The following is a 53,443-nucleotide window of genomic DNA, read 5'->3' as shown; positions in this document are numbered from 1 at the left end:
GATCGGCGCGGCGAGCCGGATGTCGGCGTACAGGGCGCCGTAGTAGGCGGTGAGCAGGTCGGCGCAGTGGTCGGCGTGCAGGTGCGAGATCCAGATCGCGTCCAGCTCGTCCAGCCGCGCGTACCGCTGGAGCGGGCCCAGCGTGCCGGTGCCGGCGTCCACCCAGACCCGGCCGCCCCCGCCGGACACCAGGTATCCGGAGCAGGGGTTGTCCGCGCTCGGGTAGGGCGTGGCGCTCCCCAGGACGGTGAACTGCAACCGGTCGTCGGACATCCGGCCAGCCTAGCCGCGAAACCGTCACGTGTTTCGGCTCAGGCCCAATGTCCCGCCGCGGCGGCCGCGGTGACGAACTGCTCGAACGACCGCGCCGGGCGACCGAGGGCGCGCTCCACACCGTCGGACACCTCAGGACCGCGCCCCTCCCGGATGTCCACCAGCAGGTCGGTCACCCGCCGCGCCACCTCGGCCGGCACCCCGCCCTCGGCGGTCATGCGCTCGGCGAAGACGTCCGGGTCGACGTCGAGGTGGCGGACGGTACGGCCGACGGCGGCGGAGATCAGGGCGGCCGCCTCCCCGAAGCCCAGCGCCCGGGGGCCGGTGACCTGGTAGGTCTGTCCGCTGTGGCGCTCCTCGGTGAGCGCGGCGGCCGCGACCGCGGCGATGTCCTCGGCGTCGACGAAGGGAGTGCGGCCGTCGCCGACCGGCACGGCGAGGATGCCGGAGCGCACGGCCGGCAGCCAGAAGGACTCACTGAAGTTCTGTGCGAACCAGCCGGGTTGGATCACCACCCAGTCCACACCCGACTCCCGGACGGCCCGTTCGGCGGCCTTGAGCGGGTGGTCCTCGCCCGCCCGGCCGACCCCGTGAGCGGAGAGCAGCACCAGCCGCCGCACGCCCGCGCCGACCGCCTCGGCGACCAGGCGCGGGATGCGCTCCCGCTGGTCGGGGCCGGTCCGCAGGTCGGGCTCCACCAGGTAGACGGCGTCCACCCCGGCGAGGGCGGGTGCGAAGGTCGCCGGGTCGGCCAGATCGAGTCGGACGTCGCCGCCGGTGCGGGCGGCCGTACGGACGGGGTGGCCGGCGGCGGTCAGGCGGTGGGCGATGCGGCGGCCGGTCGTGCCGGTGCCGCCCAGGACGAGGATGGTCTTCATGGCCTCCAGCCAACCCGGGCACGACCGGACGATCCATGGGAGAACGTCGCCGATCCCTCGGTGATCGTCCAGCACCGGGCCCGCCCGCACCGGCTACCGTGGCCGCCATGGACGTGCTGAGCGATCTGCTGCACCGCGCCCGGGCCAGGAACGCGGCCGTCCGGCAGCTGGTCCAGCGGCCGCCGTGGTCGATGACCTTCGCCGAGGCCCCGCCGCTCACCGTGGTCACCGCCCTGGGCGGCCGCGCCTGCCTGCGGCTGGACTCCGGCCCCGGGACGCCACGGGAGCTGGCCGCCGGGGACATCGCCCTGATCAGCGGCGTCACCGGCGGGTACACCGTCGCCGACTCCCCCGACACCCCACCGCAGGTGGTGATCCGCGCGGGCCGCAAGCAGTTCCTCGACGGCACGGCGTCCGTCGGGCAACACCTGGCGCCCCGCACGTACGGCGACGGCCTGCCCGGCGCCACCACCCTGCTCCGGGGCACCTACGAACTGCGCGGCGACGTCGGCGAGCGCCTGCTGGGGATGCTCCCGCCGCTGGCCGTGGTCCCCGCCGGGCCGCGCACCCGGGCGGCGCTGGAGCTGCTCTCCGTCGAGGTCACCCAGGAGGAGCCTGGCCAGGACGCGGTCCTCAACCGGGCGCTGGACCTGGTGCTGGTGCTCGCCCTGCGGGCCTGGTGCACCTCCGACAGCGGAGCCCGAACCCCCTCCTGGTACGGCGCGTTGGCCGCCCCGGCGATCGGTGACGCGCTGCGCCTGCTGCACGAGGCCCCGGCGCACCGCTGGACGGTCGCCGAGCTGGCCGGGCGGGTCGGCCTCTCCCGCGCCGCCTTCGCCGCCCGTTTCACCGCCCTGGTGGGCGAGCCCCCGCTCGGGTACCTCACCGGCTGGCGGATGGCCCTGGGCGCGGACCTGCTGCGCGACACCGAGGCGACCGTGGCGGCGGTGGCCCGCGCGGTGGGGTACGAGGACCCGTTCGCGTTCAGCACGGCCTTCAAACGGGCCCGGGGCCTGACCCCTTCGCAGTGGCGGCGGCAGGCGCAGCGGGATCAGCGGGCCCGCTAGGCCGTCAGGGACTTCTTCGGGGAGAGCACGCAGAACTCGTTCCCCTCGGGGTCCGCGAGGACGACCCAGGAGGCCTCGGCGGGCTGGCCGACGTCGACGCGGGTGGCGCCCAGGGCGAGGAGGCGGGCGACCTGGGCGGCGGCCTGGTCGTCGGGGGCGAGGTCGAGGTGCAGCCGGTTCTTGCCGGACGTGGACTCCGGGACGGGGACGAAGACGATGCCCGGGTAGGCCGTCTCGTCCGCGCCGATCACCACCTCCTCCGGGGTCTCCAGGAGAACCCGGTAGCCCAGCGCCCGGGCCCAGAAGCGGGCGAGCGCGGCGGGATCGGCGGCGTCCACGGCGAGTTGGTAGAGGCGCAGGCTCATCGCAGGCATCCTCGCACGGCCTCGGCCGCCGCGACAGCGGTGGCACCGGGCGGGCCGGGCCTGCGGGCCGGTCGCGGCCGGGGCATAGTCCGGGCCCGCCCGCTGTTCGGGGCAGACATGACCAAGATTCTGGTGATCGGCGCAAACGGCAGTGTGGGCAGGCATGTTGTGGCCGCACTTGCCGAAGGCGGGCACGAGGTACGGGCGTTGGTGCGGGACGGCGCCAGGGCCGACCTGCCCGCGGGGGTGGAGGCCGTGCGGGGGGATCTGGCGGCGCCGGAGAGCCTGGTGGACGCGCTGCGGGGCGGGGTGGAGAGCGTCTACCTGATGTGGCCGGGGATCCCGGTGCAGCCGCGGGTGGTGGAGCTGATGGCCGAGCACGCCGAGCGGGTCGTCTATCTGTCGGCGGATGTGGCCGACCTCGCGGACGACGAGCCGGCGGTGATCTTCCACCAGGAGATCGAGCGGTTGATCCGCCGGTCCGGCCTGGGCTGGACCTTCGTACGGGCGATCGACTTCGCGGGCAACATGCTCGGCTGGGCCGACCAGGTACGCCAGGGCGTCGTCCGCTGGCCGTACGGCGAGGCGCGCCGCTCGCTGATCCACGAGCGGGACATCGCGGACGTGGCGGTGGCGGCGCTCACCGAGGGCGGACACGACGGCGGTAAGTACGTGGTCACCGGGCCGGAGTCGATCGCCCATGCCGAGCTGGCGCGGATCATCGGCGAGGAGCTCGGCAGTCAGGTGCGCTGGGAGGAGCTGGCGCCGGAGACGGCCCGCGAGCAACTGACGGCGGCCTGGGGGAACGCGGCGTTCGTGGAGTCCCGGCTGCGCGCCTGGGAGTCGTTCACCCGGGAGCCGGAGCGGGTGACGGACACGGTGGAGCGGGTGCTCGGGCGCCCGGCGCGCAGCTTCCGCTCGTGGGTACGGGACCACGCGGTGGACTTCCGGTAGCGGCCCGCCCGGCTCGGGCCCGTGGCACATCACGGGCCCGGTTGGACGGTCACCCGACCAGCGGTTCGAGATGGGCCATCGCGTCGGCGAAGTCCGCGTCCAACTGCTCGTAGGCGGCGGGGTCGCCGGAGGTCACCGCGTCACAGCGCGTGGCGACCTTCTGCAGGTCGCCGAGGACCTGCACCCACTCCTGCGGTGCGCCCGCTTCCGGCTGCAGCCCGTTGACCGTCGCCGCCATCGCGGTGCACGCCTTGCCGACGGTCTTGGCATCCCCGTTCGCGCTCGTGATGGTCGCGGCCATCGGGATCACCGCGGAACTCACCGTGCTGAACTGCGAGGACTTCAGGGCCCAGGCCTGCGCGGCACTGGTGCTGCCGCTGGGGCTCGGGCTCGCGGGGGCGGAAGAGGAGGCGGGAGGCGCGGCCGCCTCCGTGGTGGAAGCGGCCGCCGAGGTGGCCACCGCCTTGCTGCTGGCAGGAGTTGTGCTCGCGCAGCCCGTCAGTGCTGCGGCAGTGGTCACGAGCAGACATGCTGCGGTGAGGCGACGCATCGGCTTCCTTCGATTCATTCGTGGGGCGACGCGAGACTGTATCCGTCGCCCGCCCCGATCGCTCCTCCGGCGTCGCGGTTGCGCTTGTACTCGCGGATGAGGGCGAGGAGGTTGATCAGGGTGCTGGCCGGGATGTTGCCGAGGTTGACGAGCGGACGGCCCTGGAGGTTGATCTCGCCCGGGTTCGCGGAGGGCCAGAGCAGACCGAACTCACGACCCTCCGTGCGGAGTTCGACGATGAGTTCGGTGAGCTGGCGGGCAGTGAGGTGAAGCAGGGCCGGGTCGGCGGGATGGATGGGGTGATGGGCGCTCACGCGACACCGTCCAGCTCCAGCTCGAACCAGATGGTTTTGCCGAGCTTCTGGGGGTCGACACCCCAGCGATGGGTGAGGCCTTCGACGAGCTGGAGGCCCCGGCCGGACTCGGCAAGCGCAGAGGGGCTGCACCGCTCCGGGAGCTTCGGGCTGCGGTCGGAGACGCTGACGCGGAGGGTGCTGGAGAGGAAGAGGATGAGGACGACGGGGGAGGTCGTCTCCGCGTGGCGCCAGGCGTTGACGATGAGTTCGACCATGGCGAGTTCGGCGTCCGCGATGGAGGAGGGCGGCCAGCCCGCGCGGGTCATGCCGTCGCGGAGGGCGTCGCGGGAGAGGGTGAGAGAGGGGGAGTTGAGGTTGCGCACAGGGGTCTCCCAGGGGAGGAAGGGTGAGACCGGCGGATGCGTCGCCGTGAACAAGCCCACTGGACATGGGTGCTCTTCGGTGCCCGAGCGGCGTTACTGACGATCCGTTCGGTGATCGGTGCATCACAGACTGTAGGGCATGCGATAGCAAATTTGCTAGCGAGTGCAGGAAGATGTGCCTATCTGCTCGCTGGACTCGGCGCGCACGGACGATGGATGCTGGGGAGATGCCACCTACCCCAACCGCACGCCGCAAGCGCGTCGGCATCGAGCTGCGAAAGATGCGAGAGGCCGCCGGGCGCACGGCTGGAGACGCTGCCGCCGTTCTTGGGCTGGACCGCAGCAAGATCACACTGATCGAGCAGGGCACCTACCCGATCAGCCCTGAACGTGTCCTGGCGCTCGCCGCCGAGTACGAGGAGGCCGACTCCGCGTATGTGGATGCTGTCGCCGAGTTGGCCGCTGATCGCACCAAGGGGTGGTGGGAGGAGCACAGAGGACTTGTCCCTGCCGGGATTCTTGAGATCTCCGAGGTCGAACACTACGCGCGGGCGTTGGTGACGTATCAGATCTGCCATGCGCCGGGACTCATGCAGACCGAGGACACAGCGCGGGCGATCTTCCAAGAGGTCTATCCGCCGCTGCGACCGCTGAACATCGAAGCACGAGTCGAGAACCGAATGCGGCGGGCAGAGCTCCTGACACGTAACGATCCGCTCGAATACGAAGCGATTGTGCACGAGGCCGCACTGCGTATGGAGTTCGGAGGTGCGGCAGTCGCCCGGGAACAGCTGAAACAGTTGCTTGAGCTCTCGGAAGCCCCCAACGTGACACTGCGCGTATTGGAGTTCAAGGCCGGGGGCTTCAAGGGTGCAGGTCACGCAGTGCTGTACGCGAGCGGGCCAGTACCCCGCCTCGATACAGTCCAGCTGGACTCCGTAGGATCGCCAGCGTTCCTGACCGAGATGAACCAGCTGGAGAACTACCGGAACATCATCAGGGCGATGCGTGATCGCGCTCTCGATCCATCGGCCTCTCGTGACGTGATCTCCAGCATCATGAACAGCCTGTGAGGGATCCTGTGGAATGGCGAAAGCCCAGCGCGTGCGGTGATGGAAATAACTGCCCCGAGGTTGCCGTGACTACCGACGCCGTCTACCTCCGCAGCAGCCTTCTGCCCGACGCCATCGCCCAACTCACCACCGACGAATGGCGTGACCTCGTCTCCGCCATCCGGGCCGGGGAGTTCGACATCTGATCCGCATGAAGGGGGTGGGCCGTTCCTTGAACGGCCCACCCCCTTCTCACGCAGCCTTGTCCGATCCTGCGCATAGGCTGGCGATCAAGTGAGGAAGCAAGGAGCAGAACTGTGCGGATCGAGCGCCACCAGGTCGACGAGTCAGCCGTCTCGGCGGCCCGCGAAGGCTTCGCCGACCGGATCGGAGGCCAGGTCCGCTCCTACTCGCGAGCCGGCCTGATGACCGCCACCGAATGGCGGCTGATCTGCGACGAGTTCCTCGACTACCTCGGCGCCCTCTCCCTCGAAACCCCGGCTCTCGACACCCCGGAGGCCAAGGCCGTCCTCAAGGACGCCACCGCGGCCGCCACCGGAGCCATCGCGTTCGCCGCGTACTACCCCCACTGCCCCTTCCACGTCTTCCTCGACTACCCGAACTTCGGGATGGGCTACGGCCCCGAGGACACCGAGGGCGCCGACGACACCGCCCGCCCGAGCATCGTCCTCCCGCAGCGCTGGCTCGACGCACTCTGCCTCGCGATCCTCTCCGACAACGTCGCCCGGCACGGCGAGGCCTTCTTCTACACCTGGCAGGACATGCCCGCCGGTGCGGGCTACGCCGCGGCCGAACTCGTCGACGGCTTCATGGCCCACCTCTTCGGCGACACCCGCGACCACGACGCCCCCCACCCCGCGACCGCCGAACAGAAGCTCGCCGCCATCGACGCCGCGCTCGCCCGGATCGAGGACCGGGACAGCGAAGCCGCCCTCGCCCTCCGCACCCTGCGCGCCGTAGCCGCCGAGGACCGCGCAGCCTTCGACTCGGGCCTGACCGCCCTCCTTCGGGCCCTCACCCCCGCCGCCCGGCCGAGCAGCCTCCTCCCCCTGCTCCCCCTCGCGCTCGCCGCACTCGCCCACCGGGCCCACGGCTGGACACCCGCCGTCGACACCGACTACCTCCCCCACGCCCTCGTCACCAACTTCGCGACCCCCGGCCGCACCACGGTGACCTGGCCGGTCCGCGTCGACCGCCCGACCCCGGCACTCCCCCTCCACCCCGGCAGCGAGGCCCTGTTCGAGAGCTCCGTCCAGGAAGCGGTCAACCCCTCCCCCAACGACCCCCACGCCGTCGCCCACCTCGCCCACGCCCTGTCCCGGCAAGCGCTCCTCTTCCAGGTCCGCGCCTCCCAGACCCCCGACGTCACCGACACCCAGCTCACCGACCTCCACCGCGCCTCGCAGATCGGCGCAGCCCTCTTCCGGATCGCCCTCGCCGAACCGGGCACCAGCGTCGAGGTGGTCATCGACGGCAGGACGGTCGCCTTCCCCGCGACCCGGGACGACAGCACCCACCCCGGCCGCTGGCACTCGGCCCTCAACTTCGCCCTGATCACCGGCGTCCGCGAGGACCTCGCCCCGCTCGTCCTCACCGGACCGACCGGCTGCGCCGCCGACCGCTCGGTCTACGCCGCGTACCGCGTCGCCCTGCACGACTACTTCCGGGCCGTCGACCCCGCCCCCGCCACCGAGAAGGCCCTGCACGAAGCCGAACTCGCCAAGGGGTCGGGCTTCCCCGCGCCGCCGGTCGCCCTGCTCGCCCAGCTGGTGGACGGCGACCAGAACGGCTTCAACCTCGCCCTGATCGACGCCCTGGAAGCCCATCGCGACCACTACTCCGTCGCCGACCGCCCCACCGATCCCGACGCCGCGATCAACCTCGACGTCCTCGCCCTCGTCTGCCACGCCCGCCGCCGCGGCTGGGCGATCAACGTCGAGTCCCCGTACCTCCCGCCGCGCCTGCTCCGGGCGGCCGAACGCCGCTGAGGCGGACCCCTCACCCCGTGGTTCGTCGCATGGGTCTTGAGCTGCTAATATTCTTCTTGTCGCGAGGGAGAATGATTCCTCGTCAGGCGTCAGCGGTGCTACCAGAGCACGTCCTACTTTCAGTAGGAAGAGTCCGTGCAACCCGGGCCTGGCGCTCCACAGTCGGACGGGGTCCGGCGCCTTCAACGGTGCCGGACCCCGTCCGCGTTTGCGGTCGGGGGAAGGAAGCGGCGTGTCGCACGAGGCAGGTCTGCGGATCGGTGATGACGTACGGGTCACCGGCGGGCCGTTCACGGACTTCACCGGACCCGTGGTGGCCCTCGACCCCGACCGGGGACGCGTGCAGCTGACCGTGGACATCCTCGGCGACATCCACACGATCGACATCCCCCAGTCGGATGTGGTGCGGGCCGGCTGAGCCCCGGCCCCGCCCGACAACCGCTACCGGGCAAGGGTCCCGCTCGGCCGGCATGGTGGCCATGGCGAGCGAGACCGGCCCTGAATCACTGGGCCTCTGCGTGGTGGCGAACGTCGCGCGGGAGACCGGCCACGGCGACGGCGGAACGGAGATCCGCACCGGGCTGCGGCACTTCGCCCCCGGGGCCAAGGTGTGGGTCGGCCCCCTGCGGTGGGACAACGGCAGCCCGAGCGTGCCCGTCGCCGGAAGGCACCGGGGCAACAGCCGCCGCTACATCTCGATCGTCGTCCCGCGTCGGCACCTGGAGAACTTCCGGGTCCGCGCCGTCTACAGCCCCGCCCTGCTGAAGGCGCTCGGCGGCGGACCGCTCTGGACGGCGGAGCGCGCGGAGAGCTACGTGCGGTATTGGGGCACGCCGAGGCTGGAGACGCAGATCGAGGTCGAGGGTGAGAACTACATCCGCTGGGCCCCGCCGGTGACGGATCCTCCGCCGATGGAGCTGGAGTTCGAGGGCGCGACATACCACCTGGCCCACTTCAACCCCAACCGCGCCCGCTACTCGCCACTGCCACCGCCCGCGGAGCCGTCTCCGCCGCCGATCGGGCAGGCCGACGCCTGAGAGCTCACCGCGCTGCTCTCGGGCGTCGGTGCCGGAGGATCAGGACGCCGGCAGCGCCATCCAGTCCTGCCAGGAGATGTCCCGCCCCAGGTAACGCGGCCGCTGGAACGGCCAGTCGGCGGCGATCCACTGCGGCACCAGGGCGTCCAACGCCTGCTCCACCTCACCGTCGACCAGCTCGTCCACCACCCACCACGAGAGTTCGCCGTCCGCGCCGGTCCGCGCCGGCGGGTCGATGTAGACGCAGCCGAGGATCGCGGTCTCGGCGCGGTCGAGCAGGACGTAGTTGAAGGACTGGTGGGCGGCGATCTCCCGCTCGTGGCGTGCCAGGTCGATCCGGTTCGCTTCGAAGGTCATCGTCTCCGCGGGCCAGCCCCAGGCCGGGCCGAAGATGCCCCACAGGCGCTCACGGGAGCCCATCACGGCCGGATAGTCGAGGGCGGCGTCGGCCTCCGTGATCGGCCGCAGGTGGTAGTCGCCGCTGAGCAGGGGGACGTGGACGGGGTGGACGAAGTCATCAGGCAGCCAGGTCATGGCGTCGAGGCTAACCAAGGACGGGCGGCGGGATCCCGGCATTTTCGGCCCCGGGTCGGCGCGGTCACCCGGCCGCGGCGGGGGTGCCGGCCACCTGCCGCTCGCTCTCCGCGAGCCAGCCGAGGTACCACCGGGCGAAGGTCACCGGCCGGCCGTGCTCGTCGAGCAGCGGGGTGAGGTCCTCGTCGTCCACTCGGTTGTCGGACCAGATCCGGCCCCGCTCGGGGCCGCTCACAATCAGCCATTGCCGTGCGGCGCAGCCGAGGTGGGAGATCACGACGGCGCCCGCGGTGCGCTCCGGGGCGAACATCACGGGCTCCCAGCGTTCGTCCCAGGCCTCGCCGGCGTCGTCGAACTCCTCGACCTTCCCGTTCTCCTCGAAGTCCTCCTCCTCCGGGCGCTCCGCGAGCAGCGCCCGCACCAGCTCGGGATCGGGGCCCTGCCGGGGGAACGGCTCGGCCAGCCGGGACAGGTCGGCCAGGTCCGCGCCGTCGCCCTCCCAGCGCCAACGGCCCTGCGCCTTGCGCACCGGGAACACCCCGTGCGCCGGACCGGCGCCGCCCGCGCCGACGTTCAGCAGGAACCGCCGGTACTCCTCGGGCAGTTCAGCCCCGGTCCGCACCTCAAGGTCGGCGAGCTCCGCCGCCGTCAGCGGCTCGTCCAGCCGGAACCGGTGCCCGCTGGAACCGAACACCACCGCGCTGCGCGGATCGCCGGCCAGCGCGGCCACCCGCTCCCGCACGCCCGCCCACGTCGGGTCCCCGGTTTCCTGCAGCGTGTCCCGTCGTTCGACCATGGGCACGCAGCCTAGACGGGAGCCCGGACATCAAACCCTGTTGAGCCGGCGGCCGACCGGCGAGAAGACTGCCGCCATGGGTACTCGACGATTCGTGTTCCTCGACCCGGACGGCACGGCAGGCGGAAGCGGGTGGCTGTACGTGATCGTCGCGGCCCCTACCGGCGTCCACTACCAGCAGCAGTACGGCGGCACCGCCTGCCGCCAGGGGCAGGCTGAGGGCTTCCTGGTGCCGTTGTTCGGCCCGGACGCGTTGGCGGCCCTCCGGGAGCTGTTCGAGCGGGAGTTCCGGGGCGCCGGGACATGGAACCACCCGTGGTCGGACGGCGAACTCGACACGCTGCGGGAGATCGTGCGGGGCCTCTCCTACTGGGCCTGCGACGGGCACACCGAGGAGCCGCACGACCTGCGGCTGGACGAGAGCCGGGTGCGCGAGATCGACGAGGCGTGGGTACCGGTGATCACGCCGGACGGGCCCGGGCTCCTGGTGTGGGCCAACTCCGACTGAGGGCCCACCGGACCCTGTCGGCCCGGGCCGATACCTCCTCGGCACCGAGGACTAGGACCAGCGCCCGATGGCACCCGACGAGGTGCTCCCTAGGCTCGCAGCCACCGCCGATCACGGACCCGCGCCCCGTTCCCCAGGAAGTAGCACCATGCCTGCTGACGCCACCGCCCACATCCGCATCGCCCGCCCCTCGCGCGACCTCCGCGCGGCGGAGGACTTCTGGATCTCGGGGCTCGGGCTCGACGTCCTCTACCGGCACGAGACGGACGGCACCCCCGGCGAGCACTCGCTCCTCATGGCCGGCTGGCCCGACGCCGCGTGGCACCTGGAGCTGGTCCACGACCCCGCCGCCCCGGTCGAGCCGCGGCCGACCGCCGAGGACCTCCTGGTCGTCTACCTCGGCGAGCCGGTGCCGGACTCGCTGGTCGAGCGGCTCGAACAGCACGGCGGCAAGCGGGTCCCCGCCCACAACCCGTACTGGGACACCTGGGGCGTGACCGTCCAGGACCCGGACGGCTACCTGCTGGTGCTGTCCACCCGCTCCTGGTCCAACGCATAGGCCCTCACCGGGCACCACGGCGGCGCAGTTCACCGAGCCACTCCCGCACCTGCTCATCGTCGTGCAGGTACGGGCCCTCGGGGCCGGCGGGGAGGTCGATGCCGTGGAGCAGCCCGAGTGCCCAGAGGGAGAGGTCGTCCCACTCCAACTCGTCGTCGAGCAGCCGGCGGCCGGCCCAGCGGTCGGCCTCGTCCCGGCTCACCCGGCCCTCGGCCACGGCGGCGAACAGGCGCTCGATCTCGTCCAGGTCGGGGGAGAGGGAAGGTTTCACCGCCACAGTCTGACGATACGACTTCCGTGAATCCAGAAACGGCTTGATCCCATCGCTTCCGCATGAACCCGACGGAGGCCGGTTTTCCGCTGCCGAGGGCAGGGGTAGTGCCGAGACGTTCGCACTCCGACCATCCCCATGTCCGATGCGGAGGCGAATCTTTGAGATTTTCACGGAAAGGACTTCGTATGAACAGGATCGTTCGTAACGCCCTCGCGACCGTCGTGATGACGGGCGCCCTCACCGCCGCCGTCGCCCCCGTGGCCATGGCCGCCGAGCAGACCCGCTCGGTGGCCGGGGTGCAGGCGCAGGTCCGCAACCCGAAGACGATCAAGACCGCCGACTACAACGATGCCAAAAGCACCCTGACGAAGGCGGGCAGCCTGACGGCCGCCAAGTCCCACCCGGCCCACGGCGTCAAGGACGTCCCGGTGTCCTACGGCACCGACATGCTCGCCGCGGCCCGGGACGAGTTCCGGGCGGCGGACCGCAAGCTGCCCGCGAACCAGAAGAAGTCCGACATGTCGATCGACCACTACAACGCCATCCACAAGGCGGCCAAGAAGATGGGCATCGACACCTGGTAGCAGGCGTCGCCTGACAACAACTCGCGCATCCTCCGAACGGGGCCCGGCTCTCCTTCAGAAGACGGAGAGCCGGGCCCTTCGCCGGGAGGAGGACCATCGGCGGCCGCCGATGCGAGCGTGACGGGCATGACCACACCTCATCCGTCCCGTCACCGAATCAGCGCGCGGTTCGGCGCCCGGGTCGCCGCTGCCGCACTTGCCACCGCCACCGTCGCCACGCTCGCGCCCGGCGCCGCGGCCGCCACGCCGGTCGTCCCGGCGCAGAGCCCGGCCGACTTACGGCCCGAGCTGAACGCCATGGTCGAGCAGGGCGTCAGCACGGCCGCGTTCGCGGAGATCCGCGACCACGGCCGGGTCACCTGGCGCGGCGCGGCCGGCACCGCCGACCTGGACACCGGCCGACCGGCGCGCGCCGACGGGCGGTTCAGGATCGCCAGCGTCACCAAGACCTTCGTCTCCACCGTCACCCTCCAGCTGGTCGGCGAAGGGCGGATCGAGCTGGACGACCCGATCGAGCACTACCTGCCCGGCACCGTACCCGACGGCGGCCACATCACCGTCCGCCAACTCCTCAACCACACCAGCGGGTTGCACAACTACCTCGACGACCCGCACGTCCGCTCCAACACCGAGGCGGGCAACCGGGAGTTCCTCGCCACCGGACGCTGGATCGAGTACACGCCGGAACAGCTGCTGGCCATCGGCACCGCCATGCCGCCCTACTTCGCGCCCGGGCAGGGGTGGCACTACTCCAACACCAACTACGTCGTCGTCGGCATGCTCATCGAGAAGGTCACCGGCCGCAGTTGGCGGGAGGAGGTGGCCGACCGGATCATCCGGCCGCTCGGACTGCGCCACACGTCCATGCCCGACTCCTCCACCGCGATCCCCGGACCGCACGCGCACGGCTACTTCAAGTTCCCCGAAGGCCCGGGGGACGTCACCCGACTCTCCCCGACCATCGCGGACGCGGCCGGCGCCGGGATCTCCACCACCGACGACCTCAACCGCTTCCACGAGGCGCTGTTCGGCGGCCGACTGCTCGCCCCGGCGCAGCTCGCCGAGATGACCACCACGGTGCCGGTCCCCGGCGGCAACGGCGGCGAGTACGGGCTCGGCGTGACCCGCTACAACCTCTCCTGCGGCCAGGTCTGGGGGCACACCGGCGACATCCCGGGCTACTCGACCGCCGTGCTCGGGACGCGGGACGGCAGCCGGCAGCTCACGCTGTCGTACAACGAGTACGACAAGAGCGACTCCGGCAAGTCCGATCGGCTCTACCAGGCCGTCCTGGAGAAGGCGCTCTGCGGCAAGGCCTCCGGCTGACCGGCGACGGGCGACGGGCGACGGGCGACGGGCTCCGCACGCCCTGGCGGCTCACTGGGCTCACTGGGCGCGCGGGGCCCGTCGGGCTTCCCGGCTCGCATGACCGGACCGGCCGAACTGACCGAACCGACCGAACCGGCCGGACCGGCCGGACCGGCCGGACCGGCCGAACGAACGATGGAGCGGGGCCGCCGTAGCGAAGACGAAGAGCCCGAAGAGGGTCATCACCGGCAGGCCGACGAACCGGAGGTAGTCCAGCGGGTGGTGGACGAGGCCGTCCCAGTTCCCCCACCAGTTCGCGAGCAGGTCGGCGACCATGATGCCCGCACCGAGGAGCGGACCCGCCGGACGCGCCAGGGCGACCCAGACGGCGGCGAGCGGGTCGAGGACCAGCAGGGCGTGGAAGAGCAGTTGGCTCGGCAACGGCCAGGAGTGGTAGGCGTGCAGGCCGCCCGTGAACACGTCGTAGGCGTGCGCGCCGGTCCCTTCGAGGAACCCGATCACGTACACCGCTGCCACCCACCGCGCCCAGCGCGGCTGCGTCCCCCATCGCATGGCACCCACTCTAGGCCGTGGCCACCGACGGGCCGGGGCGGCCGGGCTCTACCGCGTCGCCACCCGGGGTTCGCTCAGGCTGCCGTCCGGGCGGACGTCGAAGACCGTGAGCGCCTTCCGCCCCGTCACCGTGATCTGGTCCGGCCCGGACCAGTCGACGCGGACGAAGTCGTCGGCGCTGGTGTCCCAGACACCCATGCTCCAGTGGCGGGCGGACCAGCCGTTGCCGGCCACCACCTCCACCCGGTAGACCGGGTCGATCGAGAAGGCGACATTGGTGACGGTCAGCACCCGGTCCGGGCGGTTCGGACTCACGAACCGGTCGACCCGCCCGCCGTAGCCGCCGAACACATACGTCATCACCGCGAGCGGCAGCCCGAGGCAGCCGAGCGCCGCCAAGCCGCCCGCGAAGCCGATCTGCGACCCTCTGGTCCGGAATTCGCGCTCGACCATCAGCGAGGCCACGACCAGCACGACCGCCGTCCCGACCAGCAGCACCGGGCGGTTGAACCACCGCTCGACCTCCACCAGCCCGCCGGACCGGGAGGCGTGCCGGCCCGCCAGGTACGCCAGGAGCGCCGCCAGCGCCACGCCTCTGAGCCACCACGCGATCTGCTTGCGGCGCCTCGCCGCCATCCGTGCCCCCCGAGCGATCTTTGCTGATCCTTGGCGCGGACTTTACTACGACGAGCCGTCAACACAACGGCCCGGGCGGCGGGTTGTCCCCGCCGCCCGGACCTGGTGGGCTACCGGCCGTACCCCCGTCACCGCCGGTAGAAGACCCTCCGTGACCAGAGGTAGCCGACCAGCGTGAGGCCGGTGCACCAGGCGAGGGCACTCCAGGCACTGGTGCCGATCTCGGTGCCCATCAGCAGGCCGCGCAGGGTCTCGATGATGGGGGTGAAGGGCTGGTACTCGGCGAACCACCGCAGCACGGTGGGCATCGAGTCCGGCGGGACGATCGCGCTGCCGATGAACGGCAGGAACGTCAGCGGCAGCGGCGTGTTGCTCGCGCTCTCCGGCGTCTTCGACACCAGTCCGATCCCCGCCGATATCCAGGTCAGCGCCAGGGTGACGAAGAGCAGCAGCCCCGCGGCCGCGAGCCATTCCACCGGGCCGGCGCTCGACCGGAACCCCATCGCGAAGGCCGCGGCGATCACGAACACCAGCGCGACCACCGTCTGGATCACGCTGCCGACCACGTGCCCGGCCAGGAACGCCGACCGTGATATCGACATCGTCCGGAACCGGTTGACGATCCCCTCCGTCATGTCGACGCACACGCCCACCGCGGTGGCGACCGATCCCGCCGTCGCCGTCATCAGCACGATCCCCGGCGTCACGTAGTCGATGTAGCTCCCGCCGCCGATGCCGGCCCCCAGCGCGCCCCCGAAGGCGTAGTTGAAGAGCAGCAGCATCATCACCGGCATGACCACGACGGAGAAGGTCATCGCCGGATACCGCTGCGCCCGCTTGAGGTTGCGCCGCAGCATGGTCAGCGAGTCGCTGACCACATAGGTCGTCGCGCTCATGCGCCCACCTCGCTTCGCTCGGCGGGGGCATTCGCCCACGCGCACCTCTCGATGATTCGCTCTCCCCCAGCCTTCGGCCGGGGGTACCCCCATCGCTCGCTCATCGCGCACCCTCCCCGGTCAGCGTGAGGAACACGTCGTCCAGATCGGCCGTCTCCACGACCAGCGACTCCGCTTGCACGGACGCGTTGTCGAGCGCGTCCAGCACCGACTTCACGGTGAGGACGGAGTTGTCCCCCGGGATGTCCAGCACCAGGGCCTCGGCGTCGGCCGTGGCGTAGTCGAACAGCGTGGCGGCGGTGGCCAGCCTGGCGGCGTCGGCGAACTGGAGCCGGATCCGCCCGCCGGGGACGATCCGCTTCAGCTCCTCTGCGGTGCCCTCGGCGACGATCCGGCCGCCATCCAGGACGGCTATCCGGTCGGCGAGCTGGTCGGCCTCGTCCAGGTACTGGGTGGTGAGGAAGATCGTCACCCCGTGGTCGGCGACCAGCCCCCGGATGATCTCCCACATGGTGCGCCGGCTTCGCGGGTCCAGCCCGGTGGTCGGCTCGTCCAGGAAGATCACCCGGGGGTCGCCGACCAGCGTCATCGCCAGGTCGAGCTTGCGCCGCATGCCGCCGGAGAAGGTGGCGACGGGCTTGCGCGCGGCCTCGGCGAGGTCGAAACGGCTCAGCAGGTCCTCGGCTCGCCTCCGCCCCTCCCGACGGCGGAGGTGGTTGAGGTCTGCCATCAGCATCAGGTTCTCCTCGGCGGTGAGCAGGTTGTCCACCGCCGAGAACTGGCCGGTCACCCCGATCGCCTTCCGCACGCCGTCCGCCTGTCGGACCACATCGTGCCCGGCCACCTGGGCCGAGCCGCCGTCCGCCGGGATCAGGGTGGAGAGGATCTGCACGGTGGTGGTCTTGCCGGCGCCGTTCGGCCCGAGCAGGGCGAAGACGCTGCCGGCCTGGATGGACAGGTCGATGCCCCTGAGCACCGCCTTGTCCCCGTAGGACTTGGTCAGCCCTACCGCGGAGATCGCCGCCATCAGGCCCTCCGGATGGTGACGCTGCCGACCTGGGTGTTGGCGCGGACCTCGACGGTCTCCCGGGCGTCGCCCGGGCCCTCCGCCTGGCCGAGGCTGTTGCGGACGCCGCCGAACTTGCTGTGCACGTCGAGCCAGGCCGCCGTGCCCTCCGCGATGCCGACCTCCACGTCCCCCACGCCGCTCTGCAGGGTGACCTTGCCCCGGACCACCTCTCCGATCCGGATGTGGCCGTTCGCCGTCTTGGCGTCCACGCCCGCCTCGGCGAGGCCGACGTGGATCCGGCCGTTGGAGGAGTTGGCGGTCAACTCGCCGCGCACCTCGTCGATCTCGGTGTCGCCGTTGTTGTTCTTGACCGTCAGCGAGCCGCCGACGGAGCCGACCTCGATCCGGCCGCCGCCGGTCACCTCTGCGTCCCCGGCGATCGTGCCGATCCGGACGTCCCCCATGTCGGTCTTGAGCCGCACGCTGTCGGCCCGGTCGATCTGGATCCGGCCCATGGACGTCTTCAGCCGGCAGTCGCCGAGCTGGCCCTCGGTGACGAAGTCCGCCATCGGGGAGTCGGCGTGCACCTCGGAGCCGGAGGGCAGCTCGACCAGGACCTCGATCGAGCCCTTCTTGCTGGAGAACACAGTGCGCTGCTTGGGGCCCTTGAGGGTGAGCCGGCCGCCGGAGAAGTCGACCTGGGTCAGCTCGGCGGCCTTGACGTCCGCGTCCCTGGCCGCGTCGGCGGGCCGGACCTCGATCACCGCGTCGGTGCGCTTGCCGGCGCGGATCCACACCGTGCCGATCTCGAACTCAAGGGAGGCGGAGATCGGTCCGTCGGTCTTGTACGTAGGCATGGCTGTCCCGTCCTCTTGACTCGTGTAGGTGTTCCCGCTGGTCGGAGCGGGGGTGACGTTGAAGGTGCGGAAGGTGGCGCGGAAGGTTCGGCTGGTGCGGAAGTGTCAGTGGACCCAGCCGGTGAAGCCCTGGCCGCCGATGCTGCGCGAGGTGCGGGTGCCGAGGGCGGAGGCCGGGCGGGCGGCGGGCCGGCCGCCCTCCAGCGCGCCGGCGACGGCCCGGACCAGCCAGGCGTTGAGGGAGAGGCCCTCCTGTCCGGCGGCCTCCTCCGCCCGGGCCTTGAGGTTCGCGGGCAGGCGCAGGTTGATCCGGGCGGTGCCCGACTCGTCCGACTCCGACACCGACGGCGGCGCAGCCGGCGCCACAGGTGGCACCACCGGAGCCACCGGCGGCACCACGGGCGGCACATCGCCGTGGAAGGCGTCGGAGCCGGGCGGCACGGTCACCACGAACTCGGGGTCGAGCCCGCGCAACCGCACGTCCACCGAGCCCGGGGCGAGGTCCCGGGTGACTTCGCCCATGGCGGCCGAGAGTGCGTTGAGCAGGGTGAGCCGCACGGCCGACTCCAGCGGGAGCGTCAGCCGGTCGGCCAGCGCCCGGGCTTCCTCCCCGCCGGTGGCGGCGGCCACCGCCAGCTCGTTCCGGAGGTTTTCGACGTACGGCGTGAGGTCCATGACTCAAGCATGGCACAGGGATGGTGCCATGTCGAGCCATTTGTGGCGCCACCTTGGCGCCACCCGGAGCCGTTGGCGGCACCACCCCGGAACACCTGGCGCCACCTGGCACCACCCCGCGCGGCCCCGCGCCGGAAACGCTGGAACGGCGCCGGAAACGGAACCGCCCCGCCGGCCGAAGCCGACGGGGCGGTCACAGGGGAGGGGTCAGCGCTGCCAGCCCGCCAGGTAGGCGTCGATCTCGCCGGTCAGCCGCGCCTTGCCGGCCCGGTCCAGGAAGGAGGCCTCGACCGCGTTGCGGGCCAGCGCCGCCACCCCGGTCTCGTCCAGCCCCAGCAGCCGCGCCGCCACCGCGTACTCGGTGTTGAGGTCGGTGCCGAACATCGGCGGGTCGTCGCTGTTGACGGTCACCAGCAGCCCGGAGTCCACCATCTGCTTGATCGGGTGCTCCTCGATCCGCTCCACCGCCCGGGTGGCGATGTTGGAGGTCGGGCAGACCTCCAGCGCGATGCGGTGCTCGCCCAGGTGGTCGAGCAGCGCCGGGTCCTTCACCGCCTGGGTGCCGTGCCCGATGCGCTCGGCGCCGAGCTCGCGGATCGCGTCCCAGACCGTCTGCGGCCCGGTGGTCTCGCCCGCGTGCGGGACGGAGTGCAGGCCGGCCGCCCGCGCCCGGTCGAAGTACGGCTTGAACTGCGGCCGCGGCACGCCGATCTCCGGGCCGCCCAGGCCGAAGCTGACCAGGCCCTCGGGGGCCAGCTCGGTGGCCAGGCGGGCGGTCACCTCGGCCGACTCCAGGCCGGCCTCGCCCGGGATGTCGAAGCACCAGCGCAGCACCACGCCGAGTTCCTTCTCGGCGCGCAGCCGGGCGTCCTCGATCGCCTCCATGAAGGCGACGTCGGGGATCCCGCGCTTGACCGAGGAGTACGGGGTGATGGTCAGCTCGGCGTACCGGATGTTCTGGCGGGCCATGTCCTCGGCCACGCCGTAGGTGAGCGCGCGGACGTCCTCGGCGTCACGGACGAGGTCCACGACGCTCAGGTAGACCTCGATGAAGTGGGCGAAGTCGGTGAAGGTGAAGTACTCGGCGAGCGCGGCCGGATCGGTCGGCACCTTGGACTGGCCCCGGTGGCGGGCGGCCAGGTCGGCGACGACGCGCGGCGAGGCCGAGCCGACGTGGTGGACGTGCAGTTCCGCCTTGGGCATCCCGGCGATGAACGCCTCGATGCTCCGGTCAGCGGTGTTACCGGTGGGGTTTCCGATCCGACTTCCGTCCGGCTGGACCACGGTGGTTCCCTTCTTCCTTCTCCGCGCCTTCTACGCGCGTATCGCGAATGTGGGCCCAGGATAGGCCCAAGTCGGAGCCGCCGGCCGGGGGACGTCGGGGATCACCCCCCGAGCGCGACCGCCACGGTGTGGATCAGCAGCCCGGCCATGGCGCCGACCACCGTGCCGTTGATCCGGATGAACTGCAGGTCACGCCCGACGTTGGCCTCGATCTTGCGCGAGGCGTCGTCGGCGTCCCAGCTCGCCACCGTCTCGGAGATCAGCGAGGTGATCTCGGTCCGGTAGGTGTCGACCAGGTACTGGGCGGCGTCCTGCAGCCAGCCGTCCACCTTGGCCTGCAGCTTGGCGTCGGTGGCCAGGCGCTCGCCGAAGCCGCGCACGCCGTCGCGGATGCGCCGGCGCAGTTCACTGTCCTCGTCCTCGGCCGCGCTCACCACCAGGGTGCGCACGGCCGCCCAGGTGGAGTTGATCAGGTCCTGCACCTCGGGGCGGGCCAGCAGCTCGCCCTTGGCCCGCTCGACCCGGGCGATGGTCTCCGGGTCGGTCTGCAGCTCGGCGGCGAAGTCGACGAGGAAGTCGTCGATCGCGCCGCGGGCCGGGTGGTCCGGGTCGTCCCGGATGTCGGTGACGAAGCGCAGCAACTCCTTGTAGACCCGCTCGCCGACCTGGTGGTCGATGAACTTCGGCGTCCAGCCCGGGGTCTTCTGGGAAACCTTCCGGATCACGTCCTCATGGTTGGCGGTCAGCCAGCCGTGCGCCCGGACGGCCACCAGGTCGACCACGCCGTGGTGCCCGCCGTCCGCGACCACCTTGCCCAGCATCCGGCCCATCGGCTCGGCCACCGAGGTGGCGGCGGCCCGCCGGGTGACCGCCTCGGCGACCACCGCCTGCACGTCGTCGTCGCGCAGCACCGCGAGCACCCCGCGCAGCGCCGCCGAGGCCTCCTTGGTGACCCGCTCGGCGCTGCCCGGCGCGGCCAGCCACTCCCCCAGCCGGCGGCCGATGCCGAGCGCGGCGAGCCGACCGCGCACCACGTGGCCGGAGAGGAAGTTCTCGCCGACGAAGTCGCCGAGCGAGCGCCCGAAGGCGTCCTTCTTGGTCGGGATGATCGCGGTGTGCGGGATCGGCAGTCCGAACGGGCGGCGGAACAGCGCCGTCACCGCGAACCAGTCGGCCAGCGCGCCGACCATGCCCGCCTCGGCGGCGGCCGCCACGTACCCGGCCCAGGCTCCGGCGCCGGCCGCCTTGGCCCAGGTGGCGAGGGCGAAGACCAGGCTCGCGAAGGCCAGCAGACCGGTCGCGATGGTCTTCATCCGGCGGACGCCGCGTTTCTTCTGCTCGTCGGCCGCGGTGAACCGGACCCCGGGGCCGGTCCTGCTGAAGGCTTCGTCACTCACCCCGCCAGTCTGCCTGTTGCCCGGCGCGGACGGGGGCGTGCCTCGCGATCACGCGCTCCGGACCTCGGCGACCACGCGCTCCTGGACCTGGGCGACCACCCGCTCAGCCTTGTCCCCCGTTCACCGAGTCGGCGAGCCGGCGCCACAGCGGCGAGCGCCGCAGCCCGCGCCGCAGCTGCTCCGGGACGATCCCCCGCCACAGCTGCTGGGCCAGGTTGAGCCGCGGCACGGCCTCGACCAGTGGCTCCTCGCGCAGCAGGAACAGCCCGTCCGGCAGGCCGAGCCGGGCGTCCCGGAAGGCCGGGTAGCCCGCGTAGCGCCGCCGCCCGTCCGCCACCACCGGCGGTTCGCCGTGCGCGGCCTCGTAGCGGATCTGGCCGCGCAGCGCCTGCGGCCTCACGGCGGCGGCGAGTTCGAGCCGCACCCGAGCGGCGACCGGCAGCCGGTGGTACACCGCGCGGGCGCCGAACAGCTCGATCATCCGGCCGACCTCCTCGCACACCCGCCGCTGCAGCCCGTCGTCCAGCAGCAGGAAGCCGTCCTGGAACAGCCGGGGCACGTCCCAGGCGAAGCTGCGGGCCCGGATGGCGTCCAACTCCTCGCCCGGTTCGGCCAGTTCGACCGCCACCTGCTGCAGCGCGAAGATCCCGCGCAGCCGGTCCAGCACCCCGGCCCGCTCAGTGACGTCGCCCAGGTCCTCGCGCGGCACCAGGAAGCAGTAGTCGTAGTCGGCGAGCACGGACACCCGGCGCGCCCGCAGACAGGCCTCCAGGGCGAACGGCTGCTCCGAGAAGACCTTCAACTCCTCGTTGCGGCAAAGCCCGTGGCGCCGGATGAAGTCGAGCCGGAACAGCTCGGTGTCGGACAGCACCCAGGCCAGCGCCGAGTCGGTGAAGCCCACCGACTCGGCGTTGGCGTGGAAGATGCCCTGCGGCACCAGCCGCCCGTTCACCCCGACCTGCTTGGGCACCACCACGTCCGAGCCCCAGTCGTCGGCGGCCGCGACCAGCCGCTCCAGCGCCTCCGGGCCGAGCTGGTCATGGGCGCCGAGGAACAGCACGTAGCGGCCGCGGGCCAGCGCCAGGCCGCGGTTGCAGGGGGCCGCCGGGCCGCCGGAGTCGGGCTGGTGCACCACCCGGAACAGCCCGGGGCGGCGGGCGGCGTACTCGTCCGACAGCGCTTCGCCGCCGTCCGTGGAACCGTCGTCGACGACCACCACCTCCAGCCGCCCCGGCGCCAGGGACTGCCCGACCAGCGAGTCCAGGCAGGCGGTGAGGTACGGCATGGCGTTGTGGACCGCGACCACCACGGTCACGTCGGGTACGGACATCGGGCGGCGGGCCTCCGGTGCGCGGTTCGGCGAGGGTTGCACCGGTCAACTCGGCAGCCCGCCGGGGAGTCACGTGCCCTCCCCGAACGGGTGACGGGCCCGAACGCGCGCCCGAGGAAGCGGGATCAGCCGATCGCGACCTTGGCGTACATCCGCGCGATCACGTCCTCGATGGCCGGCTCGCGCACCGACAGGTCCACCAGCGGGTACCGCGCCGCGACCGCCGCCACGATCGGCGCCGCGCTCTCCTGCGCCGGGAAGGCCAGCCACTGCCGCGGCCCCTCGACCTTGACCACCCGCGCCCCGGCCACCTCGATCGGCCGCCGGGCCTCGGCGAGGTCGACCACCAGCGTGCGCTCGCTGCGGCCGGTGGTGTGCAGCCCGTCCAGCCCGCCGTCGTAGACCACCCGGCCGTGGTCGATCACCATCACCCGGCCGCAGAGCTGCTCGATGTCGGTCAGGTCGTGGGTGGTGAGCAGCACCGTGGTGCCCCGGTCGCGGTTGACCTCGCGCAGGAACTCGCGCACCTTGCCCTTGCTGACCACGTCCAGGCCGATGGTCGGCTCGTCCAGGTAGAGCACCTGGGGGTCGTGCAGCAGCGCCGCCGCGAGGTCGCCGCGCATTCGCTGGCCGAGCGAGAGCTGCCGTACGGGTGTGTCCAACAAGCCGTCCAGGTCGAGCAGTTCGACGCAGCGGCCGAGGTTCTCGCGGTACCGCCGGTCGGGGATGCGGTAGATCCGGCGGGCGAGTTCGAAGGAGTCGCGCAGCGGGAGGTCCCACCACAGGGTGGTGCGCTGGCCGAAGACGACGCCGATCCGGCGGGCCAGCGCGACGCGTTCGCGGGCCGGGTCGACCCCGGCGACGCGCAGCCGTCCGGCGCTGGGGACGAGGATGCCGGTGAGCATCTTGATGGTGGTCGACTTGCCGGCGCCGTTGGGCCCGATGTAGCCGACGCACTCGCCGGCCTCGACGGTGAAGCTCAGCCCGTCCACCGCGCGCACCTCGCGTTTGGTCCGGCTGAACCGGCCGGTGCGGGCCCGCACGGTGAAGGTGCGGTGGACGTCCTGGAGTTCGATCAGTGCCACGGTGATTCCTTACGAGGGGTACGGGTGGTCAGCTGCCGGTGCCGCGGTAGGCGCGAAGTCCGGCCCGCCAGGCGAGCCCGGCGGCGGCGACGCACAGCGCGGCGGCGACCGGGGAGGCGTACTGGAAGGCGGTGGGCAGGCCGAGCGGGTCGGGCCGGCCGAGGATGCGCAGGGAGGGCAGCCAGTTGACGAAGGCCAGCGGTACGCCGAAGACCACCCCGGCGACCAGCTCCTTGGCGAAGATGGTCGGCGGGTAGTGCAGCAGGGTCGCGCCGCCGTAGGTGAAGGAGTTCTGGATCTCCTTGGACTCGCCCCACCAGAACTGGACGGTGGCGCCGCCGATGTAGATCGCGCCGAAGATGACGCTGCCGCACACCAGCAGAACGGGCACCAGCAGCACCCGGTCCCAGGTCCAGTGGACGTCCAGGGCGGCCAGTGACCAGACGAGCACCACCGCGGCCTGGAGCGGGCGGCCGAGCCGGCGCAGGCTGAAGCGTTCGGCGCACAGCTGGGAGAGCGCGGGCGCCGGGCGGATCAGCATGGTGTCCAGCGAGCCGTTCATGATCCGCACACCGAGGCCGTCGGCCGAGCCGACCAGCAGGTTGGCCGTGCCGAGGGAGAAGGTCGCGGTGGCATAGAGGAAGGCGATCTCCGGCAGCCTCCAGCCGCCGAGTTCGTCGGTGTGCCGGAACATGATCACCAGCACGACGAAGTCGAGCGAGTGGGTGACCAGGCTGGCCAGCAGGTTCAGCAGGAAGGAGGCCCGGTAGGCCATCATCGAGCGCATCCACATCCGGGCGCAGAGCCACCAGGAGCGGACCGCCCAGGAGGTGCGGGCGACCAGCGGCTCAGCCACCCTGCACCACCACCCTGCGGGTCGCCAGCCACTGCGCGCCCCGCCCGGCGGCGAGCAGCACGGCCGCCCAGCCGAGCTGGAAGCCGAGCGCCCCGAGCAACCCGGTGCCGCTCGCGCGCTCCAGGAAGACGTCGGTCGGCACCTTGATCAGCGCGGCCCAGGGCATCGCCCGGCCGAGGTCGCCGAGCCAGCCGGGGAAGAGCGCGATCGGCAGCAGCATCCCGGAGAAGAACATCGAGACCACCAGCATCACCGCGCGCACCCCCTCCGAGTCGTGCAGCCAGAAGCCGGTGATCGAGACCAGGAACCGCAGCCCGAAGCTGACCAGCAGCGCGAGCAGCACCGAGAGCAGGAAGAACGCCCAGGTCAGCGGCTGCTCGGGCAACCGGGTGCGGAACACCAGCGCGCCGACCAGCATCGGCACGGTGCCGCGGATCAGTGCTTGGAAGGCGGCCCGGCCGAGGTCGGTGGCCAGCCACCAGCCCTGGAAGTCGACCGGGCGGTAGAGGTCGACGGCGATGTCGCCGGAGCGGAAGCGGTCCTGGACGTCGTCCTGGAAGCCGCCGCCCCAGACCGCGATCGTGACCAGCAGGCCCTGGCTGACCCAGATGTAGGTGACGGCCTGGCTCTGGTCGTAGCCGCCGAGGCCGGGGCGGGCCTGCCAGAGGGCGAGGAAGGAGGAGGCGAGGATGATGCCGAAGACGGTGTTGGTGAAGGTGCCGGCCAGGGTGGCGGCCCGGTAGGTGGAGTAGCGGCGGAAGGCGCCGCGGGCGACGGCGGCGTAGAGCCCGAGGGAGGCCGCGGTGTGGCGCCCGAGGGGGCCCGCGGGGGCGGTATCCGGGGGCCTCGCCCCCACGGTGGCAACATTCTGCATATTGTCTCCTTGTCGACAAATACGGGCAGACGGCTTCCCGTACGCGCGTCGGCGCACGCCCCAACGGCTCCGACCGGCCGTACCCGGGGGTGCCGGGCCAGGCGGGCGGAGCTGCCAGAAGTAGGTGCGCTATGTGGTTTGCACCTTTCACCGTACCGCCGGGCCCCCCGCCCCGCACCCGGATTTCCGACGCGCCCCGGGGCACACGACCCGACCACCGCAACCGCGCAGTTCAGACACCTTGCGGCCACTGATCGGACGTCAAATAGCAGATAATCTCGCCATGACCTTGAGCACCCGACGCCAGGCCAAACGGGCCGCCCGCCGCGAGGCCCGCCGCGCCCTCCCCTTCTGGCGCCGGCTCCTGCCCACCTGGCGGGTCACCCTCGGCACCCTCACCGCGCTGCTCCTGCTCGCCGTCGGCGCCTTCGCCGTGCTCTACGTCATCGTCCCGGTGCCCGACCCCAACGCCCACGCCGTCGCCCAGAACAACATCTACCTCTACTCCGACGGCACCACCGAGATCGCCCGCACCGGCGCGGTCAACCGCACCGACGTCACCATCGACCAGATCCCGCTGCAGACCCAGCAGGCCGTCGTCTCCGCCGAGGACCGCACCTTCTACCAGAACCGCGGCATCGACCTGAAGGGCATGCTCCGGGCCGGCTGGAACACCCTGCTCGGCAAGGGCATGCAGGGCGGCTCCACCATCACCCAGCAGTACGTCAAGAACTACTACCTGACCCAGGACCAGACCTTCGAGCGCAAGGGCCGCGAACTCTTCATCGCCCTCAAGGTCGACCAGCAGCGCGACAAGAAGGACATCCTCGCCGGATACCTCAACAGCAGCTACTTCGGCCGCGGCGCCTACGGCATCCAGAGCGCCGCCCACGCCTACTACGGCGTCGACGTCTCCGGGCTCACCCTCGGCCAGGGCGCCTACCTCGCCTCCCTGCTCCAGGCCCCCAGCCTCTACGACGTCAAGACCGCCACCCCCGCCAACCGCGAGAAGGCCGTGGCCCGCTGGAACTACGCCCTCGACGGCATGGTCCAACTCGGCTTCCTCACCCAGGCCGACCGCGCCGCCACCACCTTCCCCGACCCGATCGACCCCCAGCCCGCCACCGGCCTCTCCGGCCAGGCCGGCTACCTGGTCGGCGTCGCCGACGACTACCTGATCTCCTCCGGCATCATCGACGCCCCCACCCTCAAGGCCGGCGGCTGGCGGATCACCACCACCTTCGAGAAGCCCAGGCAGGACGCCTTCGTCAAAGCCGTCCAGGACGAACTCACCGACGAACTCGACGCCAGGACCCGCCCCACCACCGACACCGACGTCCGGGTCGCCGGCGCCTCCCTCGACCCCGCCACCGGCCGCGTCGTCGCCGTCTACGGCGGCCCCGACTACGTCAAACAGCCCTACAACGACGCGCTGCGCCAGGACAACCAGATCGGCTCCACCTTCAAACCGGTCGACCTCGCCGCCGGCCTGATCGCCCAGCACACCCTGGACGGCCGCCCGATCACCACCGAGAGCCGCTACGACGGCAGCAGCGAACGCCCCGTCACCGGCGGCCCCACCCCCTACGCGCCGCCCAACGAGGACGGCGTCGACTACGGCAACATCACCCTGCGCTACGCCATGGTCAAGTCCGTCAACTCCGTGTACGCCCAGGAGGGCGTGGACGCCGGACTCGCCCGCGTCCGGGAGACCGCCGTCAAACTCGGCATCCCCGACAGCGTCCGCGGCATGGACCCGGCCAACACCTCGATGACCCTCGGCACCGCCACCCCCAGCGCCCTCGACCTGGCCGGCGCCTACGCCACCTTCGCCAACCACGGCGAGGCCCACACCCCGTGGTCCGTCCTCAAACTCGAACGCGTCAACCCCGGCGGCGCCGTCGACGTCCCCAAGATGCCCGACCACAAGGCCACCACCGCCATGGACCGCAGCATCGCCGACTCCGTCACCGACGTCCTGCGCGACGTCGTCAGCCCCCGCGGCACCGGCGTCGCCGCCCTCGACCTGAACCGCCCCGCCGCCGGCAAGACCGGCACCACCGACTCCAACCTCTCCGCCTGGTTCGCCGGCTTCACCCCCGAACTCACCACCACCGTCGGCCTGTTCCGGGAGAACCCGAAGAGCCACGCCAAGGAGCCGCTGGCCGGCACCGCAGGCCTCACCCGGATCAACGGCGGCGCCTTCCCCACAAAGATCTGGACCAACTACATGACCGCCGCCCTGAACGGCACCACCACCCAGCAGTTCGACCTGCAGACCGGCCGCGCCAACCCGGACCCCGGCAACTGGACCCCCACCGGCACCCCCGGCAGCACTCCCCCGAGCACCGGCCCCACCCCCGGCAACGCCACCACCCCCACCGGCGCCCCCGCGCCGACCACCCTCACCCACGCCCCCAGCACGCCGCCCGCCCCCACCGGCGCCCCCGCGCCCGGCCCGGCCGCCCCCAGCCCGCAGAACCCGCAGAACCCGCAGCCCACCCCCAGCCAGGAACAGCCCAGCCCCACCGCCCGACCCACCCAGACCCGGCCGACCAAGCCCACCAGCCAGCCCACCGGCACCACCGGGCCCACCAACTCGGCCACGGCACCGGCGCAGTGAGCTACCGGCCGGCCCGGTGAGCTAGCTCTTCGCGACCAGCTCCCGCTCCAGCGGCGTACGGAACCGTGGCGTCACCCGCACGTCCCCCAGCCAGCCCGCCAACCGCTCCGCCTCCGCCGCCACCGCCCGCTCGGCCTCCACCCCGACGTCCCGGAACAACCGCCACACCAGTTCGCCGTCCGCCCGCTGCGCCCAGCCGCCCACCACCTCGCCGCACCACCACACCGTCGGCCCGGCGTTACCGGCCCGGTCGAACAGCGCCGACACGTCCTCCGGCCGCAGGTACCAGTCCCGCCCGCGCCAGCCCATCACCGCCGGGTCCAACGCCGGCAGCAGGGCCGCCCAGGGCTCCGGCGCCGCCGTCGGCGCGTCGTCCCCCGGCAGCACCAGCGCCGCCGAGCCGTCCGCCAGCGCCACGTCCCGCGCCCCGACGTCCGCCAGCGCCTTACGGACATCCCCCAGAGTCCAGCCCGTCCACCACTTCACGTCCTCGACCGTCGCCGGACCGTACGCCGCCAGCCAGCGCCGCACCACCTCCGCCTTCGCCTCCCGCACCGGCACGTCCGGCCACTGCGGCACCAGCGCCCACGGATAGCTGCTGCTCAGCCAGGAGCCGCGCGGCCGGCAGCGGCGCACATGCCCGTCCGAGGCCAACAGCCGCAGCAGCCGGCTTCCCACGCTCTGCCGGTTCTCGTACGGCTTCCCCGCCGACATCAGCATGCTCTCGCGCAACTGCGGCACATCATCGCCGAGTTGCTTGGTCGTCGCCTCGCCGCGCCGCGCCAGCGCGGCCAGCACCTCGCGCTCCGTCTCCGCCAACCGCGCCTCGTCCCAGCCCTCGGCGTGGTCCCGCAGGTGCTTGAGCAGCGTCGCCCGCTCCTTCACCGCGATCGCCCGCGCCGCCGCCGAACTCACGTACGGGGCGAAGCCCTCCGTCACCGCGAAGATCGTCCGCCGCATCGACAGCAGCTTCACCAGCGAGACGTCCCCGTACAGCGCCCGGTCCACCTGAGCCGCCGAGGGCGCGGCCAGCCGCGCACAGGCCGACAGGTACACCGTGGCCGCGTCCGTCGCATGCAGCCCGACCACCGCGTCGGCCGCATCTTCCACCCGCGCCGCCCGCCCCGAGGGCACCAACAGCTGCCGCCGCCCCAACCGGGCCCGCCGCTGCGCATCACCGATCGTCGGCACCGCCTTGCTCATGCCCGGACCCTAACGCCCACCACCGACACATCCGGCGCCCATCAGCCGGCCCGGGAAACGGAAGCGCCGGACGACGACGGCCGGCGGCCCCGGAGCCCGATGAGGGCGCCGGAGCGTGGTTCAGTCGACCGGTCGGACCCGGTCCACGACCGTCCAGCGCGGGCCGAGCTCCTCGCGCAGCGCGGCCAGCGCGGCACGGGCCCGGGCGTTGAACCGGTCCCTCTCGTCCTGCGACCAGGGCGACGGGCCGCCCGGGTCGTCCCAGTCGATCACGGACTGGAACCACTCCGACAGCTCCACCAGCTCGGCCGCCAGCGCGGCACTGATCGGCAGCCGGTCCAGCTCAGCCGGGTAGCCGTACGGGCTCTCCACGTCATCCGGCCACAGCGCCGTACCGACGACCCCCGCCTCGAAGAAGTACCGCAGACGCTCCATGGTCAGAGGTACAGCCCGGTCGAGCCCTCGGTGTCCCCGAAACGGGTCGCGGCGACGGCGTGCAGGTCGCGCTCGCGCAGCAGCACGTAGGTGGCGCCGCGGACCTCGACCTCCAGCTTGTCCTCCGGGTCGTACAGGACGCGGTCACCGGGCTCCACCGAGCGCACGCTCTGGCCGACAGCCACAGCTTCCGCCCACGTGCACCTTTTACTTAGCTCAGCGGTCGCCGGGATCAGGATGCCGCCGGTCGAGCGGCGCTCGCCCTCGCTGCCCTCGATGCGCACCAGCACGCGGTCGTGCAGCATCCTGATCGGCAGCTTCTCGCCCAGCCGGTCGTGCCGCGCGGGCTCGTGCTCCTGGTCGGAGCGGGTCGCTTCGTCGTTCGTACTCACGGTCCCGAAGGTACCGCTCCCGGGCGCGGAGCGTGACGTCAGCCCGGCATACGGAAGGCCGGGTGCCCGCGGGCGCCCGGCCGTTCCACCACTACCGCTCAGCCTTGCGGCGCCGGCGGGAGGAGGCGATCAGCAGCACCAGGCCCGCACCGACCAGCGCGGCCGGGACGACCCGCTCCTTGCGCGGCCGGCCCTTCTCGTCCACGAACTGCGCCCGGACCTTCTCCACCAGGCCGTTCGCGGCCACGTACGCCCGGCCCGCCTTCTCCTCGACGGAGGCCATCGCCTTGGCCTTGACCTGGGCGGAGATGGTGCTCGGGTGGATCCGCACGGCCAGCTCGTCCAGGGTCTCCGCCAGCCGGCCGCGGGTGCGCTCGATGTCCGCCTCGATCTGGACGGCCGTCCGCTGCGGCTTGTCCTGCGTGCTCGCCTCGCCCACTCGGGCCACCCCATTCACTTGCCGATGTAGTCCTGGTCGTCCTGTGCGACCGACCCAGTTTGTCAGCTGGCATGCAAGGCCGCGCGGCCCCACCCACCAACGGAGGTAAGTTTGCCGTGGTACGACCGCACGTCCCAGCCGCACGCACCAGGAGAGTCCACCCCATGACTGAGCGTCTCCAGCCCGGCGACACCGCGCCCGCCTTCAGCCTGTCCGACGCCGACGGCAACCAGGTCTCCCTCGCCGACCACCTGGGCCGCAAGGTCATCGTCTACTTCTACCCCAAGGCCCTCACCCCCGGGTGCACCAAGCAGGCCTGCGACTTCACCGACAACCTGGAGGTCCTCGCGGGCGCCGGCTACGACGTCATCGGCATCTCGCCGGACCAGCCGGAGAAGCTCGGCGCGTTCCGCGAGGCCGAGAACCTCAAGGTCACCCTGCTCTCCGACCCGGACCACGCGGCCCTGGAGGCGTACGGCGCCTACGGCGAGAAGCAGAACTACGGCCGCACCTACCTGGGCGTCATCCGCTCCACGGTGATCGTCGACGAGCAGGGCAAGGTCGAGCGTGCGCTGTACAACGTCAAGGCCACCGGCCACGTCGCCAAGCTGCTGCGCGACCTCAAGGTCGAGGCCTGAGCCCTCCGGGATCCCCCGGACTCCCGCGAACGCGGCGGTGGCGGCACACCCCCAGACCGGGTGCGCCGCCACCGCCGTCTCCCGCCTCAACGGGCCGCTGTCAGACAGGTAGTGGACGAAGTCCATGTCGGCCGAGGCGCCCGGCGCCGGCGACTGCCGGCCCGGCGGCTTGACGACACGCGGTTGCCAGCGCCCTTCAGACCGCCCGCGTTGCCCGGGCCCGGGCCGTCCTGCCGGATCACCGGCAGCAGCGGAACGATCCGCTCTCACGGTCCGTCATCGACCTCCTACGACCTCCGCCGCCCCTGCCCACCCCGATCCGTCGGGTGCGGGAACAATGCCGACTGACAGCCCGTCATTCCCGTGAAATAATTGTCGGCTCGACGGTAATCCTGTCACGACTTCGGCGACCGCAGTGCGCGCACCGGCCGCATATATCACTTATCGTCGCCCCCTTCCCCGATGAGCGTGTCGGGCAACACCGCCACGGGCACCCTCGTTACTCTGCGGACCCTAGGAGTCGTCCACGAAGTACTGAACTGCCAGCCGGTGGACGAGATTTGCCTCACATCCCGGTCGGGAGGACATGGACTATGCACGATTTTTCTCGTCGCGGCTTGCTCAAGGCGACAGCAGTCGCCGGCGTCGGCGCGGTCGTTGTTCCGGGCATTACGGCTGCAGGAGCCCCGGGCGCGAGCGCCGCGACCAAAGGGCCGGAGGACGAGAAGTGCCCGCCGGCGGAGCTGACCGGCCGCATCGTCCGCCCCGAGGACCCCGGCTTCACGGATGCGAGGCTCGGCTGGGACCAGCTCTTCGCTCACTATCCGCTGGTCATCGTCTTCGCCCAGAACACCCAGGACGTGGTCAACGCCCTCACCTGGGCGCGACAGAACGACGTCGCGGTGCGGGTACGGAGTGGCCGTCACGCCCTTGAGGGCTGGTCGAACGTGGACAACGGCATCGTGATCGACATCAGCGAGTTGAAGTCGGTCCAGATCGACACCGCGTCTCGTATCGCGACGGTCGGCGCCGGGCTCAACCAGTTGGAAGCGGTGACCACACTCGCGAAGCAGGACCTCGCGGTGACGACGGGAACGGAGGGCAGCGTAGGCCTGTCCGGTGCGACGCTCGGCGGCGGCTTCGGGTTCCTCACCCGCTGGCTCGGCATGGCCTGCGACAGCCTCGTGGGGGCTGAGATCGTCGTCGCGTCGGGTGCCGAGTGCGCCAAGGTGATCAAGGCGTCCTTGAACGACGACTCAGACCTGCTCTGGGCGCTCCGCGGGGCGGGGAACGGCAACTTCGGGATCGTCACGTCGCTCACCTACCAGACGGCTCCGCTGAAGTTCGTCACCTATGTGCAGGCGACGTGGGACGGCCTCGGCGATCTGCAGGGGGTCTTCGACGCATGGCAGCGTACGGGGCCGACCGCCGACGACCGCCTCGGAACCCAGCTTGAGGTCCACAGGAACCAGATTCTGCTGTTCGCGGTTCTCGCTGAAGGATCACCGGAAGAGGCGAAGAAGTTGTTGGCCCCGATCCTGTCGGTCGGCAGCCCGAAGGTCTCGACGCAGGTGGGCAACTGGGGCGACGTATATGCGGGATTCCAGGTCCCCATCACGGCCGAGCCCGCGAACTGGAAGTTCTTCTCACAGTTCACCGGAAAGCCGTTCCCGAAGGAAGCGATCAGCGTGATCGGCTCGTTCATGCAGAACGCCCCGACGGATGACAGCAACTACTTCACCCAGGCCTTCGGCGGAGCGGTCAGGAGGCCCCCCCGCTGCGGCACCGCGTTCCCGCACCGCGACGCGCTCTTCTACGGCGAGATCGGTGCCGGCTGGGGGACTCGTGGAACACAGCCGGGCGTCTGCGACCCGCTCACCCCGCAGGCCCAGGCATGGACTGCCGAGTTCAGCCAGGCGATGCGGCCCTACGTGAACGGTGCCTACGTCAACGTGCCGAATGTCGGAATGCAGAACTGGGAAACCGCCTACTGGGGCCCCAACTTCGACCGGCTGCGCGAGATCAAGGCGGAGTACGACCCCCACAACGTCTTCCAGTACGAGCAGAGCATCCCGCCCGCGTCACGCGGGCACGAGCACTCGTGACCCACGCCGACGTGAGGTCGTCGCGGATCTCCGGGTCCTGAGACGCTCGGAAGCGGTCGGCCCTCTCCCGGGTGCGGGAGAGGGCCGCACCTGCTCCGACGCCACGACCGCCATCCGGCCGCCCCGCCCGAACTGCCACTCCGTCACTCCGACCTACCGCAGGCGGAGGAAGAACGGCCACACCACCGGACGGAATCACGGTGTCCCCGCCCGAAGCGAAGCCCTAGACTAGAGACCACGCGGCCTTGGCGGAGCAGGCAGACGCGCCGGACTTAGGATCCGGTGGGGGAAACCCCGTGAGGGTTCGAATCCCTCAGGCCGCACCAGCTTTAGGTTCGAAGGCCCGCCCCGGATGCTTCCGGGGCGGGCCTTCGGCGTTCGACGGACGGGCTGTCAGCCCAGCAGGTCCTTCACCACCGGCGCCAGGGCCCGGAAGGCCTGGCCGCGGTGGCTGATGGCGTTCTTCTCGTCCGCGGTGAGCTCGGCACAGGTGCGGGTCTCGCCGAGCGGCTGGAGGATCGGGTCGTAGCCGAAGCCGTTGGTGCCGGCCGGGGCGGTGCGCAGGGTACCGAGGAGGCGGCCCTCGACGACGCGCTCGGTGCCGTCGGGCAGGGCGAGGGCGGCGGCGCAGAAGAAGTGGGCGCCGCGGTGCGGCTCGGCGATGTCGGAGAGCTGGGCGAGCAGCAGGTCGAGGTTGGCGCGGTCGTCGCCGTGCTTGCCGGACCAGCGGGCGGAGAAGATGCCGGGCGCGCCGTTGAGCACGTCCACGCAGAGGCCGGAGTCGTCGGCGACGGCGGGCAGGCCGGTGGCGCGGGCCAGGGCGTGGGCCTTGAGCAGGGCGTTCTCGGCGAAGGTGACGCCGGTCTCGGGGACGTCCGGGATCTCGGGGTAGGCGTCGGCGCCGACGAGTTCGACGTCCAGGCCGGCGTCGGTGAGGATGGCGCGCAGCTCGGCGACCTTGTGCTGGTTGCGGGTGGCGAGGATCAGGCGGGTGGACATGTCGCCCACCTTATCCAGAGGGCGAAACGGATCAGCCGGTGCAGACCGAGGTGAGGTTGCCCGCCGCGTCGCCGAGTGGCTTGAGGTCGGGGGCTTCCTTCCTGTCGACGGCCTGCTGGACCTTGTCGGCCTGCTTCTGCAGGTCGGTCGCGGCCTTGACGACGTCGGTGTTCTTGGAGTTCTTCCCGATCTGGTCGAGGTCGCCCTTGAGCTTCTGCAGCGCCTTCCCGGCGGCGGCCGAGTCGTTGCCGGCGTTGTCGTAGGCCTTGGTGAGGTCGGCGATGTCGCCGGTGACCTTCACGGCGGTGTTGCCGCAGTCGATCGCCTTCTGGGCGGCGGAGCAGCTCACCATGCTGAGCGGGAGGATCGCGATCAGTCCGGCCACGGCGAGGACGGCGGGGCGGGCGATGCTCGACTGCATCCGGTCCTCCTGATGGCGCGGGTTCCGCGGGGAGGGACGCGCGCCACAGGGTGCGCGGTTCCCGCAGCGGGGGTGCTGCGGGAACCGTACGGTCTGCGGGCCCGGCCTGTACAGCAGGTCGTCCGACGGCATGTCGAACGGCGCGTCCGAAGACCTCGACGGCCGTGCGGCCCGCGCCGGTTCACCCTTGATGCGGGCTCAGCCCTCCAGGGCCTTGCGCTGGATCACGTCCAGCTCGGAGCAGCCGAGGGTGCCGAGGTCGAGCAGCCGGTTGAGCAGGTCGCGGTCGAAGGGGGCGCCTTCGGCGGTGCCCTGGACCTCGACGAAGCGGCCGTCGGAGGTGCAGACGATGTTCATGTCGGTCCCGGCGCGCACGTCCTCCTCGTACTGGAGGTCGAGCATCGGGACGCCGTCGATGATGCCGACGCTGACGGCGCTGACGCCGCCGGTGATCGGCTGGCCCTTGGCGCGCAGCAGCTTGCGCTCGCGGGCCCAGGAGACGGCGTCGACCAGGGCGACGTAGGCGCCGGTGATGGCGGCGGTGCGGGTGCCTCCGTCGGCCTGGAGGACGTCGCAGTCGAGCACGATGGTGTTCTCGGCGAGGGCGCGATGGTCGACCACGGCGCGCAGCGAGCGGCCGATGAGCCGGCTGATCTCGTGGGTGCGGCCACCGATGCGGCCCTTGACGGCCTCGCGGTCGCCGCGGGTGTTGGTGGCGCGCGGGAGCATGGAGTATTCGGCGGTGACCCAGCCCTCTCCGCTGCCCTTGCGCCAGCGCGGGACGCCCTCGGTGACGCTGGCGGTGCACAGCACCTTGGTGTCGCCGTAGGAGATGAGGACGGAGCCTTCGGCGTGCTTGCTCCAGCCCCGCTCGATGGTGATGGGGCGGAGCTGTTCGGGGGTGCGGCCGTCGATGCGTGACATAGGCACTGAGCGTAGTCGCTCCGGACGCCCGTTCCGGATGTGCCTCGGCCCGCCGTCACCCTGAGCGGGTCGGCGGGCCGGGAGTGGTGAGCCTGGGTGGCTCAGCTCACATCATGTCCTCGATGTCGGCGGCGATCGGGTCGGCGTCGGTGCCGATGACGACCTGGATCGCGGTACCCATCTTCACGACGCCGTGGGCGCCGGCGGCCTTGAGGGCGGCCTCGTCGACCAGGGCGGCGTCCTTGACCTCGGTGCGCAGGCGGGTGATGCAGCCCTCGACCTCTTCGATGTTCTCGATGCCGCCCAGACCGGCGACGATCTTCTCAGCCTTGCTGGCCATCTGGTTCTCTCCCTCTGTCTCGGCCCGTCGGCGGCTCTGCCGGGTGCCGTCCTGCACTGTGCTGGGGTGGTCCTCGACCGTCGGGTGGTGAGGTCCGTGCCGGAGGCTGACGCGGGTTCAGCTGCGGTCGTGCTGCCGGGCAGCGCGACAAGCATGACCCGAGCCGGTCCGGTATGCCACGTTAGACCACATTTGGCCTATTCCGGCGCGCAGGCTCCTGGCCGCCGCCCGAGAATGACGGTCAGCGGGGCCCGCGTCCCGGCGTTCGGCCCGCGTCCCAAAGTGGTCTACACCAATATATGTGTACTCCAGTGAACGCGGGAAGGACCCCGGGTGTTCCTGGGCCTCGCCCGAGGGTCCCGCAGCGGGCCTCGGGACGGCAACCGCTCCCGGAGGGCGAATGACGAGTTCGGCAGGAGCCGCGGCCCCGCAGACCACGTGGTGGCACACCTTCTACGGCGGACTCCAGAAGATGGGCCGCTCGCTGCAGTTGCCGGTCGCGGTGCTCCCCGCGGCGGGCATCCTCAACCGGCTCGGTCAGCCGGACGTCTTCGGCAAGGACGGCCTGGGCTGGAACAACGTCGCCAAGGTCTTCGCGGCGGCGGGCGGCGCCCTGCTCGACTCCTCGCTCGGCCTGCCGATGCTGTTCTGCATCGGTGTGGCGATCGGCATGGCCAAGAAGGCGGACGGTTCGACGGCCCTGGCCGCCGTGGTCGGCTTCCTCGTCTACTACCGGGTCCTGCACGCCTTCCCGGAGAACTGCGAGCCGCCGACGGTGCTCGTCAGCGACCAGTGCGTGGACTACTCCTCGGCGAAGGCCGCCGCCGCGACCTACCAGAACCCGGGGGTGCTCGGCGGCATCCTGATCGGCCTGATGTCGGCCTGGCTGTGGGTGCGCTTCCACCGCACCAGGCTGGTCGACTGGTTGGGCTTCTTCAACGGCCGCCGACTGGTGCCGATGATCACCGCCCTGGTCGGCACGCTGACCGCCGTGCTCGCGCTGTGGGTCTGGCCGCCGATCGGCCGCGGCCTGAACGACTTCTCGCAGCACCTCGCCGATCTCGGCGCGGGCGGCGCCGGCATCTTCGGCCTGTTCAACCGCGCACTGCTGCTGATCGGTATGCACCAGTTGCTGAACACCTTCGTCTGGTTCCAGTTCGGGGAGTTCACCAAGGCCGACGGCACCGTCGTGCACGGCGACATCCCGCGATTCCTGGCGGGCGACCCGACGGCCGGACAGTTCCAGTCCGGCTTCTTCCCCATCATGATGTTCGCGCTGCCCGCCGCCGCCATCGCGATCGCGCACTCGGCTAAGCCGCACCGCCGAAAGGAGATCTACGGCCTGATGCTCTCGGTCGGCCTGACCTCCTTCGTCACCGGTGTCACCGAACCGATCGAGTACTCCTTCGCCTACCTCGCCCCGGCCCTGTACGGCGTGCACGCGCTGCTGACCGGCGCCTCGATGGCGATCACCTGGGGGCTCGGAGTGCACGACGGCTTCAGCTTCTCGGCCGGCCTGATCGACTACGTGATCAACTGGGGGCTCGCCACCAAGCCGTGGATGATCATCATCATCGGGCTCGGCTTCGCCGCGGTGTACTACGCACTCTTCCGATTCATCATCGTCAAATTCGACCTGAAAACACCGGGTCGCGAGGAGGAGGGCGAGGTCGAGGACGTCACCAAGGCCTGATTCCCACCACCCGGAACATCGCCCACAAAAGCCCTCGGACCCATCGATGCGAGGGCCTTCGGCATTTCGGGAAAGGACCTCATTACCTGCCCGATAGCCGGCGAAGAGATAATTCGGTCGCGATCCAGCCGTACCGGCGACGCTCCGCACCGCGGCCGAGCACGGGCGAGGGACACCACATCGGGCACGCCCGCGACGCCCCGGTCACTCTCAGCAGCCGCCGCGCACACCCCGGAGCGGCGGGATCGCCCCGCGCCACCCCCGACACCCGACCCGGCCCAGTGGCCGCAGGGCGACGGCGCTTTTTGTTGCGCAAATAGCCAAAATCCCAATCGCGACTGAAATCATGATCGTCGTTCCGCGACTAGGTTTCGATTTCATAGCGCTTCCCGGCGGCGACGCTTTCCGGGGTTCCCCGCCTTCTCCACCCGTGCTACAAAACTGGTCTACACCACACGTGGTGTAGACCAGTTCGCGGTTCGGCCCCCTGTGCCTTCCCCCGACCGACCGCCATGCCGTTAGGAACCCACCCCCATGAGTCAGTCTGCGCAGGCACCGGCGCCCGCCAAGGCTCCGACGCCGATCAAGAAGTTCGGCAACAGCGTCCTTCCCGGTCTCCAGAAGGTCGGCCGCAGCCTCCAGCTGCCGATCGCCGTGCTGCCTGCGGCGGGTCTGCTGGCGCGCCTCGGCCAGGACGACATCCATGAGAAGTGGCACTTCCCCGCAAAGCTCGTCGAGGTCTTCGGCGCCGCGGGTGGTGCGATCACCACCCAGCTGCCGCTGCTCTTCTGCGTCGGCATCGCCATCGGCTACGCCAAGAAGGCGGACGGCTCGACGGCGCTGGCCGCCCTGGTCGGGTACCTCGTGTTCAGCAAGGTGCTGACCGCCTTCCCGGCCGACGGCACCATCACCGAGGCCCTGCCGAAGGGCAAGCCGCAGGACCCGGGCGTCCTCGGCGGCATCGTGGTCGGTCTGCTCGCGGCCATCCTGTGGCAGCGGTTCCACCGGACCAAGCTGGTCGACTGGCTCGGCTTCTTCAACGGCCGCCGCCTGGTGCCGATCATCATGGCCTTCGTCGGCACCGGCCTGGGCGTCCTGTTCGGCCTCTGCTGGCAGCCCATCGGTGACGCGATCTCGCACGTCAACAACAGCCTGGTGGGCGCGGGCGCGATCGGCGCCGGCCTGTTCGGCCTGATCAACCGCGCGCTGATCCCGATCGGCATGCACCAGTTCGTCAACACCTACGCCTGGTTCCAGACCGGTGACTTCACCAAGGCCGACGGCACCGTCGTGCACGGCGACATCAACCGCTTCCTGGCGGGCGACCCGACGGCCGGCCAGTTCCAGGCGGGCTTCTTCCCGATCATGATGTTCGCGCTGCCGGCCGCCGCCATCGCGATCGCCCACTGCGCCCGCCCCGAGCGCCGCAAGGCCGTCATGGGCATGATGATCTCGGTCGCGCTGACCAGCCTCGTCACCGGCGTCACCGAGCCGATCGAGTTCACTTTCCTCTTCATCGCCCCGGTCCTGTACGCGATCCACGCGGTGCTGACGGCGGCCTCGATGGCCATCACCTGGGGCCTCGGCGTCCACCACGGCTTCAGCTTCTCGGCCGGACTGATCGACTACGGCATCAACTTCAGCCTGGCCAAGAACCCGCTGCTGATCATCCCGATCGGCCTGGTCTTCGCCGCGATCTACTACTTCGCGTTCCGCTTCGCGATCACCAAGTTCAACCTCAAGACCCCCGGTCGCGAGGACGACGACGAGATCGAGGACGTGACCAAGGCCTGAGGCCCGTCCGTCCCCGCCGTCGAGGCCCCAACCATCGAGGCCCCGCCCGGCCGCTGATCCCCCAGCGGCCGGGCGGGGCCTCGCGCATGCCGGGGGTTTTTGGGGCGTCGGGGAGCCCCGCCGGCCTGGTCAGATCTCGTACACCGCGCCCGGCCGGGCCAGCTCGACCGGGCCCGCGTACGCGGCGGCGGCGTCGCGGCGGTTGCGCTCGGCGTCGGTCCACGGCGGGATGTGGGTGAGGACGAGTCGGCGCGCCCCGGCGGCGGTGGCATGCTCGCCGGCCTCCCGGCCGTTGAGGTGGACGGCCCGGTAGGTGTCCCGGCCGTCCAGGTAGGCGGCCTCGCACAGGAACAGGTCGGTGTCGCGGGCGAGTTCCACGAGTTCCGGGCTCTCGCCGGTGTCGCCGGAGTAGACCAGGGAGCGACCGCCGTGCTCCAGCCGGAAGGCGAAGGCGTCGACCGGGTGGTTGACCTGGGCGACGGAGACCCGGAAGGGTCCGAGCTGGAAGCTGCCGGGGGTGATGGTGCGGAACTCGAACACCTCCTTCATCCCGGGGCTCTCCGGCATGTCGTACGCCCGGGCGAGGCGCTCGGCGGTGCCCGCCGGGCCGTACACCGGCAGCAGGTCGGGGCAGCCCTCGGCGCGGTAGTTGCGGGCGACCCAGTAGGCGCACAGATCGACGCAGTGGTCCGCGTGCAGGTGGCTGAGCAGGACGGCGTCGACCTCGTAGAGGCCGGTGTACTTCTGCAGCGCGCCGAGCGCCCCGTTGCCGAGGTCGATCACCACGCGGTAACCGTCGGCCTCGACCAGGTAGCTGGAGCAGGGCGAGTCGACGGACGGGAAGCTCCCCGAGCACCCCACCACGGTCAGTTTCATCCGAGCCCCTCCGCCCTGACACGTCCTGGCTGCTGCTGAAAAACGGCATGGAAAACAGCATGGAAAACGGCAGGCCGGGCCGGTCGGTCGGTCGGTCGGCCGGTAGCACTGCGTTGGTGTGTCGAGGGTAAGGGCGGAGCGGCACTTTGCCCCCGTCCCCGTGCCGGGCTGTGGCTGGAATCACCCAGAACGCCGGGGCGACGACAGGGGCCTCGGATCAGCGGTGCCGGGGGCGGTTGCGGGCCCAGACACGGATGGTGTCGGGGTACCAGCGGGGGTGGCCGCTGCCGTCGGTCACGTCCGGGTCGGGCAGCAGGCCGTGCCGACGGTAGTTGCGGACGGTCTCGGGCCGGACGTCGATGTGCCTGGCGATCTCGGCGTACGACCAGAGTTCGGATGATCCGCTCACGAGGGCACCTCCGGGGGGACGGGGGCGGACGTTCGTGAGGCAGCTTTTCCGGGTGGCACCGGGGCGTTCACGGCGCAACGGGCACTGTGGCCGTTCCGTGACGAACCGGGAGCAATACGCGGACAAATACTCAACTGTCACAGTCACCACGGTGGTGGCGTTCACCGCCGGGCCGGTACGGTTCGCCGCATGAATGGCATGACGGGAATCTGGCCGGTCCTGGCCGTGGCGGGCGTCGCCGTGCTGGCGGCCGTCGCGGCGGCGCTGGTGAAGCGCACCCGCCCGGCGCCGCGCCCGGCCGGGCCGACCGGTCCGCGGCCGCGCCCGAGCACCAAGTCCCGCCCGGAGCCGCAGGAGATCTGGTGGGCGGAGGTGCCGTTCGAGGACGGCCCCGGTTCCAAGGACCGTCCCTGCCTGGTGCTGCGGGTGCACGGCCGGACCGCGACCGTCGCGAAGATCACCAGCAAGCACCACGCCGAGCGCCCGGGCGTCCTGCCACTGCCGCCCGGTTCGGTGGGCGACCGGCAGGGCCGGACCAGCTGGCTGGAGACCGACGAGCTGCGCGAGGTGCCGCTGTCGGCCTTCCGCCGCCGCGCCGGCACGGTGGACCGGCAGGTCTGGGCCCGGGCCCAGCGGGCCCTTCAGAGCAGCTAGGGCCGGAGCTGGCCCTTGGGCCTGTCCGGGCCCTAGGCCCAGAGCTGGCCCTGCAGCGCCTCGACCGCCGCCTCGGTGGACTCGGCGGTGTAGATGCCGGTGGACAGGTACTTCCAGCCGCCGTCGGCGACCACGAAGACGATGTCCGCGCGCTCCCCGGCGGCCGCCGCCTTGCGGCCTACGCCGATCGCGGCGTGCAGGATGGCGCCGCTGGAGACGCCCGCGAAGATGCCCTCCTGCTGGAGGAGTTCGCGGGTGCGGCGGACGGCGTCCGCGGAGCCGACCGAGAAGCGGGTGGTGAGCACCTCGGCGTCGTACAGCTCGGGGACGAAGCCCTCGTCGAGGTTGCGCAGCCCGTACACCAGGTCGTCGTAGCGGGGCTCGGCGGCGACGATCCTGACGCCGGGGACCTTCTCGCGCAGGAAGCGGCCGACGCCCATCAGGGTGCCGGTGGTGCCGAGGCCGGCCACGAAGTGGGTGACGGTCGGCAGGTCGGCGAGGATCTCGGGGCCGGTGGTGGCGTAGTGGGCGCCCGCGTTGTCGGGGTTGCCGTACTGGTAGAGCATGACCCAGTCGGGGTGCTCGGCGGCGATCTCCTTGGCGATCCGGACGGCGGTGTTGGAGCCGCCGGCGGCCGGGGAGGAGATGATCTCGGCGCCCCACATCCGGAGCAGTTCGCGCCGTTCCTCGCTGGTGTTCTCGGGCATCACGCAGACCATCCGGTAGCCCTTGAGCTTGGCGGCCATGGCGAGCGAGATGCCGGTGTTGCCGCTGGTGGGCTCCAGGATGGTGCAGCCCGGGGTGAGCCGGCCGGCGGCCTCGGCGCGCTCGATCATGTGCAGCGCCGGGCGGTCCTTGATCGAACCGGTCGGGTTGCGGTCCTCCAGCTTGGCCCAGAGGTTCACCAGGCCCTCGGCGTTGCCGGGGATGGTGGCGGACAGCCGCGGCAGGCGGACCAGCGGGGTGTTGCCGACGGCTTCGAGCGGACTGTCGTAACGCAAGGGAGGCCTCCGGCCACGGCGGTGAGGGTGAAGAGGGGTGGCTCCCCCACCACCGGGCGGGGGAGCCTGGAGGTCAGCGGGCGCCGCCGGCCACGGCGGGCAGGATGGTGACGCTGTCGCCGTCGGCGACGGCGGTGGAGATGCCCTCCAGGAACCGGACGTCCTCGTCGTTCAGGTAGACGTTGACGAAGCGGCGCAGCTCGCCGCCCTCCAGCAGGCGGGCGGCGATGCCGGGGTGGCGGGCGTCGAGGTCGGTGAAGAGTTCCCCGAGGTTGCTGCCGTTGCCCTCGACGGCCTTGGCGCCGTCGGTGTAGGTGCGGAGGATGGTCGGGATGCGGACCTCGATGGCCATGGGTGCGCTCCTGTGCGAGTCGTGTGGGGTGGGTGGGCCGCAGCGGGCGCGGCCGGGCGGACGGTGCCCGGGGCGCGGCACCGCGGGTTCGGCGCCGGGCCCGGGATGGGGCGAGGCGGCTCTCAGCGCGAGCGCGCGGGCGTGCCGGGACAGATCGCGCCGGCGTGCCGGCACAGGTCGATGTGCAGGCGCGCCACGAGGCGGGTGCCCGGGGCCTGGTTGCTCACATCGACGGAACGCATGGGCTCATCGTATAGATTCCCGGGCCCGCTCCGACACGCCCGTCTCGGGATCCGGATGTTCCGGTATCCGATGCTGAGACTCCGCGGGGACGACACGGGCCCGCCGACCGCTCGCGGAGGGTCGGCGGGCCTCGCCCGGGTGGGTGCCGGTCAGGCCTCGTAGACCTCGACGACCTGGACGTCTTCCTCTGTGATCTCGCCGTCCACGATGCGGAACGAGCGGAACTGGTAGGGGTCGTCCTCGCCGTTGCCGTCGGCGGTGGAGACCAGGACGTAGTGGGCGAACGGCTCGGAGGCGTAGCTCACGTCGGTGCGCGAGGGGTAGGCCTCGGTGGCGGTGTGCGAGTGGTAGACGACGACGGGCTCCTCGTCCCGGTCGTCCATCTCGCGGTAGAGCTTCAGCAGGTCGCCCGAGTCGAACTCGTAGAAGGTGGGCGAGCGGGCGGCGTTGAGCATCGGGACGAACCGCTCGGGCCGGCCGCTGCCGGCCGGTCCGGCGACCACGCCGCAGGCCTCGTCCGGGTGGTCGGCACGGGCGTGGGCCACGATCCGGTCGCGGAGTTCTCGGGTGATGGTCAGCATGCGGTCAGGATGCCATGCCCCGGCGGGCCCCCGGACAGACGGTGGGGCGCCGGGGCGTCCGAGGCCCGGTCCCGGGTGTCCGCCACCCGGTCGCGGGGTGCCGACCGCACCCGGGATCAGCCGCCGTTGCGGGCGTGCAGGTGGTCGTGGGCCACGCTGTGGACGGCCTGCGGGTTGCGGCGCTTGAGCACCTGGTAGCCGATCACCAGCACCACCGCCCAGCCGGGGAAGACGTACAGCGAGATCCGGTTGTCCTCGTCCAGCGCGATCAGCACCACGACCAGGGCCAGGAAGGCGAGCGCGGCCCAGCTGGCCCAGACACCGCCGGGGGCCTTGAAGGTGGGCGGCGGCAGGTGGCCGCCCTTCCAGGCCTTGCGGTAGCGGATCTGGGAGATCAGGATCATCGCCCAGGTCCACAGGCCGCAGACCGTGGCGACCGAGGTGATGTACTCGAACGCCCGCGCCGGGACGAGGTAGTTGAGCACCACGCCGGCGCCCATCAGCAGGCAGGAGACGGTGATCGCGAAGGCCGGGGTGCGGTGGGTGTTGAGCTTGGTGAGCTGCCCGGGGGCCTGGCCGCGCAGGGCGAGGTCGCGCAGCATGCGGCCGGTGGAGTACATCCCGGAGTTGCAGGAGGAGAGCGCGGCGGTGAGCACCACGAAGTTGATGATGCCGGCCGCGGCCGGGATGCCGATCTTGCCGAAGGCGGCGACGAACGGGCTGACGCCGGGCTGGAATTCGGTCCACGGCACGAGCGAGAGGATGACCACCAGGGCGCCGATGTAGAACAGCGCGATGCGCCAGGGCAGGGTGTTGATGGCGCGCGGCAGGGTCTTCTCGGGGTTCTCGCTCTCGCCCGCGGTGACGCCGACGAGTTCGACGCCCAGGTAGGCGAACATGACGATCTGCAGGGTCATCACGGTGGCGCCGATGCCCTTGGGGAAGAAGCCGCCGTTCTGCCACAGGTGGGTGATCGACGCGGTGTCACCGGCCTTGCTGAAGCCCAGGGTCAGCACGCCGATGCCGATCAGGATCATGCCGATGATGGCGGTGACCTTGACCATGGAGAACCAGAACTCGATCTCGCCGAACAGCTTCACCGAGATCAGGTTGGCCGCGTAGAGGATGACCAGGAAGGTCAACGCGCTGGCCCACTGCGGGATGGCGGGCGCCCAGAACTTGACGTAGACCGCGGCGGCGGTGGTCTCCGCCATGCCGGTGACGACCCAGAACAGCCAGTACGTCCAGCCGGTGACGTAGCCGGCGAAGGGGCCGAGGAACTCCCGGGCGTACTCGGCGAAGCTGCCGGAGACCGCGCGGTAGGTGAGCAGTTCGCCGAGGGCGCGCATGATCACGAAGATCACCAGGCCGGCCACCGCGTAGGACAGGATCAGGCTCGGTCCGGACTTCGAGATCGCGGTGCCGGCGCCGAGGAAGAGGCCGGTGCCGATCGCGCCGCCGATCGCGATCATCTGGATCTGGCGGCTGCCGAGGCCCCGCTCGTAGCCCTCCTCATCCGGGGTGGTGTCGACCACTTGGTCGTACGACTGCTCGGCCATGGCGCACCGTCCTGGGTGGGTCTCGTGGGGTGGAGAAGTCGTACCACGCAGGATCCGGATAGCGGTGTTCATCTGAGCGATATTTGAGCATGACCTGTTATGTTTTGCCCGTTTTGAAGAAAAATGCCCCGGCGAATCGTCCACATGCTGGACGAATCGGCCGGGGCTTGCCCGAAAGCGGGCAGGATTGCGCAGGAGAGCGGATGAAACAGGTCCGCTCTCAGTCGGTGATCGCCTCCAACAGCGACTCCTGGAGCGCCCCCAGCCACAGGTAGGCCATCACCAGCGGCTTGCGCTCGTCGCCGTCCGGCAGCTCGTAGAGGCCCTGCTCGTCCTCCTCGGCGACCTCCAGCCGGACCCCGAGGGTCAGCCGCAGGTCGTTGAGCGCGCCCAGCCAGCGCAGGCACTCGGGGGCGGCCAGCTTGAGCACCTCGGCACCGCCGAGGCCGTCCAGCGCCCGGACCACCTGGAGCGCGTCGTCCCGCTTGCGGGCCCGCAGGTCGAGCTCGGTGTAGCGGCGGAACTCGCCGGAGGCGGCGACCGCCTCGGCGTCGTCCGGCTTCGCCGGGTCGCCGTAGGCGTCCGGGAACAGCCGGGCCAGCGCCGGGTCGGCGGGGGCCTCGGTCGGGCCCTCGGCGAACAGCGCGGCCAGCGGGTCACCGCCGTCGCCGCCCGGGCCGGGGCCGATCAGTTCCAGCATCTGCACTTCCAGCGAGCGCAGGATGGAGGCCTCCACCTCGTCCAGCGCGATCGCCGCGCCGCCATCGCCGGTGCTCTCGAACAACCCAGCCATCTGTATCGGTCAGCCCGTCTTCGTCGTCTTCGGTCTTCGGCCGCGCCACCGGCCGGCGACGGGTCGGTCGCGGGTGGGCCGGCGTGCGCCCGGTGCGGTCGGTGCCCGACGCGCTCAGTCGTGCTGCAGCGTGGCCCACAGGCCGTAGCCGTGCATCGCCTGGACGTCGCGCTCCATCTCCTCGCGGGAACCGCTGGAGACCACCGCCCGGCCCCTGCTGTGCACGTCCATCATCAGCTTCCGGGCCTTGTCCTTCGGGTAACCGAAGTAGGCCTGGAAGACGTACTGGACGTAGCTCATGAGGTTGACCGGGTCGTTGTGCACGATGGTCACCCATGGCGTGTCCGGCTCCGTCACCGGCAGTCCTTCGACCTCCGGGCGCTCGATCTCCACGGGCGCGACACTCACCGCCGGGCCTCCTCGCTGCACACTCGTCCGTTGTCCCTCACGCCCCATGCTGCCATCCGGGGGAGACCCGGGCGATTCCGGCCCCGGCCTCGTCACGAGAAATCGTCAATCTGACGCTAAGTGGTAGTAGCATCATCCTCATGGACGCCACTTCAGTGCGCGCGGCCGGGTCGACCGCGTTGCTCACCGACCGCTACGAGCTCACCATGCTGCAGGCCGCCCTGCGCAGCGGGGCCGCGCACCGCCGCTCCGTCTTCGAGGTCTTCACCCGGCGCCTGCCCAGCGGCCGCCGATACGGCGTCCTGGCCGGTACCGGCCGGGTGCTGGACGCCGTCGAGAACTTCCGCTTCAGCACCGCCCAACTGGACTGGCTGGCCGACCGGGGCGTCGTCGAGGACGACACCCTGCGCTTCCTCGCCGACTACCGCTTCCGCGGCGACATCCACGGCTACCCCGAGGGCGAGGTCTACTTCCCCGGCTCGCCGGTGCTCACCGTCGAGGGCAGCTTCGCCGAGGCGGTGATCCTGGAGACGGTGATCCTGTCGATCCTCAACTACGACTCGGCGATCGCGGCCGCCGCCTCCCGGATGACCGCCGCCGCCGGCGGCCGTCCGGTGATCGAGATGGGCGCACGCCGGGCGCACGAGCAGGCCGCCGTCGCCGCCGCCCGGGCCGCCTACGTGGCCGGCTTCGCCGCCACCTCCGACCTGGAGGCCGGCTTCACCCACGGCATCCCGACCACCGGCACCGCCGCACACGCCTTCACCCTGGTGCACGACAGCGAGCGGGACGCCTTCAAGGCCCAGATCGCCTCGATGGGCAAGGGCACCACCCTGCTGGTCGACACCTTCGACCTGCACGAAGCGGTCCGGACGGCCGTCGAGGTGGCCGGCCCCGAGCTGGGCGCGGTCCGGATCGACTCCGGCGACCTCACCCTGCTGGCCCACCGGGTCCGCCGCCAGCTGGACGAGCTCGGCGCCACGAACACCCGGATCATCGTCACCTCGGACCTGGACGAGTACGCGATCGCCGCACTGGCCGCCGCTCCGGTGGACGGCTACGGCGTCGGCACCAGCCTGGTCACCGGCAGCGGCCACCCGACCTGCGCGATGGTCTACAAGCTGGTCGCCCGCGCGGGGACCGAGGACGGCCCGCTGGTGCCGGTGGCCAAGCGCGCCGCCGGCGGCAAGACCAGCATCGGCGGCCGCAAGTGGGCCGCCCGCAGGCCTGACTCCGAGGGCGTGGCCGAGGCCGAGGTGATCGGCACCGGCCCGGTCCCGGACGAGCTCCGGGCGCACCTGGTCCAGGTGCCGCTGGTGCTGGGCGGCGAGACGGTCGGCCGCGAGCCGCTGACCGCCGCCCGCGAGCGGCACGTGCGGGCCCGGGCGGCGCTGCCGCTGTCGGCCACTCAGCTCTCCAAGGGCGACCCGGTCATCCCCACCGAGCTGATCGACTGACCTCGGCCGGGCCGGATCCGCGCGGACTGGCGGTGGGTCAGAGGCCTTCCGCCCCCGCGCGCCACTCCCTAGAGTCAGCCGTAGAGTTCCCCTGGAATCCCCCGGAGTCCTCCCAGAGCCCCCGAGGGCCCCGAGGGCCCCACCACCGGGGCACACCGCCCCCACATCCGAGGATGCGAGCCATGCACCGGGCACTGATCGTCGTCGACGTGCAGAACGACTTCTGCGAGGGCGGCAGCCTGGCCGTCGCCGGCGGTGCCGAGGTGGCCGCCGCCATCACCGACCTGATCGCCGAGTCCTCCCCCGGCTACCAGCACATCCTCGCCACCCGGGACCACCACATCGCCCCGGGCGAGCACTTCTCCGCCGAGCCGGACTACGTCTCCAGCTGGCCGGTGCACTGCGTGGCCGGCACCGAGGGCGTGGGCTTCCACCCCAACTTCGCGCCCGCCGTGATCTCCGGCGCGGTCGAAGCGGTGTTCGACAAGGGCGCCTACTCGGCGGCCTACAGCGGCTTCGAAGGGCTGGACGAGAACAACCGCGGCCCGGTGGAGTGGCTGCGCGAGCGGCAGGTCGACGAGATCGACGTGGTCGGCATCGCCACCGACCACTGCGTCCGGGCCACCGCCCTGGACGCCGCACGGGCCGGCTTCACCACCCGGGTGCTGCTCGACCTCACCGCCGGGGTGGCGCCGGAGACCACCGCCGCCGCGCTGGACGAGCTGCGGGCGGCCGGGGTCGAGCTGGTCGGCACGCCGGTGGTCCGCTCCTGACGCCGACCGACGGCGACCCGCACCTGCCGACGCCGACTGGCACGTGCCGACAGCGGCCGACGCCGGGGTTCAGACGACCAGCAGCTCCACCACGTCCGTCCCCCCGGCCCGGTAGGCCTCGCGCAGTTCACCCCCGACCCCCTCCGGGTCGGCGGCCAGCCGGGCCCCGGAGACGTACACCACCCGGATGCCCAGGTACTCCATCCGGTGCTGGCCGCCGCGCACCCAGGCGGCCTCGCCCTCGCTGACGCAGCGCAGGTCGGAGTCCACCTCCACCGCGACGCCGCGCTCCGGCCAGTAGAGGTCCGGGACGCCGATGTAGGTGCCGCCGCGCATCCGCAGCTCGGGGGCGGCCAGCGGGACGGGCAGCAGCCACTCGTCCACCAGCCGGCCGACCTGCTCCAGCACGGAGTCCCGCTCGACGGCGAGCAGTTCGTCCAGCGCTGCGCGCACCCGGGGCTCGGCGGTCAGCCCGGAGTCGACCAGCTCGGCGGCCAACTCCCGGACCGTGCAACGGTTCTCCGGCCGGGAGACGGCCTCCCGCAGCACCTCGCGCACCGGCGCCGGGGCGCCCTGGTCGACCGTCCACTCGCACAGCGCGTCCGCGACCGCCCGAGCGACCGGCGCGCAGGCCAGGCCGTGCACCGAGCGGGCCACCAACTCCCGTTCGGTGCGCCGGATCCGCACCTCTCCGGCGTCCTTGAGCCGACGCTGGCGGGGCACCAGGACGTCCACCCCGGTCACCGCGGGCAGCCGGGGCACGGCGGCGAAGCCGTACAGGGCCAGGGCGGCCGCACCGGTGATCACCGCACCCGCGCGGCGGCCCTCCTCGCGACCGTTCTGCGCCGCGTACAGCAGCGCGGCCCACAGCCGCTGCTCCGGGGTGGGCTCGCCGGACTGCAGCAGGTAGACCCGGGGCAGCAGCCGCTGCCAGGGCCCGCCCCGGCGACAGTGCCCGGTGACGACCCGGGCCGGCACGCCCCGGGCACGCAGCTGGCTCGCGGTGACGACGTTCAGCTGACGCTTCGCCAGTTCGTCCAAGGACGGTGGCGGCGACGGAATCCGGTAGTTCATGCCGACACCATCCCCAACCACCGCGGCTCGCGAGCGGTAGCCTGACGCACTGTTACGCAACCGTCGCGAAACCGGGATCAGCCTGCACTAAAGTCCCCATACCCTCACTCATTTGGAGTAAATGACGTTCATATGGCTATCGGATCCGATCGAAAACGATCGCCGACCTGGTCGTCTGACCCAGAGTGATCAAGGGCATACGGCAAGAGACCCTCAGTGCGTCAATCCCGCCCCGTGGATTGCCTAGGCTTACGTCATGTCACGTGACGAGACCGCCGGCCTCCGCGCGGCCCAGCTCCGCCTCGGCCGTCTGCCCGGATACGTCCGCCGCCCGGACCCGGCCCGCCGCAGCGGTGAGAAGGGCCATACGTACAAGAAGGGCTGGGAGGTCCGCTTCACCGCCCGCAGCGAGGCGGAGATAGCCGAGATCCGCGAGCTGGTGGTCGCCGCCGGGTTCGCGCCGGCCAGGCCCTTCTTCAAGGGGCACCAGCTCATCCAGCCGGTCTACGGCATGGCCGCCGTGCAGGCCTATCTGGCCGCTAGACAGGCGGCCGAGGAACACGCCGAGCGGGTCGCGCTCGGCCGGCGCAGGCGGGCGGCGGGGGCGCGCGCGGGGACGGCACACGCCGGTACGGCGCACGTGGGTGGCGGGCGCGCCTCCAGCGGGCATGCGATCGGCCCGTCCGGCACCCACGGCACCCCCGGCACTCCCGGGACCCACCGGTGCGAGCGCGAGGAGGCCGCCGCGGTGACCGCTGCGGCGGCTGCGGCCGCAGCCGCCGCGTCCGCCCAACTGGCCCGGCGGCGAGCCGTCGAGGCCTTCCCCGCCCAGGTCGAACGCGGCAACGCCGCCGACGACCGGATCTCCCCCTCGGAGGCCCGCACGAACTCCTGACCGGGCCGCCCCGCGCGCTGCCCCGCCCCGCGCCCCGGTTGCCGCAGGCCGCCGGGGCGCGATCGCCGCACCCGCCCCGCCCACCGACACCCGCCCCGATGCAAGATCCGCCGTGAGTGCGGTTGCGCGGGCGGTTGTGCGGCCGCGGCTTCGCGCCGTGGGCGTGGACGTGAGACCCGGCAGGCCCTACGGTGGCACCTCAACTGCCGTGCAGCATCTGCCCTCCCGCACCCTCTGGCCAGCTGCGACACGCTCGCACCTACGCCCCCCGCACCACTGCGCAGCACTCCACGGACCGGCTCCGACCGGCCCTGGCCCGACCCCCTGCCCGGCAGTACCGCCGTCGCGCCGCACCGGCTGTCGCCGGAACCGGCCGAGCGGCGTCGGGTTCCGGGCATTCCATCAGATTGGTCACCCAGCGCACCGAGGGCCTACCGTAGAGTGAGCACAGATGATCGACCGCCAGAAACCCATCTCCCTTTCCGAGAAGACGAGATGACCAACCGTCACGCGAGCGCCGCCGCGCCTCCCCCCGAGCCCGGCGAACCGGAGGACGTACCACTGGAATTCGCGGCCTTCTGCGAACTCCACCGCCCCCGGTACCTCAGCTACGCCCGGGTGTGGCTGACCGGGCACGGCGACGCGGCCACCGCCGTGCAGCAGGCCTTCGCCGAAATCGCCGTCCACTGGCGGGAACTGCTCACCAGCCCCAACCCGACCGCGCTCGCCTGGCAGATCCTGCGCACCACCGTCGCCGAACACACCCGGCAGACGACCGTCGTCGACCAGGACCGCCACCCCGCCGACGACGACCTGGCGATCCTGCACTACGTCGTCGGCCTCGCCGCACCCGAGATCGCCGACGTCATCGGCACCGACACCGCCAGCGTGGCCGGGCGGCTGCGGCGCACCATGCTGCACGAGGCCTCCGGTTGGTGACCCCGCCCGCCCCCGGGCGCCTCAGAGCCGCTCGCCCGTCACGTCGAACAGGTGGTGCACCGGGTCGTGGATCAGGTAGCGGGCGAAGGACTCGACCGTGAACCGCGCCCCGTCGCTGCGGTTCCCGGTCCGCCGCCACTGCTCGCCCGTCACCGCCTCGAACGCCGCCGCCAGCGCCTCGGCGGCCTCCGCCAGTTCCCCGGCCACCGTCTGCGGCCGCTGCTCCCAGTAGCGCTCGGCGGCCGCCGTCTCATCCTGGTTCCAGTTGGGGAACAGCGGGCCGTCCTGGTCCAGCATCAGGTTCAGCCGGACCAGGAACAGCCGGAAGACGTCCCGGACGTGGCAGGCGTACTCCAGGTCCGACCAGATCTCCGGGGCCGGGCGGCGGCGCAGCTCCTCCTCATCGCCGGCCAGCACCGCCAGCCAGCTGTGCGCGTTCGCCCGGACCATCGCGGCGACGTCCGTGGGCACCACCTCCGGGGTGTCCAACCCGCAGTCGGCGCACGGGCGTTCCAGCACCCAGGTCCAGTCCTTGGTGTCGGGGACGATCGCGTCGGCGGGGCTCAGGGCGTGCTCTGAAGTGCTCATGGGCCCAGCATGACGGCCACGCCGACCCTCCGACCAGCAGCAAGGACGCCAGCGACCGCCGAAATGCTGCCAGGTTTTCCCGGGTCAGCGGTCGTCGCGCTCGTACTCCAGCCGGGCCGCCAGCAGACTGTCCAGGTGCTCACGGCTCCACGCGCACACCGCGTCCATCGGACCGAGCAGCGTGCGGCCCAGCGGCGTCAACGCGTACTCGACCCGCGGCGGGTTCTCGGCGTACTCGGTCCGGGCCACCACACCGTCCTGCTCCATCGAACGCAGCGACTCCACCAGCACCTTGGCGGTGATGCCGGCCAGTGGCACCCGCAGCTCCGAGAAGCGGCGCGGGCCCTCCTCCAGGCAACGGATGATCTTCCAGGCCCACTTGCGGCTGCCCAGCACCGGCACGGTCTGCACCGGACAGTCGGCCGGGAAGAAGTCAGCCGCCAGCGGCGCGGGACTGGTCTGCGTCATACCCCCGACGGTACCCGCTGCGAGGTCGGTACCGTTGAAGTAACCGGCACCCCCCGGTCTACCGTCCCGACAGCGGCAGCCGAACAGGCCCGCCCCCACCGGACAGGAGACCGCCCATGACCAACACCACGACCGGACAGCAGCACCGCGCGGACGTCATCGTCTACGGCGCGGGCGGACAGGTCGGCCGAGCCGTCGTCACCGAGGCCCGCCGGCGCGGCCTCACCGTCACCGCCGCCGTCCGCGACCCCGAACGCCACGCCGACCTCGCCGGGGACGGCGTCACCCTGCTGCGCTGCGACGTCACCGACCCGGTCGCCGTCGCCGCCACCGCCCCCGGGCACCCGGCCGCCGTCAGCTCCGTCTACACCCCCGACACGCCCTCCACCGAGTTCTACCGCGCCGCCACCACCGCACTCGTCACCGGCCTCGACCGGGCCGGCGTACGGCGACTCGTCAGCGTCGGCGTCGCCACCACCCTGGAGACCGCCCCCGGCGTCGCCGTCCACGACGACCCCGAGTTCCCCGAGGCGTACCGCGCCTTCTCCCTCGGCCACTCCGCCGCCCTCGACCTGCTGCACGACTCCCCCGCCACCCTCGACTGGGTCGTCGTCACCCCACCGATGGACCTCGACCGCACCGCCCCCGGCACCGGCCACTACCGGGTCGGCGGCCCCCAGGTCCTCGGCCCCCGCATCGCCCAGGCCGACCTCGCCGTCGCCGTCGTCGACGAACTCACCGACCCGGCCCACCACCGGCAGCAGATCGCCGTCGCCGAACAGCCCCTCGACGCGCGGTAATTCCCTGTACGAACCGGGCGCCGCCGGGCATCCTGGGCGCCATGCCGAGCGATCTCTCCGCCCTCTCCGTGAAGCCCGTGCTCCACGGCCCCAGCGTCCGCCTCGTCCCCCTGGACGCCCGGCACACCGACCCGATGTGGGAGCTCTGCGCCGACCCGGAGACCAACCGCCTCACCGGCACCCGCACCGCCTTCACCCGCGACCGGATCGAAAACTGGTGCACCACCCGCCCCGACCAGCCCGACCGGCTCGACCTCGCCGTCGAAGACCCCGCCACCGGCCGCTTCCTCGGCGAAACCGCCCTCACCGACGTCGACCCCGACAACTCCTCCGCCGACTTCCGGATCGCCCTCACATCCGACAGCACCGACCGTGGCATCGGCACCCAAACCACCCTCCTGGTCCTGCGCCACGCCTTCGAGACCGTCCGCCTCCACCGCGTCCACCTGGAGGTCTACGAGTACAACGAACGCGCCGCCCGCGCCTACCGGAAAGCCGGCTTCACCCTCGAAGGCCGCGCCCGCAGGCCCACCACTGGGACGGCCGCTACTGGGACGTCCTCCACATGGCCGCCCTACGGGACGACTGGCTCGCCACTCACTGACCGGGCCCGCCGTAGGGCGGCTGCTGGTACGGCGGTTGCTGATAGGGCGGCTGCTGCGGCCACG

64 protein-coding genes, 1 tRNA gene and 1 pseudogene (2 of these 66 running past the window's edge) are annotated in these 53,443 nt (G+C 71.6%); 24 read left to right on the top strand and 42 right to left on the bottom strand.

All coding sequences use genetic code 11. The features are described 5' to 3' along the window. On the bottom strand, positions 1-273 hold the 5' end (the start) of the coding sequence (locus ABZW30_RS17185; protein WP_355671914.1) for an MBL fold metallo-hydrolase. It extends 477 nt beyond the left edge of the window; the window shows 273 of its 750 coding nt (coding positions 1-273); the start codon lies at positions 271-273; the stop codon falls past the left edge of the window. Positions 274-311: 38 nt separating this feature from the next. Further along, complete coding sequence (locus ABZW30_RS17180; RefSeq protein WP_355671913.1) at positions 312-1,151, bottom strand: NAD(P)H-binding protein; 840 nt, start codon at positions 1,149-1,151, stop codon at positions 312-314. 107 nt (positions 1,152-1,258) lie between these two features. Between ABZW30_RS17180 and ABZW30_RS17175 the strand changes: the two genes are divergently transcribed. Further along, positions 1,259-2,218: an AraC family transcriptional regulator gene (locus tag ABZW30_RS17175; protein WP_355671912.1), complete on the top strand. Its 960-nt coding sequence runs from the start codon at positions 1,259-1,261 to the stop codon at positions 2,216-2,218. Here the strand turns inward: ABZW30_RS17175 and ABZW30_RS17170 are convergent. Continuing rightward, positions 2,215-2,583: a VOC family protein gene (locus tag ABZW30_RS17170; protein ID WP_355671911.1), complete on the bottom strand. Its 369-nt coding sequence runs from the start codon at positions 2,581-2,583 to the stop codon at positions 2,215-2,217. The two genes, ABZW30_RS17175 and ABZW30_RS17170, sit on opposite strands and share 4 nt — an antisense overlap. Positions 2,584-2,700: 117 nt before the next feature. Between ABZW30_RS17170 and ABZW30_RS17165 the strand changes: the two genes are divergently transcribed. Continuing rightward, positions 2,701-3,537, top strand: a complete 837-nt coding sequence (locus ABZW30_RS17165) for an NmrA family NAD(P)-binding protein (protein WP_355671910.1) — start codon at positions 2,701-2,703, stop codon at positions 3,535-3,537. A gap of 49 nt (positions 3,538-3,586) precedes the next feature. Here the strand turns inward: ABZW30_RS17165 and ABZW30_RS17160 are convergent, their stop codons facing one another. The 3 genes from ABZW30_RS17160 to ABZW30_RS17150 are packed head-to-tail and all read right to left on the bottom strand — an operon-like array spanning position 3,587 to position 4,766. Further along, a complete protein-coding gene (locus tag ABZW30_RS17160; protein ID WP_355671909.1) occupies positions 3,587-4,057 on the bottom strand; it encodes a hypothetical protein in 471 nt (156 codons plus the stop codon). Between the two features lie 44 nt (positions 4,058-4,101). Continuing rightward, positions 4,102-4,401 (bottom strand): hypothetical protein, encoded by a 300-nt coding sequence (locus ABZW30_RS17155; RefSeq protein WP_355671908.1) that lies wholly within the window; start codon positions 4,399-4,401, stop codon positions 4,102-4,104. Then, positions 4,398-4,766 (bottom strand): ATP-binding protein, encoded by a 369-nt coding sequence (locus tag ABZW30_RS17150; RefSeq protein WP_355671907.1) that lies wholly within the window; start codon positions 4,764-4,766, stop codon positions 4,398-4,400. Before ABZW30_RS17150 ends, ABZW30_RS17155 begins: the two co-directional genes overlap by 4 nt. A gap of 227 nt (positions 4,767-4,993) precedes the next feature. Here ABZW30_RS17150 and ABZW30_RS17145 point away from each other — a divergent pair, with 227 nt between their 5' ends. The 5 genes from ABZW30_RS17145 to ABZW30_RS17125 all read left to right on the top strand — a co-directional run bounded on the left by ABZW30_RS17145 (position 4,994) and on the right by ABZW30_RS17125 (position 8,864). Continuing rightward, entirely contained in the window at positions 4,994-5,839 is an 846-nt protein-coding gene (locus ABZW30_RS17145) for a helix-turn-helix transcriptional regulator (protein ID WP_355671906.1), read from the top strand. Beyond that, entirely contained in the window at positions 5,836-6,024 is a 189-nt protein-coding gene (locus tag ABZW30_RS17140; protein ID WP_355671905.1) for a DUF397 domain-containing protein, read from the top strand. The genes ABZW30_RS17145 and ABZW30_RS17140 overlap by 4 nt, the downstream gene beginning before the upstream one ends. 111 nt (positions 6,025-6,135) lie before the next feature. Next, on the top strand, positions 6,136-7,827 hold the full coding sequence (locus ABZW30_RS17135) for an Imm49 family immunity protein (RefSeq protein ID WP_355671904.1): 1,692 nt from the start codon (positions 6,136-6,138) through the stop codon (positions 7,825-7,827). A gap of 232 nt (positions 7,828-8,059) precedes the next feature. After that, a complete protein-coding gene (locus ABZW30_RS17130) occupies positions 8,060-8,245 on the top strand; it encodes a KOW motif-containing protein (RefSeq protein ID WP_355671903.1) in 186 nt (61 codons plus the stop codon). A gap of 61 nt (positions 8,246-8,306) precedes the next feature. After that, entirely contained in the window at positions 8,307-8,864 is a 558-nt protein-coding gene (locus ABZW30_RS17125) for a hypothetical protein (RefSeq protein WP_355671902.1), read from the top strand. A gap of 39 nt (positions 8,865-8,903) precedes the next feature. On the opposite strand, the gene ABZW30_RS17120 is transcribed toward ABZW30_RS17125, so the two are convergent. Both ABZW30_RS17120 and ABZW30_RS17115 read right to left on the bottom strand, forming a co-directional pair. Continuing rightward, positions 8,904-9,398, bottom strand: a complete 495-nt coding sequence (locus ABZW30_RS17120; protein ID WP_355671901.1) for an N-acetyltransferase — start codon at positions 9,396-9,398, stop codon at positions 8,904-8,906. Between the two features lie 64 nt (positions 9,399-9,462). After that, complete coding sequence (locus ABZW30_RS17115) at positions 9,463-10,194, bottom strand: SMI1/KNR4 family protein (RefSeq protein ID WP_355671900.1); 732 nt, start codon at positions 10,192-10,194, stop codon at positions 9,463-9,465. A 76-nt stretch (positions 10,195-10,270) separates the two neighbouring features. Here ABZW30_RS17115 and ABZW30_RS17110 point away from each other — a divergent pair, with 76 nt between their 5' ends. Beyond that, positions 10,271-10,702: a DUF6210 family protein gene (locus tag ABZW30_RS17110; RefSeq protein ID WP_355671899.1), complete on the top strand. Its 432-nt coding sequence runs from the start codon at positions 10,271-10,273 to the stop codon at positions 10,700-10,702. Positions 10,703-10,850: 148 nt separating this feature from the next. Further along, positions 10,851-11,261: a VOC family protein gene (locus ABZW30_RS17105; protein WP_355671898.1), complete on the top strand. Its 411-nt coding sequence runs from the start codon at positions 10,851-10,853 to the stop codon at positions 11,259-11,261. A gap of 4 nt (positions 11,262-11,265) precedes the next feature. On the opposite strand, the gene ABZW30_RS17100 is transcribed toward ABZW30_RS17105, so the two are convergent. Continuing rightward, positions 11,266-11,532 (bottom strand): hypothetical protein, encoded by a 267-nt coding sequence (locus ABZW30_RS17100; protein ID WP_355671897.1) that lies wholly within the window; start codon positions 11,530-11,532, stop codon positions 11,266-11,268. 188 nt (positions 11,533-11,720) lie between these two features. Between ABZW30_RS17100 and ABZW30_RS17095 the strand changes: the two genes are divergently transcribed. Together ABZW30_RS17095 and ABZW30_RS17090 are read left to right on the top strand one after the other, a co-directional pair. Beyond that, complete coding sequence (locus ABZW30_RS17095) at positions 11,721-12,119, top strand: hypothetical protein (protein ID WP_355671896.1); 399 nt, start codon at positions 11,721-11,723, stop codon at positions 12,117-12,119. A 126-nt stretch (positions 12,120-12,245) separates the two neighbouring features. Then, positions 12,246-13,445, top strand: coding sequence for a serine hydrolase domain-containing protein (locus ABZW30_RS17090; RefSeq protein ID WP_355671895.1), 1,200 nt, complete (start codon positions 12,246-12,248; stop codon positions 13,443-13,445). 60 nt (positions 13,446-13,505) lie between these two features. Here ABZW30_RS17090 and ABZW30_RS17085 read toward each other — a convergent pair whose 3' ends face one another. The 12 genes from ABZW30_RS17085 to ABZW30_RS17030 all read right to left on the bottom strand — a co-directional run bounded on the left by ABZW30_RS17085 (position 13,506) and on the right by ABZW30_RS17030 (position 24,899). Further along, a complete protein-coding gene (locus tag ABZW30_RS17085; protein ID WP_355671894.1) occupies positions 13,506-14,000 on the bottom strand; it encodes a hypothetical protein in 495 nt (164 codons plus the stop codon). Between the two features lie 48 nt (positions 14,001-14,048). Then, positions 14,049-14,636, bottom strand: a complete 588-nt coding sequence (locus tag ABZW30_RS17080; RefSeq protein WP_355671893.1) for a hypothetical protein — start codon at positions 14,634-14,636, stop codon at positions 14,049-14,051. Positions 14,637-14,764: 128 nt separating this feature from the next. Next, entirely contained in the window at positions 14,765-15,532 is a 768-nt protein-coding gene (locus ABZW30_RS17075; protein ID WP_355671892.1) for an ABC transporter permease, read from the bottom strand. Between the two features lie 100 nt (positions 15,533-15,632). Beyond that, entirely contained in the window at positions 15,633-16,559 is a 927-nt protein-coding gene (locus tag ABZW30_RS17070) for an ATP-binding cassette domain-containing protein (RefSeq protein ID WP_355671891.1), read from the bottom strand. Further along, positions 16,559-17,398, bottom strand: coding sequence for a DUF4097 family beta strand repeat-containing protein (locus tag ABZW30_RS17065; RefSeq protein WP_355671890.1), 840 nt, complete (start codon positions 17,396-17,398; stop codon positions 16,559-16,561). Before ABZW30_RS17065 ends, ABZW30_RS17070 begins: the two co-directional genes overlap by 1 nt. 105 nt (positions 17,399-17,503) lie before the next feature. After that, entirely contained in the window at positions 17,504-18,073 is a 570-nt protein-coding gene (locus ABZW30_RS17060) for a toxin-antitoxin system HicB family antitoxin (protein ID WP_355671889.1), read from the bottom strand. Positions 18,074-18,280: 207 nt separating this feature from the next. Then, positions 18,281-19,333 carry an adenosine deaminase gene (locus ABZW30_RS17055; protein WP_355671949.1) on the bottom strand — a complete coding sequence of 351 codons (1,053 nt, stop codon included), beginning with the start codon at positions 19,331-19,333 and terminating at the stop codon, positions 18,281-18,283. Positions 19,334-19,458: 125 nt separating this feature from the next. Continuing rightward, on the bottom strand, positions 19,459-20,754 hold the full coding sequence (locus ABZW30_RS17050; protein ID WP_355671888.1) for a DUF445 domain-containing protein: 1,296 nt from the start codon (positions 20,752-20,754) through the stop codon (positions 19,459-19,461). A gap of 103 nt (positions 20,755-20,857) precedes the next feature. Further along, positions 20,858-22,084 (bottom strand): glycosyltransferase family 2 protein, encoded by a 1,227-nt coding sequence (locus ABZW30_RS17045; RefSeq protein ID WP_355671887.1) that lies wholly within the window; start codon positions 22,082-22,084, stop codon positions 20,858-20,860. 125 nt (positions 22,085-22,209) lie between these two features. Then, a complete protein-coding gene (locus ABZW30_RS17040; protein WP_355671948.1) occupies positions 22,210-23,163 on the bottom strand; it encodes an ATP-binding cassette domain-containing protein in 954 nt (317 codons plus the stop codon). 34 nt (positions 23,164-23,197) lie between these two features. Beyond that, positions 23,198-24,025: an ABC-2 family transporter protein gene (locus tag ABZW30_RS17035; RefSeq protein WP_355671886.1), complete on the bottom strand. Its 828-nt coding sequence runs from the start codon at positions 24,023-24,025 to the stop codon at positions 23,198-23,200. Next, positions 24,018-24,899: an ABC-2 family transporter protein gene (locus tag ABZW30_RS17030; RefSeq protein WP_355671885.1), complete on the bottom strand. Its 882-nt coding sequence runs from the start codon at positions 24,897-24,899 to the stop codon at positions 24,018-24,020. Before ABZW30_RS17030 ends, ABZW30_RS17035 begins: the two co-directional genes overlap by 8 nt. Before the next feature lie 283 nt (positions 24,900-25,182). On the opposite strand from ABZW30_RS17030, the gene ABZW30_RS17025 reads away from it, so the two are divergent. After that, a complete protein-coding gene (locus ABZW30_RS17025) occupies positions 25,183-27,522 on the top strand; it encodes a transglycosylase domain-containing protein (protein WP_355671884.1) in 2,340 nt (779 codons plus the stop codon). Between the two features lie 21 nt (positions 27,523-27,543). Here ABZW30_RS17025 and ABZW30_RS17020 read toward each other — a convergent pair whose 3' ends face one another. From ABZW30_RS17020 to ABZW30_RS17005, 4 genes are all read right to left on the bottom strand, one after another. After that, on the bottom strand, positions 27,544-28,725 hold the full coding sequence (locus ABZW30_RS17020) for a winged helix DNA-binding domain-containing protein (RefSeq protein WP_355671883.1): 1,182 nt from the start codon (positions 28,723-28,725) through the stop codon (positions 27,544-27,546). A 120-nt stretch (positions 28,726-28,845) separates the two neighbouring features. Further along, a complete protein-coding gene (locus ABZW30_RS17015; protein WP_355671882.1) occupies positions 28,846-29,160 on the bottom strand; it encodes a hypothetical protein in 315 nt (104 codons plus the stop codon). A 2-nt stretch (positions 29,161-29,162) separates the two neighbouring features. After that, complete coding sequence (locus tag ABZW30_RS17010) at positions 29,163-29,465, bottom strand: co-chaperone GroES (protein WP_079136310.1); 303 nt, start codon at positions 29,463-29,465, stop codon at positions 29,163-29,165. Positions 29,466-29,643: 178 nt separating this feature from the next. Further along, positions 29,644-29,991, bottom strand: coding sequence for a DUF3618 domain-containing protein (locus ABZW30_RS17005; protein ID WP_355671881.1), 348 nt, complete (start codon positions 29,989-29,991; stop codon positions 29,644-29,646). Positions 29,992-30,155: 164 nt separating this feature from the next. Between ABZW30_RS17005 and bcp the strand changes: the two genes are divergently transcribed. The 3 genes from bcp to ABZW30_RS16990 all read left to right on the top strand — a co-directional run bounded on the left by bcp (position 30,156) and on the right by ABZW30_RS16990 (position 33,060). Beyond that, positions 30,156-30,629 carry a thioredoxin-dependent thiol peroxidase gene (gene bcp, locus ABZW30_RS17000; RefSeq protein WP_355671880.1) on the top strand — a complete coding sequence of 158 codons (474 nt, stop codon included), beginning with the start codon at positions 30,156-30,158 and terminating at the stop codon, positions 30,627-30,629. A gap of 593 nt (positions 30,630-31,222) precedes the next feature. Further along, complete coding sequence (locus ABZW30_RS16995) at positions 31,223-32,734, top strand: FAD-binding oxidoreductase (protein WP_355671879.1); 1,512 nt, start codon at positions 31,223-31,225, stop codon at positions 32,732-32,734. Between the two features lie 239 nt (positions 32,735-32,973). Continuing rightward, a tRNA-Leu gene (locus ABZW30_RS16990) sits at positions 32,974-33,060 on the top strand. Positions 33,061-33,127: 67 nt separating this feature from the next. On the opposite strand, the gene rdgB is transcribed toward ABZW30_RS16990, so the two are convergent. The 4 genes from rdgB to ABZW30_RS16970 form a co-directional block, all read right to left on the bottom strand. Continuing rightward, a complete protein-coding gene (gene rdgB, locus ABZW30_RS16985; RefSeq protein ID WP_355671878.1) occupies positions 33,128-33,733 on the bottom strand; it encodes an RdgB/HAM1 family non-canonical purine NTP pyrophosphatase in 606 nt (201 codons plus the stop codon). A 31-nt stretch (positions 33,734-33,764) separates the two neighbouring features. Further along, entirely contained in the window at positions 33,765-34,154 is a 390-nt protein-coding gene (locus ABZW30_RS16980; protein WP_355671877.1) for a hypothetical protein, read from the bottom strand. A 198-nt stretch (positions 34,155-34,352) separates the two neighbouring features. Beyond that, positions 34,353-35,078 (bottom strand): ribonuclease PH, encoded by a 726-nt coding sequence (gene rph, locus ABZW30_RS16975; RefSeq protein WP_355671876.1) that lies wholly within the window; start codon positions 35,076-35,078, stop codon positions 34,353-34,355. Positions 35,079-35,184: 106 nt separating this feature from the next. After that, positions 35,185-35,475, bottom strand: coding sequence for a PTS glucose/sucrose transporter subunit IIB (locus ABZW30_RS16970; protein WP_355671875.1), 291 nt, complete (start codon positions 35,473-35,475; stop codon positions 35,185-35,187). Positions 35,476-35,818: 343 nt separating this feature from the next. Between ABZW30_RS16970 and ABZW30_RS16965 the strand changes: the two genes are divergently transcribed. Together ABZW30_RS16965 and ABZW30_RS16960 are read left to right on the top strand one after the other, a co-directional pair. Next, on the top strand, positions 35,819-37,111 hold the full coding sequence (locus ABZW30_RS16965) for a PTS transporter subunit EIIC (RefSeq protein WP_355671874.1): 1,293 nt from the start codon (positions 35,819-35,821) through the stop codon (positions 37,109-37,111). 534 nt (positions 37,112-37,645) lie between these two features. Continuing rightward, the gene (locus ABZW30_RS16960) at positions 37,646-38,905 is read left to right on the top strand and encodes a PTS transporter subunit EIIC (RefSeq protein WP_355671873.1); all 1,260 of its coding nucleotides are present in this window, start codon (positions 37,646-37,648) and stop codon (positions 38,903-38,905) included. Between the two features lie 129 nt (positions 38,906-39,034). On the opposite strand, the gene ABZW30_RS16955 is transcribed toward ABZW30_RS16960, so the two are convergent. Continuing rightward, positions 39,035-39,781, bottom strand: coding sequence for an MBL fold metallo-hydrolase (locus tag ABZW30_RS16955; RefSeq protein ID WP_355671872.1), 747 nt, complete (start codon positions 39,779-39,781; stop codon positions 39,035-39,037). 217 nt (positions 39,782-39,998) lie between these two features. Further along, positions 39,999-40,190 carry a MerR family transcriptional regulator gene (locus ABZW30_RS16950; RefSeq protein WP_355671871.1) on the bottom strand — a complete coding sequence of 64 codons (192 nt, stop codon included), beginning with the start codon at positions 40,188-40,190 and terminating at the stop codon, positions 39,999-40,001. 189 nt (positions 40,191-40,379) lie between these two features. On the opposite strand from ABZW30_RS16950, the gene ABZW30_RS16945 reads away from it, so the two are divergent. Then, the gene (locus ABZW30_RS16945) at positions 40,380-40,844 is read left to right on the top strand and encodes a type II toxin-antitoxin system PemK/MazF family toxin (RefSeq protein WP_355671870.1); all 465 of its coding nucleotides are present in this window, start codon (positions 40,380-40,382) and stop codon (positions 40,842-40,844) included. 32 nt (positions 40,845-40,876) lie between these two features. On the opposite strand, the gene ABZW30_RS16940 is transcribed toward ABZW30_RS16945, so the two are convergent. The 7 genes from ABZW30_RS16940 to clpS form a co-directional block, all read right to left on the bottom strand. Then, positions 40,877-41,845: a cysteine synthase gene (locus ABZW30_RS16940; protein ID WP_355671869.1), complete on the bottom strand. Its 969-nt coding sequence runs from the start codon at positions 41,843-41,845 to the stop codon at positions 40,877-40,879. 73 nt (positions 41,846-41,918) lie between these two features. Then, positions 41,919-42,197, bottom strand: a complete 279-nt coding sequence (locus tag ABZW30_RS16935; RefSeq protein ID WP_355671868.1) for a MoaD/ThiS family protein — start codon at positions 42,195-42,197, stop codon at positions 41,919-41,921. Between the two features lie 122 nt (positions 42,198-42,319). After that, positions 42,320-42,439, bottom strand: coding sequence for a putative leader peptide (locus ABZW30_RS16930; protein WP_317621128.1), 120 nt, complete (start codon positions 42,437-42,439; stop codon positions 42,320-42,322). Between the two features lie 150 nt (positions 42,440-42,589). After that, positions 42,590-43,021 (bottom strand): M67 family metallopeptidase, encoded by a 432-nt coding sequence (locus ABZW30_RS16925; protein WP_355671867.1) that lies wholly within the window; start codon positions 43,019-43,021, stop codon positions 42,590-42,592. 116 nt (positions 43,022-43,137) lie between these two features. Then, positions 43,138-44,580 (bottom strand): amino acid permease, encoded by a 1,443-nt coding sequence (locus ABZW30_RS16920; RefSeq protein WP_355671866.1) that lies wholly within the window; start codon positions 44,578-44,580, stop codon positions 43,138-43,140. 220 nt (positions 44,581-44,800) lie between these two features. Further along, positions 44,801-45,373 carry a DUF2017 domain-containing protein gene (locus tag ABZW30_RS16915; protein WP_355671865.1) on the bottom strand — a complete coding sequence of 191 codons (573 nt, stop codon included), beginning with the start codon at positions 45,371-45,373 and terminating at the stop codon, positions 44,801-44,803. Between the two features lie 114 nt (positions 45,374-45,487). Then, entirely contained in the window at positions 45,488-45,781 is a 294-nt protein-coding gene (clpS, locus tag ABZW30_RS16910) for an ATP-dependent Clp protease adapter ClpS (RefSeq protein WP_355671864.1), read from the bottom strand. A gap of 140 nt (positions 45,782-45,921) precedes the next feature. Between clpS and ABZW30_RS16905 the strand changes: the two genes are divergently transcribed. Together ABZW30_RS16905 and ABZW30_RS16900 are read left to right on the top strand one after the other, a co-directional pair. Then, positions 45,922-47,238: a nicotinate phosphoribosyltransferase gene (locus ABZW30_RS16905; RefSeq protein WP_355671863.1), complete on the top strand. Its 1,317-nt coding sequence runs from the start codon at positions 45,922-45,924 to the stop codon at positions 47,236-47,238. A 182-nt stretch (positions 47,239-47,420) separates the two neighbouring features. Beyond that, on the top strand, positions 47,421-48,011 hold the full coding sequence (locus ABZW30_RS16900) for an isochorismatase family protein (RefSeq protein WP_355671862.1): 591 nt from the start codon (positions 47,421-47,423) through the stop codon (positions 48,009-48,011). Between the two features lie 69 nt (positions 48,012-48,080). On the opposite strand, the gene ABZW30_RS16895 is transcribed toward ABZW30_RS16900, so the two are convergent. After that, complete coding sequence (locus ABZW30_RS16895; RefSeq protein ID WP_355671861.1) at positions 48,081-49,085, bottom strand: hypothetical protein; 1,005 nt, start codon at positions 49,083-49,085, stop codon at positions 48,081-48,083. Between the two features lie 256 nt (positions 49,086-49,341). Here ABZW30_RS16895 and ABZW30_RS16890 point away from each other — a divergent pair, with 256 nt between their 5' ends. Together ABZW30_RS16890 and ABZW30_RS16885 are read left to right on the top strand one after the other, a co-directional pair. After that, a complete protein-coding gene (locus ABZW30_RS16890; RefSeq protein ID WP_355671860.1) occupies positions 49,342-49,980 on the top strand; it encodes a hypothetical protein in 639 nt (212 codons plus the stop codon). 495 nt (positions 49,981-50,475) lie between these two features. After that, positions 50,476-50,919 (top strand): hypothetical protein, encoded by a 444-nt coding sequence (locus ABZW30_RS16885; RefSeq protein WP_355671859.1) that lies wholly within the window; start codon positions 50,476-50,478, stop codon positions 50,917-50,919. Between the two features lie 21 nt (positions 50,920-50,940). Here the strand turns inward: ABZW30_RS16885 and ABZW30_RS16880 are convergent, their stop codons facing one another. Next, positions 50,941-51,507, bottom strand: a complete 567-nt coding sequence (locus ABZW30_RS16880) for a DinB family protein (protein WP_355671858.1) — start codon at positions 51,505-51,507, stop codon at positions 50,941-50,943. 84 nt (positions 51,508-51,591) lie between these two features. Continuing rightward, the gene (locus ABZW30_RS16875) at positions 51,592-51,975 is read right to left on the bottom strand and encodes a helix-turn-helix domain-containing protein (protein ID WP_355671857.1); all 384 of its coding nucleotides are present in this window, start codon (positions 51,973-51,975) and stop codon (positions 51,592-51,594) included. A 116-nt stretch (positions 51,976-52,091) separates the two neighbouring features. On the opposite strand from ABZW30_RS16875, the gene ABZW30_RS16870 reads away from it, so the two are divergent. Then, positions 52,092-52,775, top strand: a complete 684-nt coding sequence (locus ABZW30_RS16870; RefSeq protein WP_355671856.1) for an NAD(P)H-binding protein — start codon at positions 52,092-52,094, stop codon at positions 52,773-52,775. Between the two features lie 41 nt (positions 52,776-52,816). Then, positions 52,817-53,221: pseudogene (locus tag ABZW30_RS16865) on the top strand (GNAT family N-acetyltransferase); the annotation flags it as partial. A gap of 151 nt (positions 53,222-53,372) precedes the next feature. On the opposite strand, the gene mycP reads toward ABZW30_RS16865, so the two are convergent. Then, positions 53,373-53,443 carry the 3' end of a type VII secretion-associated serine protease mycosin gene (gene mycP / locus ABZW30_RS16860; protein ID WP_355671855.1) on the bottom strand. It continues 1,231 nt past the right edge of the window, so the window shows 71 of its 1,302 coding nt (coding positions 1,232-1,302); the start codon falls outside the window, past its right edge; the stop codon is at positions 53,373-53,375.

The organism is Kitasatospora sp. NPDC004669 (genome assembly GCF_040609455.1).
In the GTDB taxonomy this organism is placed as follows: domain Bacteria; phylum Actinomycetota; class Actinomycetes; order Streptomycetales; family Streptomycetaceae; genus Kitasatospora.
Note: the sequence above shows the minus strand (reverse complement) of the source record. Positions and strands in the feature narration are given on the sequence as shown.

Excerpts from the sequence above, each read along its gene's own strand:
- ABZW30_RS17180 (WP_355671913.1), bottom strand. The coding sequence starts at position 1,151 with ATGAAGACCATCCTCGTCCTGGGCGGCACCGGCACGACCGGCCGCCGC.
- ABZW30_RS17175 (WP_355671912.1), top strand. The coding sequence starts at position 1,259 with ATGGACGTGCTGAGCGATCTGCTGCACCGCGCCCGGGCCAGGAACGCG.
- ABZW30_RS17170 (WP_355671911.1), bottom strand. The coding sequence starts at position 2,583 with ATGAGCCTGCGCCTCTACCAACTCGCCGTGGACGCCGCCGATCCCGCC.
- ABZW30_RS17165 (WP_355671910.1), top strand. The coding sequence starts at position 2,701 with ATGACCAAGATTCTGGTGATCGGCGCAAACGGCAGTGTGGGCAGGCAT.
- ABZW30_RS17145 (WP_355671906.1), top strand. The coding sequence starts at position 4,994 with ATGCCACCTACCCCAACCGCACGCCGCAAGCGCGTCGGCATCGAGCTG.
- ABZW30_RS17125 (WP_355671902.1), top strand. The coding sequence starts at position 8,307 with ATGGCGAGCGAGACCGGCCCTGAATCACTGGGCCTCTGCGTGGTGGCG.
- ABZW30_RS17120 (WP_355671901.1), bottom strand. The coding sequence starts at position 9,398 with ATGACCTGGCTGCCTGATGACTTCGTCCACCCCGTCCACGTCCCCCTG.
- ABZW30_RS17115 (WP_355671900.1), bottom strand. The coding sequence starts at position 10,194 with ATGGTCGAACGACGGGACACGCTGCAGGAAACCGGGGACCCGACGTGG.
- ABZW30_RS17110 (WP_355671899.1), top strand. The coding sequence starts at position 10,271 with ATGGGTACTCGACGATTCGTGTTCCTCGACCCGGACGGCACGGCAGGC.
- ABZW30_RS17105 (WP_355671898.1), top strand. The coding sequence starts at position 10,851 with ATGCCTGCTGACGCCACCGCCCACATCCGCATCGCCCGCCCCTCGCGC.
- ABZW30_RS17095 (WP_355671896.1), top strand. The coding sequence starts at position 11,721 with ATGAACAGGATCGTTCGTAACGCCCTCGCGACCGTCGTGATGACGGGC.
- ABZW30_RS17090 (WP_355671895.1), top strand. The coding sequence starts at position 12,246 with ATGACCACACCTCATCCGTCCCGTCACCGAATCAGCGCGCGGTTCGGC.
- ABZW30_RS17085 (WP_355671894.1), bottom strand. The coding sequence starts at position 14,000 with ATGCGATGGGGGACGCAGCCGCGCTGGGCGCGGTGGGTGGCAGCGGTG.
- ABZW30_RS17080 (WP_355671893.1), bottom strand. The coding sequence starts at position 14,636 with ATGGCGGCGAGGCGCCGCAAGCAGATCGCGTGGTGGCTCAGAGGCGTG.
- ABZW30_RS17075 (WP_355671892.1), bottom strand. The coding sequence starts at position 15,532 with ATGAGCGCGACGACCTATGTGGTCAGCGACTCGCTGACCATGCTGCGG.
- ABZW30_RS17070 (WP_355671891.1), bottom strand. The coding sequence starts at position 16,559 with ATGGCGGCGATCTCCGCGGTAGGGCTGACCAAGTCCTACGGGGACAAG.
- ABZW30_RS17065 (WP_355671890.1), bottom strand. The coding sequence starts at position 17,398 with ATGCCTACGTACAAGACCGACGGACCGATCTCCGCCTCCCTTGAGTTC.
- ABZW30_RS17060 (WP_355671889.1), bottom strand. The coding sequence starts at position 18,073 with ATGGACCTCACGCCGTACGTCGAAAACCTCCGGAACGAGCTGGCGGTG.
- ABZW30_RS17045 (WP_355671887.1), bottom strand. The coding sequence starts at position 22,084 with ATGTCCGTACCCGACGTGACCGTGGTGGTCGCGGTCCACAACGCCATG.
- ABZW30_RS17030 (WP_355671885.1), bottom strand. The coding sequence starts at position 24,899 with ATGCAGAATGTTGCCACCGTGGGGGCGAGGCCCCCGGATACCGCCCCC.
- ABZW30_RS17025 (WP_355671884.1), top strand. The coding sequence starts at position 25,183 with ATGACCTTGAGCACCCGACGCCAGGCCAAACGGGCCGCCCGCCGCGAG.
- ABZW30_RS17020 (WP_355671883.1), bottom strand. The coding sequence starts at position 28,725 with ATGAGCAAGGCGGTGCCGACGATCGGTGATGCGCAGCGGCGGGCCCGG.
- ABZW30_RS17015 (WP_355671882.1), bottom strand. The coding sequence starts at position 29,160 with ATGGAGCGTCTGCGGTACTTCTTCGAGGCGGGGGTCGTCGGTACGGCG.
- ABZW30_RS17010 (WP_079136310.1), bottom strand. The coding sequence starts at position 29,465 with ATGCTGCACGACCGCGTGCTGGTGCGCATCGAGGGCAGCGAGGGCGAG.
- bcp (WP_355671880.1), top strand. The coding sequence starts at position 30,156 with ATGACTGAGCGTCTCCAGCCCGGCGACACCGCGCCCGCCTTCAGCCTG.
- ABZW30_RS16995 (WP_355671879.1), top strand. The coding sequence starts at position 31,223 with ATGCACGATTTTTCTCGTCGCGGCTTGCTCAAGGCGACAGCAGTCGCC.
- rdgB (WP_355671878.1), bottom strand. The coding sequence starts at position 33,733 with ATGTCCACCCGCCTGATCCTCGCCACCCGCAACCAGCACAAGGTCGCC.
- ABZW30_RS16980 (WP_355671877.1), bottom strand. The coding sequence starts at position 34,154 with ATGCAGTCGAGCATCGCCCGCCCCGCCGTCCTCGCCGTGGCCGGACTG.
- rph (WP_355671876.1), bottom strand. The coding sequence starts at position 35,078 with ATGTCACGCATCGACGGCCGCACCCCCGAACAGCTCCGCCCCATCACC.
- ABZW30_RS16965 (WP_355671874.1), top strand. The coding sequence starts at position 35,819 with ATGACGAGTTCGGCAGGAGCCGCGGCCCCGCAGACCACGTGGTGGCAC.
- ABZW30_RS16960 (WP_355671873.1), top strand. The coding sequence starts at position 37,646 with ATGAGTCAGTCTGCGCAGGCACCGGCGCCCGCCAAGGCTCCGACGCCG.
- ABZW30_RS16955 (WP_355671872.1), bottom strand. The coding sequence starts at position 39,781 with ATGAAACTGACCGTGGTGGGGTGCTCGGGGAGCTTCCCGTCCGTCGAC.
- ABZW30_RS16945 (WP_355671870.1), top strand. The coding sequence starts at position 40,380 with ATGAATGGCATGACGGGAATCTGGCCGGTCCTGGCCGTGGCGGGCGTC.
- ABZW30_RS16935 (WP_355671868.1), bottom strand. The coding sequence starts at position 42,197 with ATGGCCATCGAGGTCCGCATCCCGACCATCCTCCGCACCTACACCGAC.
- ABZW30_RS16930 (WP_317621128.1), bottom strand. The coding sequence starts at position 42,439 with ATGCGTTCCGTCGATGTGAGCAACCAGGCCCCGGGCACCCGCCTCGTG.
- ABZW30_RS16925 (WP_355671867.1), bottom strand. The coding sequence starts at position 43,021 with ATGCTGACCATCACCCGAGAACTCCGCGACCGGATCGTGGCCCACGCC.
- ABZW30_RS16920 (WP_355671866.1), bottom strand. The coding sequence starts at position 44,580 with ATGGCCGAGCAGTCGTACGACCAAGTGGTCGACACCACCCCGGATGAG.
- ABZW30_RS16915 (WP_355671865.1), bottom strand. The coding sequence starts at position 45,373 with ATGGCTGGGTTGTTCGAGAGCACCGGCGATGGCGGCGCGGCGATCGCG.
- ABZW30_RS16905 (WP_355671863.1), top strand. The coding sequence starts at position 45,922 with ATGGACGCCACTTCAGTGCGCGCGGCCGGGTCGACCGCGTTGCTCACC.
- ABZW30_RS16900 (WP_355671862.1), top strand. The coding sequence starts at position 47,421 with ATGCACCGGGCACTGATCGTCGTCGACGTGCAGAACGACTTCTGCGAG.
- ABZW30_RS16895 (WP_355671861.1), bottom strand. The coding sequence starts at position 49,085 with ATGAACTACCGGATTCCGTCGCCGCCACCGTCCTTGGACGAACTGGCG.
- ABZW30_RS16890 (WP_355671860.1), top strand. The coding sequence starts at position 49,342 with ATGTCACGTGACGAGACCGCCGGCCTCCGCGCGGCCCAGCTCCGCCTC.
- ABZW30_RS16885 (WP_355671859.1), top strand. The coding sequence starts at position 50,476 with ATGACCAACCGTCACGCGAGCGCCGCCGCGCCTCCCCCCGAGCCCGGC.
- ABZW30_RS16880 (WP_355671858.1), bottom strand. The coding sequence starts at position 51,507 with ATGAGCACTTCAGAGCACGCCCTGAGCCCCGCCGACGCGATCGTCCCC.
- ABZW30_RS16875 (WP_355671857.1), bottom strand. The coding sequence starts at position 51,975 with ATGACGCAGACCAGTCCCGCGCCGCTGGCGGCTGACTTCTTCCCGGCC.
- ABZW30_RS16870 (WP_355671856.1), top strand. The coding sequence starts at position 52,092 with ATGACCAACACCACGACCGGACAGCAGCACCGCGCGGACGTCATCGTC.